This window comes from Kyrpidia sp., from assembly GCF_023512215.1.
Classification (GTDB): domain Bacteria; phylum Bacillota; class Bacilli; order Kyrpidiales; family Kyrpidiaceae; genus Kyrpidia; species Kyrpidia spormannii.
In genome coordinates this window covers 1-57671 of sequence record NZ_JAILZZ010000013.1, presented here as the reverse complement: position 1 = coordinate 57671, position 57671 = coordinate 1, and the positions used below count along the sequence as shown (strand labels likewise).

Sequence of the window (57671 nt, the reverse complement as noted above, 5' to 3'; positions counted from 1 at the left end):
CCGACATAAGCGAGCACACTTTTCGTCTCGGTGTACAACTCCAGGGACTCCGCCGCCAGCTCCCGGCCGAATCCCGATTGCTTGTACCCGCCGAAAGGAAGTCCCGGAAATGCCGAGAACGGGTTGTTGATGAGCACCACTCCGGCTTTGAGCCTGCCGGCCACCCGATGGGCCCTGGCAAAATCCCGGGTCCACAGAGAGGCGGCGAGGCCGTATCGGGTATCGTTGGCGAGGCGAACGGCTTCCGCCTCGTCCCTGAACTTGGTGGCCACCAAAACCGGCCCAAAAATCTCTTCCTGGGCCACCCGGGTGCTGTTGTCCACATCTGCGAGCAAAGTCGGGAGATACCAGTGGCCTTTTGAAAACTCCTGGCCCTCCGGCCGGCGGCCTCCCAGCGCCACCCGGGCACCTTCCTGAACTCCCAGCTTGACGTAGGAATCGATCACTTTCTCCTGATTTTCCGAGATGATGGCACCGATGTGGGTGTTCGGATCCAGGGGATCGCCGATCTTCAGTTTGCTCGCCTTCTGCACAAACCGATCCAGGAATTCCTCATAGATCGATTCGTGGACGAACAGCCGCGACCGGGCCTCGCAGGACTGCCCGGTATTGTAATAAATCCCAAACAAAGAGCCGTCCACCGCCGCGTCCAGATCCGCGTCCTCAAAGATCACATTCGGGGACTTGCCGCCAAGCTCCAAGGTCACCCGCTTCAGCGTCTCCGACGCCCGGGCCATGATGTCTTTCCCCGTCCCCGTCTCCCCAGTGAAGGCAACCTTGTCCACCCCGGGGTGCTCCACCAGATAGGCCCCAACATCCGATCCGCTGCCCACCACGATGTTGACGACACCCTCGGGCACCCCTGCCTCCTGGCAGATATCCCCCAGGATCAAGGCGGTTATCGGCGTCAGGCTGGCGGGCTTGAGAACCACGGTGCACCCCGCGGCCAGGGCCGGGGCCAATTTCCATGCGGCCATCATGAGGGGATAATTCCAGGGCACGATCTGGGCGCACACCCCCACCGGCTCTTTCACCGTATAGTGGAAAAATCCCCGAGGTACAGGTTTCGTTCGCCCATCCAGCATCATCGCCGCCGCGGCATACAACTCAAAATCCTCAATGGCTTGCATGACCTGGCCCTTGGCCGCGGACAAGGTCTTGCCGCTGTTCAGGACCTCGATCCGGCACAACTCGTCAAACCGTTCGCGCATAATCCCGGCGATCCGGTTCAGCACCTGGGCTCGCCGGGCCGCCGTCCATTTGGACCATTTTCCTTCCTCCAGCGCCCGCCGCGCCGTTTTCACGGCCCGGTCCACGTCCTCCCGGGTCCCCTTGGCCACTTTGGCCAGCACCTCGCCGGTGGCCGGGTTATAGGTGTCCATCCACTCGCCGGTCGATCCTTCCACGTGCTGTCCGTCGATGAGCATCAAGTACTGTTCCTTCAACATCTAGCCCTCTCCCCTTCTCCTTACGATGTTCAGCGGCACGCACTCTGCACGCGGTCGCCGACCCTCCCCGGTCCGATCAACGGACCCCCGGGTGGCCGCCGTCCCCGACGCCCCCTGGCTCGGACGGCGACTCTTCCACCAATGGCCGGTTCCGGCGATGCACCACGCCGAGACATTTCGCCACCAATACCCCTTCGGCCGTCGTCACCGTCATCTCGTAATAACCCGCCCGACGGGTGAGGTGATTCTCCCGGGCTTCGGCCACCAGCGTGTCCCCCAGCTCGGCTGCGCGGTAAAATTGCATCGAAACGCTGGTCGCTACGGCCAGTTGATTATAACTGTTGCTCGCCGCGGCAAAGGCGGCGTCCGCCAGACTGAACAAGAACCCACCGTGGGGTGCCCCGGCAAAATTAAATACCTCCGGCCGCACTTCTGCCCGCACCCGGGCGAACCCCGGCCCGACTTCATCCAAATGAAAACCGAGCCATGAGGAAAAAGGATCGCTCCGAAACCGCGCTTCCAATTCCTTTGAAACCCCTGACATCCAAAGCCCCCTTCCCAACAGCGCTCCCGACTACCGCCCGTAAAATTCCGGCCGGCGCTTCTCAAAAAAGGCCTGCATGCCCTCCCGATGGTCCTCGGTTCGCCCGGACTCCGACTGAAGCCGGGCCTCCAGAGCCAGCGTCTCTTCCAAAGACGCGCTCAGGCCGCGATACAAGGCGCGCTTTGTGCGAGCCACCGCCAGGGGGGGCATCGCCGCCAGCCGCTCCGCCAAAGTCAAGGCTTCCTCCTCCAGCCGTTCGGGGGGGACCACCCGATTGATCAACCCCAATCGCTCGGCCTCGGCGGCGGAAATTCGGTCTCCCAAAAGCGCGAGCTCCATCGCCTTCTTCAGCCCGGCCAGGCGGGGCAAAAACCAACAGCTGCCGGTATCCGGCACGAGCCCGATGTGAATGAACGCCTCCACAAAACTCGCTTTTTCGGAGGCGATGGCCATATCGCAGGCGAAGGCGAGACTGGCCCCCGCCCCCGCCGCCGCCCCCTGCACCATCGCCACCACCGGTTTATCCATCCTCACAATCACCTGGACAATGGGGTTATACCCTTCCCGCAAAAGATCTCCATAATCGAGACCTGCCTGGCTGCGAATGGTCTCCAGATCCTGGCCGGCGCAAAAAGCCCTCCCGTTGGCCCCGAGCAGAACCGCCCGAATCTCGGGGTCCCGCTCCGCCCGCTTCAGGGCATCCAGCAGCTCCCGGCGCATTTGCGGATTGAAGGCATTCAGCTGCTCCGGCCGATTGAGAACAATCCGGGCCACCCGGCCCTCCCGGGCATATTCCACCGTCTCGTACGCCGGGTTCACCCCTCCTTCACCTCGCCGATCACCATGGTGACAATCTTCCCGGCAAAGCCCATCAGATCTTTGGCGGCCGCTTTCCCTTCGGGAGAGGCCATGGCCGCGTCCAAGGTCTGGCGGTCGGTGAAATACATCTCCGCCATCAGATACCATTCCGACGCTCCGCCCATGGGATCGCCGACGATTCGCGTGACTTCGAGTTTCTGAAGCCCCGGCATCTTCTCCGCCAAAGGCGTGTGGACTTCGCCATAATGCCGGTCGAAAGCGTCCCGATCCTCGGGTTGACGGTACAATGCGATAAGTTTCACCAAATCCATCGCCTCCTGATTCATCGGAACATTTTATCCATATAACTTCCGCCGATCCACCACCCGAACGGCCTTTCCTTCGCTGCGGGGCAGAGTGCCGGGCTCTTTGAGGTCGACCCGAGTCGTGATGCCCACCGTCTGTTTCAACAGGTGGCTGACCCGCCGAGCGAGGTTGACCAGAGACTCATGGTCCGGGTCGAACCTGCCCCCTAGATCCTGAAGCAGGCTCGGCTGAATCTCCACCTCCACGGTGAGCTCATCGAGCGTTCCTTCCCGGTCCACGACAATTCGGTAATGGGGGGACAATTCGTCGACGCTGAGCACCGCCGTTTCCAACTCAGAGGGGAAGACATTCACCCCGCGGACGATCAGCATGTCGTCTAGGCGCCCCTTGATTCGGGACATCCGGATATGGGTGCGCCCACACCGGCAGGGCTCCGGGTTTAAACTGGCGATGTCTCCCGTCCGATAACGGAGCAGTGGAATGGCCTCTTTCGTCAAGGTTGTGAACACCAATTCCCCAGTCTCCCCGTAGGGCAAGGGTTCATGGGTCACAGGATCGATGACCTCCACCAGAAAATGATCCTCCGCCACGTGCAGACCGTCTTGGGCCTCGTAACACTCGATCCCCACCCCTGGACCCATCACTTCGGACAGCCCATAAATGTCCAGCGCTTTTATGCCAAAATAATCCTGCAGCATCTGCCGCATCTCTTCAGACCAAGGCTCGGCTCCAAAGATGCCGTACTCGAGACTGGTTTTTCGGGGATCTTTCCCCATGGCGATCATGGTTTCGGCAATATTCAGTACATACGACGGCGTTCCGCAAATCCCCCTGGGCTGGAGGTCCTCGATCAGGCTGATCTGGCGCGGCGTGTTGCCGCCGGAAACGGGAACCACCGCCATTCCGGCCCGCTCCGCCCCGTAATGCAACCCGAGACCTCCGGTGAACAATCCGTAGCCAAAAGCCACGTGAAACGTATCCCCAGGTCTTCCGCCCGCTGTAATGATCGCCCGGGCCATACATTCCGACCAGTTTGTGATATCATTCTGGGTGTACCCCACTACCGTCGGCTTTCCCTTGGTACCCGACGATGCGTGGATCCGGGACAACTCCTTTCGGTCTGCCGCGAACAGACCAAAGGGATAGTGCTCCCGCAAATCGGTTTTTTTGGTGAAGGGCAGTTTCACCACGTCCTCGACCCGGCGAATATCCCCGGGCCGAATCCCGCGCTCGTCCAACAGCCGGCGGTAGAAGGGTACCCGGTGGTACACGCGTTCTACTGTCTTGGCGAGGCGTTCTCCTTGAAGGGCCCATAGCCGGCTGCGATCCATCGTCTCCAGTTCAGGTTGAAACATAGGCATCCCCTTTTCCATGCGAACTTGTGGTACAAGTTTCCGAATGCGGCACAAAGTCCACCGCTTGGGTGATCCAAGGTCACAAACCTTCGCGCCTCCACCTCACCTCCCCATCAGAATGTGGGATGCCCGGGTCAAAGAACGTTAGCTCGACTGGTTCAGCCCCTCCAGGAGAATTCTCGCGAACTGATCGGCAATCTCATCGGGACCCAAAGGACCTTCGGGGTCATACCATTGATACACCCAGTTCGCCACAGATAGAATCACAAGTTGGGCGAACTTCGGATGAACAGGTCGAAAAACCCCCGCCTGGATTCCTTCTTCTAACAGAGCGCCCCACAGCGCTTCGTACCGACGCCGCTTTTCGAGAATGATCTGTCTCCGTTCGTCGCTGAGCGCCCGCCAGTCGTGAAGAAAGACTTTCGCCGCGTGCAGGTGTTCCCCCACCACCCGAATGTGCGCCGCGAGTCCCCGGCGCAGCTTTTCTTCGGGATTCCCAGGCGACGCAATGATCGGCTCCAGGGCCCCGAGAAAATTGTCCGCACCCTGGTTAACGATCTCAAAGAGCAGGTCCTCTTTGGAATCGATGTGGGCGTACAGGCTCCCGGAAAGGATGCCGCTGGCCTCGGCGATATCCCGAATCGTCGTCCCGTGATACCCTTTTTCACTGAACAAACGCTCGGACACCGCCAGAATCTGTTCCTTGCGCCCCCTTCGCGCCACGGCCTTCGCCTCCTTTCCACAGCTCCGATGCCAAGAAAGATTGTCAGATTGGCGTCACGAACAATTAACAATCGCTTGCTTGTTTTCATGATAATATAACGCAATTCGCGGTGTCAATCGCCCGGCTGGGTTCAGCGGCAACCGTCCATCCTCGACCAATAAGAAAGGCCCCTGTCCGGGGCCAGGTCCATGGATAGCTGCCTTCATACAGGTTTGAACCCCTCGAAAGGCTGCCGACACCGGGTACAGTAATAGATCGCCCGGCAAGCCGTGGGTCCAAACAAGTTTTCCACTTCCGTCTCCGGAGCCCCGCAGAAGGGACAGGGCGGTTTCTCCCACCACTCGGCCATGGGAGGGGCAATGCCAAATGACGCCAAATGTTCCCGCCCCTCAGGGGTGATCCGCTCGGTTGTCCACGGCTCGTCAAGCACGTAGTCCACCTTCACCGGGATTCCGGTGGCGGACTGCACCTTATGCTCCACATCCCGGCGAATGATATCCAGGGCGGGGCATCCCACAAAAGTGGGCATCAGGCGTACCCGTACCTCATCTTCGCCCGCCTCCACGCTGTACACCATTCCCAGTTCGACGATACTGAGGGTCGGGATTTCTGGATCCTTGACCTCGTTCAGGGCCTGGCGCACCAAAAGCTCTTTTTCCTGAATCACAGCTTCTCACCCCCTTGCCCCCTCGACTTTCTGCCCTTCACAATCTCGGGGAGCGGATCGTCTTTCACCAAGTCGCCGCCGGATCCATCCGGTACACTTCGCCCATCGCGTCAAGGAGCTGCTCCAGAGCGTGGGTGTGGCTCCCCTCCCGACCGCTCTTCTCCGGCCGTCCGGGCGTTCCCGGCCAGGCCAGGGTCGCCGCTTCCATCACCGGTCGCACCCTCTCCTCCCAGCGGCGATAAAGGACGGCGGGGTCCACCGGGAGAATTTCATGGACAACGAGCAACTTTTCACCGGAGCCGAAGGTAAACAGATCCCCCAGTTCCGGCCACAGGGCTTGGACCCCCCGCTCCAAGCGCTCCTTCGCTTCACCGCCCGCCCGGCCCAAACGCCGGAACCACGTCTCCATGTGAAGCCCGTGGTACCGCTCTTCCCGGATGATCTTCGCGGCCCCTTGGGCCAGGGGTACGTAGCCGGAGTCCTTCAAGGCCTCCAGGCGCACCGTTTCCCAGACGTCATAGAGATAATGCCTGGCAATGGTTTCGGCCCAATCGCCGTTTTCTCTCTCCACCATCAGCGCGTTCTTGCGCTCCCCCGCGCTGCGCCCAAAAGCCATATCGTCCGCCCGGCCCTCCCCCAGGGCCTCCAGCAAATCATAATAAAAGGTGGCGTGACCGACCTCGTCTTGGGCGATAGAACTGAAAGCCACATCCTCCTCCAGTTCCGGCGCCATGCCCAGCCACTCCGAATCCCGATGGCCCAGCACCAGATCATCGTCTGCCAATTGATACAAAAAGTCTGTCAACACCCGGCGGTATTCCTCATTCCCGCGCGCCGTGGCGGCATCCTCCACTCTCATCCCCAACCCTCCTCAGTCTCGAATCAAATCCTCCAGCTCAATGGCCCGTTGTTTGAACGATTTCCACAACTTCGCGTTCTCGGGATACCCGCTGGCTTCCCGATAAGAATGATCCATTTCCTTGGCGAAAAAGTCCGCATCTTCATAAGAGGTGGCAAACACCTGGCCCCGGGGCACGACCCAAAGATTCACCGCGTCGTCCCGGCGGAGAAAATTCTCCCGGGCCACCTGAAGGGCCATTTCTCCCGAGGAAGACACCACACTCCCCACGTGCACGTGGTGCTCCAGGGGATCGTACTGAACAAAGACTTCATAAACCTCGTAATCCCCGGCTGAACCGTTCAACTGCATCTGCTCTCCCCCCTCTGCACCGTCAGACCACGGCCAAATCTTTCTCTTTCTCCCGGGTCCGGCTCATCGCTTCCCGCACCCAGCGCTGGCCTTCATGAGCCTGTTTCCGCAACGCCAACCGCTCTTGGGACTTGGGCCCGGCGTTGTGTTTCACGATGTGGTAGAACTTTTCCCAATCGGGCTGGGTGTAGCTCCAGACCTTTTTCTCTTCGTCATAGCGAAGGGCCGGATCTGGAATCTCCAGTCCAAGTGCCCGAATCCTCGGTACATACCTGGTCAAAAACTTCTGCCGCAACTGTTCGTTGGTCTTCGTGCGGATGCGATAATCCATCATCTTCTGAGCCGCCGAAGACATCAGAGGAGGCCCGAAGAAGAACATGAGAGATTCCCACCATCGGTTGAGGGCATCCTGGAGCATGTCTTTCTGGGTCGGAGTTCCGTTCGCCAAAGCCAGGCAAATCGACTCCCCGTGCTGCATGTGAAAACTCTCTTCCGCCGCAATGCGCTTCAGAACCCGGGCATACGGCCCGTAGGACGACCCCAGCAAAGAGACTTGGGTGATAATCGCCGATCCGTCCACCAGCCATCCGATCAGCCCAGCATCCGCCCAGGTTCGGGCCTCCATATGGAAGACATTATGAAACTTGACCTTGTCGACAAACAGATCCTCAATCATGTCATCCCGGACTTTCCCCAAGGGAGCTGCGATATCCTCCGCCACCCTTAGCAGTAATTGCCCGTGGCCGACTTCATCCTGAACCTTGGCCATAATCGCCAACTTGCGCCGCAAGGTCGGGGCCTTGGGAACCCACTCCTTCTCCGGGTATGCCCCCATCACCTCGCTGATCCCGTGCATGTGGATCTGCTTGAGCACCAAGTGCCGATACTCATCCGGCATCCAGTCCGTGGCCTCAATCCGCTCTCCGCGGTTGATGCGTTCCATAAATTGCTGCATCTTCGCTTCTTCGCTCACCGTCGCCGCCTCCTTGATCTCCGCACTGTTTAAGCAAGCGCTTGCTTGTTTTCAATATAGCGCATCTTCTTGGCCGTGTCAATACCGCAAACGGCCTGAGAAATAAGGCGGTCACCGGCCCCATTTAAGCGAGCCGGGCAACCGCCCTGGCTTCAAATCGATCGGACAAATTCCCGTAACTCCTCGTTAAATCGTCCGGGATTTTCCCAGAAGGGACTGTGTCCGGCGCCGGGATAGATCCGGAGCCGGGCCTTGGGGATCATGCCCGCGTGCCGCTCCGCCGCCGCCGGGAGCACGACCCGGTCTTCACTCCCGTGCACGATCAACACCGGGTTTTGAATGGTTGGTAAAAGATCATCATTGGACAGCTTCCTCTTCATCATCCCTTCCCGGACATGAGGCGGAACCGCCCCGTTAAAGCCGAGAAAGAGATAGAATTCTTCTTCGGACAGTAACCCCTTCATGGTGAGATGGATCAATTGCTCCATAGCGGACTGGCTTTCGGTTACCACGTTTGAAAAGGAAGGCCGAACCAGGGCCACAAACTCATCTCCCAAATCCGCAAAAGACTCTTTAACCCCAGTCCGGGTCACGGCGCCGACGAAAACCAGGCCACCGATCGCCTCCTGGCCGTAATGCCGCACATAATCACAGAGCACAAGTCCGCTGTACGACCATCCTACAAGAACCGGCTGGGCCAGCTCCAAATCCCGGAGAACCCCGGCCACATCCTCCGCCCAAAGCCGGGAATCTCCGTATACCCCCTGAGGCTTGTCGGATCTCCCGTGGCCCCGGAGATCCACCGCGATCAGGCGGAATTCTTCCGCCAGATCGGACTCGGTCTGTTTGAGCCAAACCAAGTGATTCTGGGAATAACCGTGGAAAAACACGATGGGTCGACCCGCGGGATTTCCGCTTTCCTCCACATAGAGCCAAAGTCCGCCCCCGCCCTCCACCCGCCGTTCCGTCACACGCCTGCGCACCCTCATGACAAGTCCCCCTTTGCATCCCTCCATTTTCGCCTTCACCGGAAAAGTTCACCCGACAAGGCACACCAAGCTCCGTCCCGGCGGATCTCTCGAACCGCCAGCCCCGCAGCCTCCATCGCCTGGGCCAACCGATCCTCTTGTTCCACTAGAATCCCGGAGGCGAGAAACCGCCCCTTGGGTGTCAAGCACCTGTGGACATCGGGCAGCAATCGCTCTACAAGGTCAGCCAAAAGGTTCGCCACGATCAGGTCCCCGCGCTCCTCGATGCCGTCCAGTAGGTCTCCCCGCCGCACTTCTACCCGATCCGCCACACCGGCCACCTCTACATTGTGCCGGGCCGCTTCCACCGCCAGGGGATCCAGATCCACAGCCAGAACCCGCCCGGCACCGAGAGCCGCCGCCGAGACCGAGAGAATACCAGACCCGCACCCCACGTCCAACACCCGACACCCCGGGGTGACCTCGTCCAAGAGCCATCCTAGACACAGACGGGTTGTTTCGTGGGTGCCGGTGCCAAAGGCCATGCCGGGATCGATTCGGACCACCACTTCCCCAAGCTCCGGCATATAAGTCTCCCACGCCGGACAGACAGTCAGGACTCTCGCCCTGCCCCTTACCGTCACCGGACGATAATACTGCTTCCACGCATCCGCCCAGTCTGCCTCCCGCACGGTGCGGACGGCGATGTCACCCTTACCGGGATCGAGACCCCACGTGGGGAGCAAGTCCAACCAATTTTTGAGGAGAGCGGAGATATGCTGCCATCGATGCGGTTCCCCGGGCCAATACCCCGTGACCACCGCCTCACCGGGCCCCACCGCCGGGGTGGCGACCTCCGCCCACCTGGGAGCCCCGGGACTCTCCGAGGCTACATCCTTGTTGCCCATCCCTGGTTTTCCTGCCGTTCCTTCTGGCTCGTAGATCTCGCCGAATTTCGGCACAAAATCAGGGCCCAAGGGGTCGGCCTCCTCGACGGCCACCCCCTGCGCCCCGAGATCCCGCATCTTCGCCGTCGCCGCCTCGACGGCCTCTTTCGTCGTGCGCAACTCCACCACGGTCCACAGATCATTCACCGGTTCCATCCCCGCTTCCGCAACCTACCATTTCCTTTGCTTACTCGGGCGTTAACCCGCCCCGGCCACTCGATCCGAAGCGGATAGATCCGTAGGCCAGTAGGCCATCACGGCCTTCAGCCGTTCCGCCCATCCCGGCTGAAGGCACTTTTCATGCGCTCGAAAAAAGTCTGGTTCTGTTCGTGGATGTCTTCCCCCAACTCCTCGCCCAACTCCCGCAACAGACGCCGGGCTCGGTCGGAAAGGCGGGTCGGCGTCACCACGAACACCTGGACGTGTTCATCGCCCCGTCCCCCACCTCGTAGCCGGGGAATGCCCTGACCTTTGAGCCGAAACGCAGTGCCCGTCTGGGTGCCCGGTGGTATCCTCAACTGTGCGCGACCCTCCAGAGTCGGCACCTCGATATCGTCCCCGAGAGCCGCCTGGGCAAAAGTAATGGGAACCTGGCAATGCACGTCGAACCCTTCCCGCTGAAACACCGGATCCGGGCGGACGTGGATCACGATAAACAAATCGCCGGGCGGACCGCCCCGGGTGCCCGGCTCCCCGTGGCCCGCCATCCGAATGCGGTTGCCCGTATCCACGCCAGCGGGAACTTTGACGCTCACTGTGCGCACCACCCGTATCTGACCGCGGCCTTGGCATTTTGGGCAAGGGTCCGGGATAATCCGCCCTTCCCCTTTACATCGGGAACACGGCCTTCGGGTAACCATCCGGCCCAAGGGGGTATTGACGACATTCTCCTGTTGACCCGTCCCTCCGCACACCGGGCAACGTTCCACCTGGGTCCCGGGCCGGGCGCCGCTGCCCCCACACCGGTCGCAGGTTTCCGTCCTTGGCACGCGAATTTCCTTTTCCACCCCGAAAGCCGCTTCCCGGAATTCGAGGGAGAGGTCGTATTCCAAATCCGCCCCTCGCAGCGGACCGGTCCTCTGCCGGCCGCCGCCGAAAAACATGTCAAAGATATCCCCGAATCCGCCAAAATCCCCAAAATCAAACCCGGTTCCCCCGGGGCCGCCCGGACCGCCTTCGAAGCCTGCCCCCTGCCCGACCCCCGCGTGGCCAAACTGGTCGTATCGGCTCCTTTTTTCCGGGTCCGATAGAACCTCGTATGCTTCGTTGATCTCCTTGAATTTATCGGCCGCCTGGGGATCCTCTTTGTTCACATCGGGGTGATAACGGCGCGCCAGTTTCCGATAGGCTTTTTTAATCTCCTCGGCGGATGCCCCCCGTTCAACGCCGAGCACCTCATAATAATCGCGCTTGCTCACCGGAACACCCCCTCCCCCGGAGCTTCGCCGCGGCCTACTTCTTCAGAAGCCAACATTTCCCTCTCATCGCTGCCCGAGTGGTTACCGCTCACTTTTTGTCGTCGTCCACCACAGTGTAATCGGCGTCCACCACTTTTTCGTCTTTCCCGCCGCCCGCGGCCCCGCCGGTCGTAGAACCCGTTTGGGTACTGTTCGCCGATGTCTGTTGGTACAGTTTCACCGACAATTGCTGGACGACCTGTTGCAATTCGTCCATGGCTTTCTTGATTGCTTCTATATCGTTTCCGGCCAGAGCATCCTTCACCTTTTGCTTCGCCGCCTCGGCCCGTTCCACGTCAGATTTGTCCACTTTGTCCCCGATATCTTTAAGGGTTTTATCCGTGCTATAAACCAAGGAATCCGCCTGGTTGCGGATCTCGATTTCTTCCCGGCGCTTGCGGTCTTCTTCGGCGTGGGCCTGGGCTTCCTTCACCATCCGCTCCACTTCCTCTTTGGACAGCCCGCTGGATGCCGTGATAGTGATCTTTTGGCTTTTTCCCGTCCCCAGATCTTTGGCCGAGACATTCACAATCCCATTCGCATCGATGTCGAAGGTCACCTCGATCTGGGGCACCCCCCGGGGCGCAGGAGGAATATCGGACAATGTAAAGCGACCCAACGTCTTGTTGTCCCGGGCCATCTCTCGTTCGCCTTGGAGCACGTGGATCTCCACCGACGTCTGGTTATCCGCCGCAGTGGTGAACACCTGGCTCTTCGAGGTGGGAATCGTCGTGTTGCGCTCGATCAGCTTGGTGAACACCCCACCCAACGTTTCAATGCCCAGGGACAGAGGGGTGACATCCAACAACACGATGTCCTTGACCTCGCCGGTCAACACTCCGGCCTGGATAGCCGCCCCTACCGCCACCACTTCGTCCGGGTTTACGCCCTTGGACGGCTCCTTGCCGATAAATTTCCGAATCGCTTCTTGTACCGCCGGGATGCGGGTGGATCCACCCACCAGGATGACTTTGTCAATTTGCGAAGGGTTCAGGCCCGCATCGGCCAAGGCCTGGCGGGTGGGCCCCAGGGTCATCTCCACGAGGTCAGCCGTCAACTCTTCGAATTTGGCCCGGGTGAGGTTGACCTCCAAATGTTTCGGCCCTGTGGCATCCGCTGAGATAAAAGGCAGGGAGATCGTCGTGGTCAAGGCGCTGGATAGCTCTTTTTTCGCCTTTTCCGCCGCGTCTTTCAGCCGCTGCAGAGCCATCCGGTCTTGACTGAGGTCAATCCCCGTCTCTTTTTTGAACTGATCGATCAGATAATCGATGATTCTCTGATCGAAGTCGTCTCCTCCCAAACGGTTGTTCCCGCTGGTGGCCTTGACTTCAAACACGCCATCCCCGAGTTCGAGGATCGACACGTCGAAGGTGCCGCCACCCAAGTCGAACACGAGGATGGTCTGATCTTCTTCTTTGTCCAAGCCGTAGGCCAGGGAGGCCGCCGTCGGCTCGTTGACGATCCGCAACACATCCAGGCCGGCGATCTTGCCGGCATCCACCGTGGCCTGGCGCTGGCTGTCATTAAAATACGCCGGCACGGTGATCACCGCTTGGGTGATGGTCTCTCCGAGATACGCCTCGGCATCCGCTTTCAATTTCTGCAGGATCATCGCCGAGATCTGCTGGGGTGTGTAAGATTTGTCATCGATCGTCACCCGGTAATCGGACCCCATATGACGTTTGATGGAAATGATGGTCCGATCCGGGTTGGTGATGGCTTGACGTTTGGCGACGTCCCCCACCAGCCGTTCTCCGGTTTTTGTAAACGCCACCACCGACGGCGTGGTGCGGCCCCCTTCGGCATTGGGGATGACCACGGGCTCACCGCCCTCCATGACCGCCACGCACGAGTTGGTGGTACCCAGGTCAATGCCGATGACTTTTCCCATCTCTAGTTCCCTCCTGTATCTCCGCTGACTTTCACCATCGCAGGCCGCAACACGCGATCTTTATACCGATATCCCTTGCGAAATTCCTCTATAATCGTGCCCGGCGGCTGCCCGGAATCGGGCACCTGGGCAACGGCCTCGTGGACATTCGGATCAAAAGGCATGCCGACAGTCTCGATGGTCCGGACGCCTTCCCCTTCCAGGATCTCTCGAAATTGGCGCACCACCATCTCGACCCCTTGAAGAAGCGACTGCACATCCGTGGACTGCTGGCCGGACTGGAGAGCCAGCTCCAGATGGTCCAGCACCGGCAAAAGCCGCTCGATGACGCCCATCGTCGCCGAGGCCGCCCACTCTTCCCGCTCTTGCCGGGTCCGGCGCCGGAAGTTCTCAAAATCTGCCTGCATCCTCAGCGCCCGTCCCCGCCAGGACTCAACCTCCTCCCGGAGTCGCTCCATCTCCGCAGCCACATCGGCCCCGTCTCCCTCCCCGGTATCGGGACCCTGGCCCGTTTCCCCTTCGTCACGCCGCTGACCCATCTCTTCGCCGGCGCTGGTTTCACTGCGCTCTTCCTTCCCGGCCTCCCGGCGATCTTCTGATCCCTGGGGCTCTGCCTCTCGTCCCGGGCCTGTCCCCGCCTCGGGACGGTCTGCGCCCCCGCTGGACTCCCGGCCGGAATCCGCCTCCCTTCGCCGCTGTTCTTCCACTCGCATCCACACTCCTTTAGATTCCCAAAAATACGGGCGGGCAGAGTTCAACCTCCGCCACACCCGGTGGTTCTTTCCCCATCATCAAGCGCCTTCGCGATTGAACAGATCGCTCAACACGTGAGATAACACATTCAACACACCGATCACCCGTCTGTACGCCATTCGCGTGGGCCCCACGACGCCGATCACTCCGATCCGTCCGCCGTAAAATCGGTACGTGGCCGTTGCCACCGTGCACTCGTGAACCGCGGACAGTTCGTTCTCGTACCCGATGCGAACCTGTACACCCTGTTTCTGCGGCACTCCCACCAATCGGGCCACACCATGGGCGTCTTCCAACATGACCAACAGGGGTTTTAACTTCTCCAGATCCCTAAACTCCGGCTGTTCCAGGATCTTGGACGTGCCCCCCACATACACTTTCTCCTCGGACGAAGCCGTCAGTTCATCGACCAGCGCCAACCCGCGTTCAAACCGATCCAAGTGCCGGCGCAACTCCAGGCCGATCTCCTGTTCCAGTTTTTCCTTCAACTCACTGATAGACACCCCGACCAAACGGCGGTTGAGCACCTCCACCAATCGCTCGATGTCCGCCAGGTCTGCCGGATCCGGAAGAATCACCGTTTTCTTCTCCACGTGACCCGTGTCCGTCACAAGGATGGCCACCGCCGCCCACTCTCCCAAGGGCACCACCTGAATATGGCGCAACTTGGCATCCTCGCCCATGGGGCCCAGCACAAAAGCCGTGTAGTTGGTCAACGTGGACAGAATTCCCGCCGTCTGTCTGACCACATGCTCCATGGCTTCCAACCGTTCCTGAAACAGTCGCCGAATCACGGCAACTTCCCGGTCGTTGAGCATAGGCGGTTGCATCAGATGGTCGACATAAAAGCGATATCCTTTATGAGAAGGGACCCGTCCCGCTGAGGTGTGCGGTTGCTCCAGGTATCCCATCTCCTCCAGATCACTCATTTCATTCCGAATGGTGGCCGGGCTTAAATGTGTCTCCATCCGTTTCGATATCGTACGAGAACCGACGGGTTCGGCAGAACGGATATAATCGTCGACAATCAACCGCAGGATCAGTTGTTGCCGTTCAGTGAGCACCTCCGACACCCCCGTCTGTTAGCACTCCTACATCACGAGTGCTAAACCTCCATACGATGAAAATACCAGAGATGGTCAGACTTTGTCAATGGATAGGGCCAGAAAGGACTGGAACACTTCATTGCTGATCCAAAGCGCCTCCCGAGCCAACCGAACCCGAGAGCCTTCCTTAAGGAGGAGCCCAGAGCGCAAATACCGCTCCACCGGCTCGGCAAAGACGTCGAACAGCGACCGGCCGTGGCGCTGGGTGAAACGATCATCCCCCACCCCTTCCAGCAGCCGCAACCCCAGAATCATGGTGTCCTCCATTTCTTCTTCGTCAGAGACCTCATGGCGCTCCTCGACCGTCGAGCTCCCCTTCCAGGCGAGCTCCATATAAACGGGTACATTCCGGACGACGGCGTACCGCACCCCGTCGACATACCCGTGGGCTCCCGGACCGGCGGCCAGGTACGGCTCATTGCGCCAGTACACCAAGTTGTGGCGGCAGCGCGCTCCCGGCCGGGCAAAATTGCTGATCTCGTACTGCTCATACCCTGCTTTATCCATGAATTCCATCAATGCGGTATACATCTTTGCCTCGAGATCTTCGGAAGGCAGGTCGAGAACCCCCTGGTCGTACCACCGGCTGTAAGGCGTCCCTTCTTCTACTTTTAAGCCATAAGCGGACAGGTGATCCGGGCCGAGCCCCACCGCCGCCGCCAAGCTCTGGTGCCAATCTTCCATACTCTGACCTGGAATGCCGAACATCAAATCGAGGTTGAGGGAAAATCCCCCAACCGAGCGGGCGAGCTCCACGCTGTGAACAATCTCCTCCGGCCCGTGAGACCGGCCCAGCCTCCGGAGCAATTCCCTGTTGAAGCTCTGCGCCCCGATGCTCAGCCGATTGACCCCAAGCTCCCGAAGAACATGCAATTTTTCACGATCCACCGTGCCCGGGTTGGCCTCTAGGCTAATCTCGGCATCCGAGGCGAGGTGAAACGAACCCCGCAGCGCTTCAAAAATCTGTTGCCACTGGCGGCAAGACAGGAGACTCGGCGTTCCCCCGCCGGCGTACACCGTCTCTAGGACCGTATCCGGATAGAGGCGGCCAAGGGCGCGGATTTCCCGAACCAACGCCTGAACGAACCGTTCCCACACCTCCGGCCTGGCGACATAGGTATTAAAATCGCAGTAATAACATTTGCGCTCACAGAATGGAACGTGCAAGTACAAGGCCTTCACCGGCAGCCGGTTCACGTTCTTACCGCCTCCCACCGAGATTGGAACGGCGCTCGACCGGATGGGCCGCGCGCCGTCATTCCATTTTGAGCACTGCCATGAACGCCTCTTGGGGAATCTCCACGTTTCCCACTTGCTTCATCCGCTTTTTACCTTCCCGTTGTTTCTCCAGCAGCTTGCGCTTGCGGGTAATGTCGCCTCCGTAACATTTGGCCAACACGTTCTTGCGCATGGCCCGGATGGTTTCCCGGGCGATGACCCGATTGCCGATGGAAGCCTGGATCGGCACTTCGAACAATTGCCGTGGGATCAACTCTTTCAATCGCTCGCACAGCGCCCTGCCCCGTTGGTAAGCCCGGTCCCGGTGGACGATGGACGACAGCGCGTCCACCGGCTCTCCGTTGATCAGGATATCCATGCGCACCAGGTCAGAGGGTCGATAACTGGCCAGTTCATAGTCAAAGGACGCATACCCTTTGGTGCTCGATTTGAGACGATCAAAAAAATCGTAAACGATTTCCGTCAGCGGAAGATTGTACACCAAGGTCGCACGATTCTCGTCCAAATATTGCATGTCCTGGAACTCTCCGCGTTTTTCCTGGCACAGCTCCATCACCGTCCCGACATAGTCTTTGGGGACGATAACCGAAGCTTTTACATAGGGCTCCTCAATGCGCTCAATTCGCGACGCATCCGGCATCCGGCTGGGATTGTCCACGGGGATCATCTCCCCAGCGGTGGTGTACACATGGTAGATCACACTGGGTGCCGTGGTGATGAGTTGGAGCCCGTATTCCCGCTCCAGCCGCTCCTGGACGATTTCCATGTGAAGCAAACCGAGAAACCCGCACCGGAACCCGAAGCCCAAAGCCCCGGAGGTTTCGGGTTCATAGCTGAGGGAGGCATCGTTCAGCTCCAGCTTCTCCAAGGCCTCCCGCAGATCTTGGTAATCATTCGAGTCCACCGGGTACAGCCCGCAGAACACCATGGGGTGGACTTTGCGATATCCCGGCAAAGGCTCGCGGGCCGGCCGCAGGGCGTCGGTGACCGTATCCCCCACCCGGGTGTCCCGCACGTTCTTGATGGCCGCGGCGACGAAACCCACGTCCCCCACGGACAACTCCGGGACCGATGTCATCTTCGGCCGGAAAGTTCCCACCTCGGCCACTTCGAATTCCGCCCCTGTGGCCATCATCCGGATCTTCATCCCCGGGCGCAGCGTTCCATTCACCACCCGGACGTAAATGATAACCCCTTTATAGGAGTCATAGTGCGAGTCAAAAATCAGCGCCTGCAAAGGCGCAGCGGGATCTCCTGCGGGAGCCGGGACCGAGTGGACGATGGCTTCGAGGATCTCCCGAATGCCGATCCCTTCCTTGGCCGAGGCGAGAATCGCGCCTTCGGCATCCAGGCCGATGACCTCTTCGATCTCCCGTTTGACCCGCTCCGGCTCGGCGCTGGGCAGATCGATCTTGTTGATCACCGGGATGATCTCCAGATCGTTTTCCAGGGCCAGATACACATTGGCCAGGGTCTGGGCTTCGATGCCTTGGGCGGCGTCCACCACCAAAAGGGCCCCTTCGCAAGCCGCCAGGCTGCGGGACACCTCATAGCTGAAATCCACGTGGCCCGGAGTATCAATAAGATGCAGAATATACGCCTCTCCGTCAGATGCGCGGTATTCCAAACGGACCGCCTGAAGTTTGATGGTGATCCCCCGCTCCCGTTCCAGATCCATCTGATCGAGAACCTGATCGTGCATCTCCCGGGCTGTTAGGGCACCGGTATACTCCAAGATCCGGTCCGCCAACGTCGATTTGCCATGGTCGATATGGGCGATAATGCAAAAGTTGCGAATTCTCTTCTGTCTGTCCCGGGGATCCAAGTGCCCCCTCCTCCTGTCCGCCAGCATCATCCCGAATTATACGCCGTGCCGACGGAGCGGGCAAGGGACCTCCGCAGGCGGCATCAGCGATCAGCGAACATCTTGAGCAACAAGTTGCGCGTTTGACCTTTCATCCAGCTCCCCGCCGCCACACCCACTTGTTCCACCGCCACCGACACATCGCCGGCCGCGGTCTCGATGCGCTGGTTGAGCCGTTCACCCACGGGTGTCCAAGGGGGGGACGGAGGCGGATCCCCAGCCAGGGCATTCATTCCCCTCTGGGCGATGTCGAAGCCGATGGCGATTACCCCTGCGCACATGAGCAAAAGCGCCGCATAGGTCAGCAAACGACCGATAAACCCTCGCACCGCACATCCCTCCACCTTCCAGTATGGTCAGGGCGCTCAGCGGGCTAAACGCAGATCTCCCTGGTCCTTCAGCAAGGCCGCGATGCCGTCTGCGAGACACGTTGCCGTGCGATCCAATTCAGCCTCGGTATTTTCCGGACCGCCGATTTCAATCAGCAGCATGTTGGGAGAAAGGTCCTGGTTGTAAGTGGCGTCGTAGGTGGTGCTGCGCTTTGCCCAGATGTCCCGGACCAGATGAGGATACAGGCGGTCGAGTTCCCCTTTCAGCGCCTCGGCAAGTCGCTCGTTGGCCTGGTAGTTAGGATTATTGCCGCCAATGATGATGCGGATTTTCGCATAGGTCTGACCGTTGATCGTCGTCGTGGTCAGATCCCGGGGGTCGGAGTCCCGGTGCATGTCGATGATGAGCTTAAGACCCGGGTATTTTTGCAGCACTTCGTTGACCGTCTTCCGGGAGAAGACGTACATTTTGCTGTAATCCCCCATGGGCCAGTAGTCCACCGTGGTGTGAATCGCGGTAATGCCCAATTTTTTGAGGTCATCCACCAATGCGGTCCCGATGAGGGTGATGTTTTTCGCCTTGTCATAAGCGTCATCAAAACTGGTGCGCCCAGGAAGCATGGGCAAAAACGATTCCCGATTGTGGGTGTGATACACGTAAACCAACGGATCCGACGACGTCGACGAAAGGTTGGGCGCCGTGGAGGAAGAGCTGGAGGTGGGCTGTTCGTGTTGAAAAAGTCCAGGGGAGGGAGCCCCGTCTTCAGGAGGACGCAGGTCGACAGTCCGACCATCGACAGCGATGGGGTAGTCGGTAAAAGCCATGCCGGGTACCGTCCATCCCAGGATGCTCGTCGGGCGGGTCGGATCGACGTCAGTCAAGTGATAAAAAAGAAAGGCAGCCCAGGATTGTTCACCGGCCACCTGGGCGGGGCTAGAGGATTGATCCATCAACGGCACGCCTTGGCGCACCACCGAGGACCAGGTTAGGGCGTCCACGGCACCGAACAAGCCAGAGCCTCCGGCGGGTCCCGGTAGAAACCACAATGAGGAAGCCAGAAGCGCCGCGGAAGCCACGACAAGCCATGCGGTGACGGAGAATTTCAACCCCCTCCGGGGCGCGTGAAATGTCACAATTCGGAAAGACGATTTGCGCATGGCCGATACCCCCTGTCCATCCCTCGGTACAAGCTATGCTCGGATGGACGGGTCTATGCCATCGTGAATGGATTCACGAAAATAAACGGAGAGAAGCGGTCGCGGTCCCCGCCCTGCGGAAAGGCCCGGAGTTAGTGCGTAAACAGCGCAGCATCTTCCAGACTAATGGCGGGATGGAAGGCCACGTTTAATCCTGTCGCCACGATGTGGGCGGCATCGTCCACAAAGGCGTCGATTTCCTTTGGCGTGACCACCAGGTTGTCTCCCAAAGGATCGAGAATATCCGTGATCCATTTTTGTTTCTCCGCTACGTCGAAGGTGTTCAAAACCGGGCGCAACTGGTCGGAAACTTCTCGACTTAGTCGTTGCAACAGGTAATCCAAGGCATCGTGAATAATCGTAGTGGCTTCCACCACCGTGGGGACGCCGATAGCGATGACCGGCACACCGAGGGTTTCCCGGGTCAGGCCTTTCCGTCGATTTCCCACTCCCGATCCGGGGTGGACGCCGGTATCCGCAATTTGAATCGTGGTATTCACCCGTTTGGTCGACCGGGAAGCCAAAGCGTCCACGGCCACCACCAGTTTGGGTTTGACGTGTTCGACAATGCCCCGGACGATCTCCATCGTCTCAATGCCCGTGATGCCGAGCACTCCGGGTGCCACCGCGCTGACGCTCCGGTATCCGTCTCCCATGAGATCGGGGATATGGTGGAAAAGATGGCGGGTGACAAATAGTTTTTCCACCACCAGGGGACCGAGGGAGTCCGCCGTAACATTCCAGTTGCCAAGACCCACCACCAGTGCGGACTCGGTGTCGGGCAGCTCGATGAACCTCGCCAACTCCTCCGCCATCCGGGCCGACACCCGCTCTTGCAGGTCGGGGTCCCGTTTGCGAAGGCCCGGCACCTCAAGGGTGCTGTACCGTCCCGGCTCTTTGCCGACCCGCCGGGCGGCCTGCTCATCCTGCACGTGCATCCGAGTCACCGTGATTCCTTCTTCGGACCAGGTTTCCACGTCCACCCCGGGAATGTCGCCGCCGCCGGCCAACTCGTGGGCTTCCACCGCCAGGTCCACCCGGGGGTCCGATGCCTGCTGGTCCCCTTGGGGTTCCGGCGCTTGTCCTCGATGTGTCCACTCCACAAACTCACCAAACCGCCTCCAAGCATAGGGGTTCGTTCTGTGCACGTCCTTCCCTCCTTGAGGCTAAGGCTGAAGCAACTGAAGTTGCCCATAGTATGCCCCGGGGGCGTGTTCGACCCTGGCCGAGCCCGGGGAGATGCGCGTTTTCCGGACGCCCGCGTCTTGCACCGAGTTGGATGGCGTGGTAGAATACGTTTTGTCTGTATGTGGGCGGCCTTGAAAACGGCGCCGCAAAGGGCGAGGGAAAGGAGGGCCAATCTTTGCCGAACATTAAATCCGCCATCAAGCGGGTACAGATCACTCGGAAGCGCACGCTCCGTAATGCCTCGTTGAAATCAATGCTCCGGACGTCAATTAAAAAATTCCACGTGACGTTGCAGAGCGGGAATCTCGAGGCTGCGGAACGTCAACTGCGGGAAGCCATCCGGCGCATCGATAAATCGGTGACAAAAGGAATTCTGCACCGGAATGCGGCGGCGAGGAAAAAGTCTCGTTTGACTCGAAAGTTCCAGGCAGCGGTGAAGGAACAGCAGACCCAACAAACGGCCTGAACATAAAAAAGCCTCGACTCGGAGGCTTTTTTATTTAGGAGAAATTGGACCTCATCGCCCCGGCCCGGCATCCCGAGGGGGCAATCCCTCCCGCTTTGTTCCCGGCATGTGTTGGCCTGTCTCAACCAGCTGCTGTTGGGCGATTTCGATGAGTTTGCGGACGAGGGGTCCCCCCATGGCTCCCCCGACCTTGCCGGCCTGACGAGTGGTCAACTCCCCGTCATCGCCTTTCCCCAAGGGAATGCCTAACTGGCCCGCCACCTCCTCTTCAAGAGGTTGGTCGCTTCCTTTGTCTGATGCAAGCCCTTCTTCTTCCATCAAATCACGCTTTAACCGATCCAGGGCGGGACGGGCTTCCGGCACGAGGATTCGGCGTCTTCGGGGCATTCCACTCTCCTCCTTTTAATCGAATTGGCAGTGTGACAACGAAATCATTCAATGCGGCGCGATCGGTACGGCGCCCAGTTTTGATGTCCGCATCGGCGTCGGCCAGCCATTGCAGCACGTCGCTCAGTTGCCGGAGTGTATAACGGCGCCCCTGCTCCAGAGCTATTTTTAAAGCATAAGGTCGAACGCCGAGCTGTGCGGAGAGGTCGGTGTTGACATGTCCGGATTTGTATTCATTCAGGGCGTGATACATCAGTCGAAACTGCCTGGCCATGAGCATCAAGAGCTTAAAGGGATTTTCCTTCTGCTTGAGGAGTCGGTCCAATCCGGTTAAAGCCCGGTCCATGTCTAGACGGACCACATCGTCCACCCATCGGAAAATATCCTGTTCGGGGAAAGGGACGACCAATAGGTCGACATCTTCTCGAGAAATCGCTTTTCCCGGCGCATACAAGGATAATTTATCCAATTCTCCAGCGATCAATTCCAAATGGCCGCCGGACAGGAGGATCAATCGGTTGACGGCGTCCGCTCCCATGTGAAAACCCCGGCGCTGGACTTCTTTGTTCACCCAGGCGGTCAGTTCTGATTCCTTTGGGGAAGGACACATCCACCAGCGTCCCGTTTCCTTCACTCTGCGGACCCATTTTTTCCGCTCATCCATTTTGTGATCGCCGAAGAGAAGCACGACGACCGCCGTCGGGGAGGGGTCAGCCACATACTCTTCCCAACTTGTCAGATCGTGAGGCACTTTCGACCGACCGGAAAGGGCCTCGCCTCCGGTCGCGATCACGAGACGGCGATCGCTAAAAAACGGGGTGGTGCGCGCCTCAAGGACGACCTGCTGAATCGGCGTTTCGGACAGATCGTACCGCCCCAGATTCAATTCCGGAGCCGACAACCCGCAGGCGTTTTCCAATTCCTCGACGACCATGCGGGCGACGTAGGTCTCGGGCCCCCCCAAGACGTAAACCGGTGCCAGAATTCCACCGCGGATCTCTCGAATCCACGAATCCCAATACATACGCCCCACCTCAAGCCCAGCATAACACAGGGGAAAGGCACAGATCACGCCCAGCGGATCTGTCCGCGTTTGCGAGAGAACGTTTTCCATCCCCCAATGCTCCACAAATACCGCGCTTTATTAGCTTCTTTTAAAAATCTCGCCGCTCCGCCCGCCAACTTCCAATTCCCCACCTCTCCAATGCCTTGGCCGCGGCCCAAAGAAGCAAGTGTCCCTCTCAGATGCGGGTGAAAGGCGTTCAGCGGCCGCCCCTTGAGGAGAAGCCCAATGTTTTGAGCCAAATGATCGCCCATCTGGCTCGCCAATTGTGCTGTCGGTGGAAGAGGACGCCCATCCGGACCTGGGAAAGCCGCGCAGTCCCCGATCACGAACACATCGGACATACCCTTCGGATGAAATACGGGATCCACGGGGACCCGCCCCTTTCGGTCCACCGGGAAACCACTTTCCCCGAGCAAGCGGTTGCCCCGAACCCCGCCGGTCCAAATAAACAAGGAATAACTCAAGGGGGGGTGATCGTCGAAGAGCACTTGTCCTTCCTTCACTTCTGCCACTTTTGTGCCCGTTCTCACTTGAACGCCTTTTTGCTCCAAGACCTGCCTCGCCCGGCGTTGCAGTTCAACATCGAGCATGGGGACAATTGTCTCCATGGCTTCAATCAAGATCAGGTGAACATGTTCCGGGTGCACGCCGTACTGACGAGAAAGATGGGGAATCCAATCTGCCAATTCCCCCGTGAGTTCCACTCCGGTTAACCCGCCACCGCCGACGATCACGTTCACGGGATGCTCCGCAGTCGCTTTTTTCACCAACTCCACCATCCGCCGTCGAATATCCAGGGCCGAATCGAACCCCCACAACTGGACACTGTACTTTTGCAGTCCAGGAATCCCAAAAAATTCGGTTTCACTGCCCAGGGCTACCACCAGCACATCATATTCTAACGATGCCCCATCCACTTGTACCCTCCGACCTTTCAAATCAATGGCGGAAACGGTGCCGATGCGAATCTTGCCGACCCGGGGGTCGATCAGATCCTGTAGCGCTATCCGGTAATCGTCGGGGTGATCCCGGCCGCCCGCGACTTCGTGCATTAAAGTAGTAAATTGATGGTACGGTTGATCGTTCACGAGTGCAAAAGGTATGTCCTGGCGCTGCAGCCCACATGCCGTTTTTACACCGCCGTAACCCGCACCTAGAATCAAAATTTGCTTCTCCATGCCCGCGCCACCCCCTTGATTTCGAGCCTAGTATGGTCGGCTCAGCGCCTTTTATGCCGTAGTAATCATAGGAAGGGTGGCCAAGCCATAGAGTTTATCAGAATCCGGAAAGGAGCGTGCCGCCATTGAAAACCCGTCCGAAGCGGTTAACCCGCAGGCTCGCCATTCCCGTAGTCGTCCTGATCCTCCTCGTCATCGCCTACGCATCGGCGGCCCCCCGGGTCACAGTACCGGTTCAAGCCCCCCTTCAAGACGTTTCTAACGCCGAGGCCGATCCGATTCTCGCTCAACTGAAAACCATCGGAAACCTGGATGAAGTGTACATGGAGAAAGACAATCAAGGTCGGGTCATCGTTTACACCACGGCTTTCGTAGATGTGGACGATCCGAATCCGATCCAAGCGGCAAAAAGTACAGCACAAAAAGTGATCACGGCGATCTACCGCAGCGGAGTCCCTGTTGCCAACGCCACTATACTGATCACTCGGAACAACCATCCGTTACTGGGGGCCTCCCTGGGTTCTGACACCTTGCGGAAAGCATCGTTAAGCGTGCTTTCCCAGGATTCTGTCGATGCTTTTACATCCTTCCTCGCTTCAACGAACCACAACGACCCCCAACATTTGGAGCAAAGTACGTGGTTGGAAATCGATCCATCGGCGGCACAATAAAAGTGGTTCAGTCGCCGGAACTGGAGGGATCCCAGGTGCGGGCTCTGTGGAAAGGCAGTATCTCTTTTGGTTTGGTCAATATTCCCATCAAGTTGTATGCGGCTGTCGAAGATCGGGACATCCATTTCCGACAATTGCACAACCGGTGTAAAACACCCATTCAGTATAAAAAATGGTGTGCGCACTGTAATGAGACGGTCACAGCGGACGAGATCGTCCGCGGGTACGAGTGGAGGCCGGGTGAGTTTGTGATCCTCACCGACGACGACCTTGCACACCTGCCCCTTCCGAGCCTGCACACCGTTGAAATCACGCAGTTTGTGCGAGTCGGCGAAGTGGACCCCATCTATTTCGAAAGAACGTATTATCTATCACCCCAGGAATTCGGAGAAAAGCCCTACCAGTTGCTGCACCGAGCGATGCAAGAGACCGATCTCGCCGCCTTGGCCAAAATCGCCCTGCGCAGCAAAGAACACTTGGCCATCCTTCGCTGTTATAACCATGTGCTCGCCCTGTCGATGCTTCACTTCCCCGATGAATTGCGATCTACGGCGGAACTTCCAAACTTAGCCGGCATTGAAGTTAAAGCGGCTGAACTCGAAATGGCCAAGGAGCTGATCAATCGGCTAGCGAGCCCCTTTCATCCCGAGGCGTTCCATAACGAGTACGGGAAAGCTCTTCGGGAATATATCGCTTCCCGCGTGTCCGAAAACCAAGTGGTTCAGGTGCGGCCTCCCGAAAAAAATGTGGTCGACCTCATGGAGGCCCTACAGGCCAGCCTGCAAGCCGTTCAGGTTAAGGCGCGGCCGGACGGAGAGCGACAGACCGAGGGGAAACGACAGGCCGAGCCCGCGGGAAGGCGTTGAAATGGTCCCTCGGATTCCACGTATGGCCACGTTCCCCCGACCCTCGCTCTGAATGAGAAGACCTGAATAGGCCTTTGTCGACCACCGACGCTCTAGCCCTGTAAACCCGGGCAAGGGCTCCCCTGGGTGAACATCCACGACAAGTCGACCTGGAAGGAGAATCTGTGGGGGCCAACCGCCCACCCATATCGGGTGGTCGCCGATCTCTACACGCATAAAGTGATTCCTATCCCATGGTAATACTCGCTCCGGAGCCAGTCGGCGTTTTAGAACCTCTAACCCCGACCCGGAACTCCGAGTTCCCCCGGACTCTTCAAAAGTAGCCAGCCACACCCGGTCCAACTTGTACACGCCCAACCGACGGAGATACGGGACAATCACCATCTCGAGATCCCCTCTGTCATCCTTGCAGATCAATTCCCGAACCCCTTGTGATTCCAAAAAGATTGCCGAACCGCCGTCCAGGGCAAAGATCACCATCTGCTCTGGTACCGCCCGGGCGGAGAGGACCACCACAGCACAAAAAACGATCGTACAAAATCGGCCCGTGCGCTGGCCCTTTCCCCAGCGGCTCAATGCCCACAACACCCCGCCCCCATACAGGGCCCAGATCCATAGCGGGAGTTCACCCAGCCGGAGAAGCCAGCGCCGGTCGCCGTCCATCGCCGTGACACCTCCGATAATACTTTGGGCCAAAAGGTCGGCGATCAACATCGCTCCGTCGCTGAGTACAGGACTGGGCGCTGTGAGCAAAGACACGAGACCGGTTCCCAACAACAGAGCACCCGCAGGAGGAACCCACAGATTCGCCAAAAGCGTCCATCCATTCCATACATAGAAGCTGGAAAACGAAATCGGACAAATGGCGATCTCTGCGGCGCCGGCCACAGCGACGAGTTCCAGGATCCAGCCCGGTCCTTTTCCCATCGCGCTTCGCAAAGCAGGCGCCAAAACGAAGATGCCCCACGTGGCCGCGTACGAAAGCTGAAATCCGAGATCAAAGACCCACTTGGGGTGCAAAAGGGATTCCGCCGCTAGAGTCACTCCCCACGCGTGTAGCGGACCCTGACGCCGCCCCAAGGCCTCCCCCATCCCCACATAAGTCACCATCGCCGCCGCCCGCATCGCCGAAGGGCTACCCCCGGTGAGGGCTGCGTAGCAAAACGCTGTGCTGGCAAGCCAAAAAAACCGTGTCCTGGGGGATGTGCGCCCTTCCAACCATCGCCTGAGAGGCCACAGCACCACGTGCAGATGCGCGCCGGAGACCGCCACCACGTGGGCCACGCCGGTCAAAGCAAAGGCCTCACTGAGCGCGGGGTCCAAATCGCTGGTATCTCCTAACACCATCGCTTTTAGGAGTGGTTCCGATGAAGACTTCACCCTCCCCGACCACACCTTTTCGAATGCCCTTCGAGCCTTCCCCGGCACACTGCGCCAAGTCGACCGTACGCTAGGAGGAGACTCCAGTTCTGCCCGGTACAACAGTTCCGCCCTTTCCCACGGGTCTGCTACGCCATGAGGAAATGGAGCCCTGGGCGCCGGAGGGGGACTGAGACGGATCCGGGCCTCGATCCAGTCCCCTTCAACCACGGGCACAGGCATCTCCATTCGCACCCGCACCCCTCTGCACGATTCGGCGGAACCCCTGCTATGAAAGAGTCGTACCAATTCCGCCTCCACGGATGGATCGGCACCGGGTATCCGGGGCAAAACTGCAACGACCCGCGCTGCCACTTCAACAGGTTCACCTATCCACCCATCCAACGGTGGAACCGCGGGGGCGGACACCCGTCCCCCGGCAAAACACGCGGCCATCGCCAGCCCGAGAGCCACACTTTCCCAGCGATACAAGTAAAAACGCATCCATGGCCATATACCCTCAGGTTGGACCCAGCTCCGTCGGCGACGGGTATCCATCATCCATCCCCACAGCAGGACTGCGGCCGACAAGGCTGCCCCGCCCCACCCCACAGGGGCCGACTGCCCGAAGGCTGCCCACGCGGCGGTCCAGATGCCAAACAGGGGAAATAGCTGGGATGTAGAAAGCGGAATCACTGCAAATCAACCTGTGACCGGATCCGCTCCACCAGTTTGGGCCCAATGCCCGGCACGTCCTCCAGGCGATCGACAGAAGAAAACGGCCCGTGCTCTAAACGATACTGCACAATCGCTTCGGCTTTGCTCTTCCCAATGCCGGGCAGGCGATCGATATCATCCACACTACCAGAGTTGATGTGGACGATCCCGCCTGATCCTGAGGTTGCAGGTGCTGATTCCGCCGAGGTCAATGCGGCCTGCGCATTCGTTCCGCCTGCCTGTTCGCCGTGAAGGTTTGCCTCCGGCAAAGACGGATGGCCTGCCTCGGTGACCGCCGTGGGTTTGACGGGCACCACCACCATGGCGCCATCCTCCAGTTTGGCGGCGAGGTTGATCCCGGCGAGCTCCGCCGCTTCTAGAGCTCCCCCCGCCGCATCCAGGGCCTCCTTTACCCGAGAGCCAGGCGGCAATTGGTACACCCCCGGCGTTTGAACGGCCCCCTTCACGTCCACGGCGATCGTTCGGGAGCTCGGGGCACCCGGCCCCCGCCCGGCCAGGAGCTCCGTTTCGACCACTGCCGGAAGAGCATCGGAACCGGGCTGAACTCCTTCACTCCACAGAAACCACGCCCCCGCCACCAGAACAAGCAGTAAGGCCCACCAGCCCTTTCGAACCGCCCTTCCCACACTTCGTGCCCAAGCCATACGGATCCCCTCCACCGGTTATCACCTCCGACAGATCCAATTCGACAGGGGATGTCCGGTACCTCGTGTTGAAATCCTTGAGTTTCACTTAAGACGGAAGGTTGGTTTGCAACATCGGGGAGTGCAATAGTAAAATGGAACAGAACCCTTTGGAAAGCGGGGCCTGTCGCATGCTAACACCCAGCATGGAAGACTATTTAGAAACCATCTATGAACTGATGAAGGAAAAAGGCTATGCCCGCGTATCGGATATTGCGACAATCCTCGCCGTGCAGCCTTCGTCCGTCACAAAGATGATTCAGAAATTGGACGAAAAGAATTTTGTGACGTATGAGAAATATCGCGGTCTGGTCCTGACCCCGGAAGGGGAACAGCTCGGTCGGAATATGAAACAGCGCCACCGGATGTTAGAGGACTTCCTGCGCCTGCTCGGGGTGGGGGAGAGCACGATTCGTAAAGATGTGGAAGGCATTGAACACCACATTAGCCCCAGCACCATGCGTTCCTTGCAGAGCCTCGTCCTGTTCTTTCAGGAGTATCCGGAATATCAACGAGCATTCGAACGCTTTCGCCGGTTACAGGCCGGAACGGCCGAAGATCGCTCCACAGAAAATCTAAAAGTGATGGATGAATGACATGAATCACGTGAAACGGCCGGACCTCGTTTGTCCGGCCGCAGGAAGCGGTAATGGAGCGCCATCGGCACCCCGATCTCCCGTGTAGCGTTTCGATGAACTGCGGTTTACCCTTTCACCACAATATTGACCAATTTCTTGGGGACAACGATCACCTTGACCACTCGTTTTCCACCTGTCCATTCCTGGATTTTTTCCGCACCCAAAGCTGTCTGGCGGACTTCTTCCTCCCCCGCCGAAGCTGAGACGACGATATGATCTCTGACCTTACCGTTGACCTGCACCGCATACTCCACTTCATCGGTCACCAGTTCCGCAGGATCATAGGTCGGCCACGGCTGTTGGTGCACACTTCCCGTTCCTCCAATCTGGCTCCACAACTCTTCGCAGATATGGGGTGCGGCTGGGGCGAGCAGGAGCAACACGGTCCGGATGGCCGCCGCCTTGGTGAAGGGATCCGCCTCCGCCGGGTAGGCGTAGATGGCGTTTACCAACTCCATGATGGCGCTGATCCCGGTGTTAAACGTGTACCGTTCCGCGAAGTCTTCGGTCACCTTTTTGATCGTGGCGTGGGTCTTGCGGCGCAATTCCCTGGCAGCGGGCGCCATCTGGTCTCCGGCCGGAGCATGAAACACCTCTCGATTCTGGTTTACGAGTCGCCAGACCCGATGGAGAAACCGGTGGCTACCTTCCACGCCTTGGTCACTCCACTCCAGGTCCCGGTCGGGCGGGGCGGCGAACAGGATAAACAACCGGGCCGTGTCGGCGCCATACCGGTTGATGATGTCATCCGGAGACACCACATTGCCCTTGGATTTGGACATCTTCGCCCCTTCCTTGATCACCATCCCCTGAGTTAAAAGATGGCGGAATGGCTCGGAAAAATCGACCCACCCGGCGTCTTGAAGGACTTTGGTGAAAAATCGCGAGTAAAGGAGGTGCAACACCGCGTGCTCAATGCCGCCGATATAATCGTCCACCGGCAACCATTTGCGAACCGCTTCGGGATCGAAGGGGCGAGCGGTTTCCTTTGGGCTGGTGTAGCGAAAATAGTACCATGATGAACACATAAAGGTGTCCATGGTGTCCGTTTCTCTCCGGCCGGGTCCTCCGCACTTCGGGCAAGTGGTTTGGACGAAATCCTCATTGGTAGCCAAAGGCGATACCGTCCCCGGCTCGAAAGAAACATCTTCCGGCAACCGGACGGGCAACTGATCTTCAGGCACCGGCACAATGCCGCAATGATCACAGTACACGATGGGAATCGGCGCTCCCCAGTAGCGTTGCCGGGAGATGAGCCAGTCGCGGATGCGGTAAGAGGTGGCAAAACGCCCTTTTCCCATCTCCTCCAGGTGGGCGGTGATGGCCTGGATCGCCTCGCGATTGTGCATCCCGTCCCACCGACCGGAGTTTACGAGAACTCCGTCTTCAACATAGGCTTCGGTAGGGGGCGTGGGAAGTTCTTGATCTTGCGGTCGAATCACGACTCGGATCGGAAGGTTGTATTTTTTGGCAAAGGCAAAATCCCGTTCGTCGTGGGCAGGCACACCCATCACAGCGCCGGTCCCGTAATCGAGAAGTACATAATTCGCCACCCAGATCGGCACTCTGTCCCCGGTGAGGGGATGAATCGCATAAGTGCCGGTGAAAACCCCGCGCTTTTCCCCATCCGCAGCGGTGCGTTCCACCTCCGAAGCCTTGCGCATCTCCTCCACGAAGGCCTCCACCCGATTCCTCTCACTCGAGTGTTCGATGAGCGCAGGCACCAAAGGGTGCTCGGGAGCGAGGACCATGTACGTCACCCCGAGCAGCGTGTCCGGCCTGGTGGTGAACACGCGGATCGTCTCCGGCCGTCCTTCCAGCGCGAACTCAACTTCCGCGCCGGTGCTGCGTCCGATCCAGTTGCGCTGCATCACTTTAACCCGTTCCGGCCAGCGGTCGAGCTGATCCAAATCCTCCAGTAACCGATCCGCATAATCGGTAATCCTCAGAAACCACTGCTCCAGCTCTCGCTTTGTGACCTCTGTGCCACAACGCCAGCATCGCCCATTCTCCACCTGTTCGTTGGCCAGCACAGTGACACATTGTGGACACCAGTTCACCGCCGCTTTTTTCTTATAGGCGAGCCCGCGGTGATAGAAAAGCAAGAACATCCACTGGGTGAACTTGTAGTAATCCGGCGCGCAGGTCGTCACTTCCCTCTCCCAGTCGTAGCTGACCCCGAGGCGTTTCTGCTGCTGCCGCATGTGGTCGATATTCTCGTAGGTCCACAGCCGGGGATGGACACCGTGCTGGATTGCCGCATTCTCCGCGGGCATGCCAAAAGCATCCCACCCCATGGGATGAAGAACATTGTACCCTTGCATCCGTTTTACCCGGGCCACCACATCGCCGATGGAGTACACCCGAACATGGCCCATGTGCAACTTGCCCGAGGGGTAAGGAAACATCTCCAGGCAATAGTAATGCGGGCGGTTTGCATCCTCCCGGGTGCGATACAGCCCGGTCTCCTCCCACAGATTCTGCCACTTGGGTTCGATCTCTGCCGGCACATACTGTTGTTCGGTCACGACGTACCCCTCCTTGACGCCACTCATCACAAAAGCCTCTCGCCCCGGCTCGTGCCAGGGACGAGAGGCCCTTGCCGACCGCGGTGAGGCCGTCACCGCGCACACACCCTTGGAGTCGCGTTCCACGGACACCGGAAGGTATCCAAAAGAATCAACCCTCACCCGCCGCTGGTTGCCTGTTTGGGGCGAAATCTACACTGAAATTCCCTGCGATCGACTGCCAATTGTATGCTATATTATACATGGATCGACAAAAGGTGTCAATTTGTTGTCGGGAGATGTCACGAGGACTGGGACAACATTGGGGCATCGCCCCAGAGGCGTTCCAGCTGATAAAACTCCCGTTCCTCCTCTCGGAACACATGCACCACCACATCCCCAAAGTCGAGCAGAACCCACCTGGCTTCATCACGTCCTTCGAGACCTTGGAGCACCGCCCCGTGTTCCTCCATTTTTTCGCGCACATGATCTGCGATGGCCTGCACCTGGGTTCTGGACTGACCGCTGCAAATGACGAAGTAATCAGCGATGATGGAGAGTTCTCCAATATCGAGGATCACCACATTCCCGGCTTTTTTGTCCGCTGCGGCATCCGCCGCCAGGCGCGCTAAACTGGCCATCTGTGCACTCATTCCCACGCCTCCCCTGTTGGATTGCTGGTATTGCCCCACTAGCGGCTCCGCCCACCGCGGACCCGGGACCAGCATTCGTTTCTCGCCAACACCGTCAGTACAGCCACCGGTCTCCCGCGATCAAGAAGATCCCGCAGGCTGGCATCGAACATCTCCGCCAGAGCCCTGTCCAAATCCTGACTGGCCAATTGGCGAAGCCGATCCACTCCGGGATAGGCCCGCCCGGGCTCCACAGCGTCAGCCAAACACACCACCCTTTCCAAAAGCCCCATCCCCGGGCGCCCGGTGGTGTGATAACGGACGGCATCTGCAACTTCGTCATCTTCCACCCCGAATTCCTGCCCGAGCTTAGCGGCGGCGATGGGTCCGTGCAAGACGGCCACGGGTCCAAAGAGCTCCCGATCGACACCCAGTCGCCGGGCTTCCTCTTCCAGACGATCGGCGGGCCATTCCCGTGCCCAATCGTGGATCCAAGCCGCCAGGCGCGCTTTATCCTCGTCTGCCCCGTAGCGCTTGGCCAGTCGTTCGGCTTCCGCCACCACGCCCTCCACGTGAGCGAATCGCGCCGGGCTCAGGGCCCCTTTGACCTTCTCTTTGATCTGCTCTTCCGTCATCGCACCCGCCCCGCCCTTTTATACAACCCTTTTGCCCGGATCAATTCCTGAACAGCTTGGGGCACCAATACACTGACCGTTCTCCCTGCCTCCAGACGAGCACGCAGTTCTGAAGATGAAACCTCCAGCCGGGGCATCTCCACCACCTCGAGAGCAGCTCTGGGAAATTGCTTGCGAACAACGTCCATCCCCTTATGCTCGTTATACCCCGGCCGGACCACCGCAATCAAGTCGGCTAAAGAAACAATCTCTTCGGGGGATTTCCACATCGGGAATCCCAGGAGTTGATCCGCGCCGATAATCCATGCGAATCGCACATCCGGGTGCCGAGTCCTCAGATAACGAAGGGTATCCACGGTATACGATGGGCCTTCCCGGTCGAGTTCCACCCGGCTCACCCCGAGGCCCGGACGGTCAGCCACGGCAACTTCAACCATGTGAAACCGATCTTCGGCCGGCGTATCCGGCGCCTCTTTGTGTGGCGGAATTCGGGTTGGAACAAAGAGTACGCGTTCTAAACCACAGGCATCCAACACGTATTCCGCCGCGACGATATGTCCAATATGAACGGGATCAAAGGTGCCTCCGAAGAGCCCGATCCGTTTCATATATCGGAGCCCCCTTTGACCGCCCCATCGTCCAAACCTTCTTCCACCACCGCCCGCATGTCCGCCACTGGCGCCGCCAGTCCCGTCCAAATCCGGAAGGCCGCGGCACCCTGAAAGACAAACATGCCCACCCCGTCACAGGTGGACCGTCCCAACTCTCGGGCGCGCTTCAGCAACAGGGTCTCCCTTGGGTTGTAGACGATATCGCTGACCACACAGTCCTCCCGGGTCCACCCCGGATCGAAGGGCATTGCGCCCGTGCCCGGGCTCATCCCGACGGGTGTCGTGTTGACACAGAGGTCCGCTTCCCGAAGCCACACCTGCAGTTTGTCCCAGCCCCCGGCCTGCATTCGGCCGGGCCCCAGGCGGCTGAACTCGTCGGCGAGCCTCTCGGCTTGCGCCGGGCGCCGGGCCACCACTCGTACCAGGGCCCCCTCCCGCACCAAAGCGTGGGCAATGCCTCGGGCAGCGCCCCCGGCGCCAACCACGACACAGACCTTCCCTTCCACCGTCAAACCGGTCTCCGCATGCAGGGCTTCCACATAACCCCAACCATCCGTATTATAACCAGTCAACCGCCCCTCCTGAACAAGCACGGTGTTCACGGCTCCAATCTCCGCAGCCTCATCGGACAGCTCGTCCACTAGGCGGCATGCCGCCTCTTTATGGGGGACTGTGATGTTCCATCCCCGGAACCCCAGCGCTCGAAGACCTCGCATCGCGTCGGGGAGATCTTTGGGTTGAACGTCGAAGGCATTATACCGCCACGCCAACCCGAGCCGCTCGAAGGCCCGGTTGTGCATCACGGGCGATAGAGAATGCCCCACCGGATGACCGATCAAGGCCACGCGGCCTTCCACCTGTACCATTCCCCGCCCCCACTTTCCCGTACGGCCGCTCTCTTTCTCCCATCATACCATGAGCATCGGGACAACGGCTATTTTCGAAAATCCATTCTCAGTTTGACATTCGTGCCCTCAAAGGCGATGTGGAGATCGTGGAGATGATAATCCTGCAACTCCGGCTCACTCTCCCGGGCCCGCTGGACCTCCCGGCGCAACCAATCGAGCCAACCGTCAACATCGAAGATGATCGGCTGGGAAGAAACCGAGGGCAACGACAGGACCCGAACCACCCTGCGTCTCCGTAACGTCTCCAAAGGGGCAACCTCCTCACCGGCGATCTTACTCAAGCCATATGCGGAAGTTTTCACCCCTAGACTCAAACCAAGGCCGGGCGCAACTCCGTTTCAACCCCCTCGGGCACAAAGAGGGCCACCCGGGCGCCCCGCCCCCGGGCCGAGACCCATCCCAGGCCGGCCACCGCCAGGTCGACTTTCTCTCCGGGTTCGAGTTTCCACTCGGTGCGCGCCACGGGTGTAACTTCCGCAAGACAGCGCTCACAGGGAGGGACCAGGTCCTTGCCGGCGTGCTTTTCAAAGAAAGGCTGGGCCCGGAGTACATTCGTCCGATGGATGGGAACCCGATTGGAAAGAAAGCAAACAAAAGGTTGTCGATCCCCCTCCAATACGTCCAACCGGGCCAATCCCCCCAGCCAAATACTTTGCCCGGTCTCCAACGAATAGACCCGGGGCCGAATCGGCTGAACAGGCACCACCGCCCGCAGGCACGTCGGACACAACCGATCCACCACTCGGTAGCCCGCCGTAATGCCGGGGGTGTCCACCCATTTTCGCCCTTCCCCGCGGTCGATGGTCACCGCATTCAAAGTCGTGCCCGGCACCCGGGACGTGGTGAGGGGGCGATCCGACGAGATTTCGGCGGCTCCCATCAACGCGTTGAGCAAGCTCGATTTTCCCGTGTTGGCGGCGCCCATAAAATACACCGCTCCGTCGACCCGGTTCAGATCGGCGAGCAACCCGGAAATCCCGATTCCCTTGTGAGCACTGGCCAAATACACGCGCTCCACCCGGAAGCCCTCACGCCCGAGCTGCCGTTCAAACCACCGCCGAACCCGATCGTAATTCGTTTCCCGGGGCAAAAGGTCGATTTTGTGGACCACCAGCCATTGTCGATCCCTGGCCACGTCGTTCAGGTCCGGGATTCGCGTGCCCGTCCAATCAAGAATATCCACCACCTGAACCACCAGGGCCCGCTCCTGTTTTGCCCGGGCCAAGACTCCCCGCAGGCGCTCGGGAGGCACCGCAGCAGGGGCGATTTCCTGATAATGGATGATGCGATAGCAGCGGCGGCACAACACCCCGGGTTCATCCATACGATGCGCCGGGACGTAGCCGGCTTTTCCCGGGTCTTCGCTTTGAAGTTCCTCCCCGCAACCACTGCAGACCTTCATCCTTGATGCTCCCCCTCAGAGATCCGATGCAGGGACGGGGCAATAAAGCGCAACACCCGGCGTTCGACGAGCCGCATCACCCGGGTCCCCACCCATTCCTTATCGGAAATCGGCACCACGAGAATCGTGTACATCCCCATCCGGTTTCCTCCTGCAATGTCCGTAAATAACTGGTCCCCGATCATCGCCGTTTGCCGGGGGTGGGTGCCCGTGATCTCCAAAGCCTTCATAAACGCCCGCATGCGCGGTTTCCCGGCTTCGTAAAGGGCCGGGATATTCAACTGTTCCGCAAAAGGCCGCACCCGGACCTCCTTGTTGTTGGATACGATACAGACCTTCAACCCCCGATCCCGCAAATCGTCCAGCCAATGGACCAACTTGTCCGGTGCTTGGGGCTCGTTCCAGGCCACCAGGGTATTGTCTAAATCCGTGACCACTCCGAGCAAGCCTTTGCGGACCAGGGCCTCGGCATTCACGGCGTAAATCGACGGCACGTACACATCTGGTACAAAAAGGCGCAGCACAGCTTCCACTCCCCGCCGCGAATCGCAGTCGTTCCATCGCATCCTGTCAACCTGGAATGGTACCACATTCCAACCCGCGATCCAAGCGGAAAAACGCCGTCCTTCTGCCGCGCCGTTAACTCTTCGATTTTGACGGATTTTTCTAAAGTCAGTTTCCGTGCCGTATCCTCGTTCATCCGGGTCACCGGCTGGCCAGTCTGCCGATTCCAACTCCCGTCCCACGTCCGCCCGGTACGGAGGACGCATGCGATTGGCCGGGCCAAGATGTTTGTTCCCGCAAAAGTGTCCGCAGGCGTGCCACGGGGTTGGCTCCAGGTTCCCGCCACCTTTGAAGTAGGGTGCCAAAAAGTTGCAGACTCACAGGCGGCCGCTAAGGTTTCCCAGTGAAAAACCGGGCGATACTGGAAAGGTCGAAGGATACACAGGTGGTGAAGGAGCGGGGAGGGATGGCCGTGAAACGCTGGGGGCACAGCCGTCGCTTGTTCATTTGGACCGGAGCGTGGACCAGCTTCGTGGCACTGCTCGCCGGGCGACTGTTTTTTATTCAGGTGGCCGATGCCCGCAACTACGAAGGCCACGACCTCCTGGCCCTGTCGGTGGGACAGCGCCAGGAGCAGTTTGTGGTGGACTCCGGCCGGGGCAACATCTTAGATCGAAACGGCCAATCCCTCACCGGCCACACCTTCCTCGGTCTGGTGGTCTTGCCTCCTTGGCACCCAGACCTTCAGGATCCGAACCTGGGGCGGCTGGCCGCCATCTTGGGACGCCCGGTCAACCAGATCCAATCCGCCCTGGCCTCGATGAAACAACCGGGTCTGCTCAGCCTGCCCGGCCCAGGGGGAACTTCCACGTCCATCGAATTGACCGACGCCCAGGCGGCCGCCGTTCAATCTCTGGGAATAGACGGGATCCTGCCCCGCCAAGTCACGGTGAGATACAACAATCAATCTCTGGCCCGCCACGTCGTGGGGTTTATCGGGGAAGACCCGAATCTGGTCACCCAGGTTTACGACGGGCGCTACCCCCTGAACGAACCAGTGGGCAAAATGGGTCTGGAGAGCGTGTTCCAGGAGGATCTTCGCGGGAACGGCCCCGCTCGAACCCTTCATTTTTATGTGGATGGGGAAGGCCGGCCCTTGCCGGGGCTGGGGATCCGAGAAGCGACCCGGACGGATACCGGGCTGAACGTCCAGACGACCCTGGACATGAGGTTGCAAAAGATCGTGGAGTCGGCCATGGACAAAGTGGCGCTGCCCCGAGGCGCCGCGGTGGTGATGGACGTGCATACCGGCGACATCCTGGCCATGGCCTCCCGGCCGAATTTTGACCAGAATCACATTCCGTCCGGGGCCGCCAACTACCCGAAAAACCTCGCGGTGGAGGCCGATTTTCCCGGATCCGTATTTAAAATCGTCGATGCCACCGCCGCCTTGGACAAAGGGCAGCTCACCGCCAACACTCCTTTCGACTGCACGGGCTCGATCCAAATCGGGGACGGGATACTCAAGTGTTGGAAGGTGCACGGGCATGAGACCGCGGAGCAAGCTTTCGCCCAGTCCTGCAACGTGGCCTTTGCGCAAATTTCTATGAAGCTGGGGCGTCAGAACATTGAGGATTACGCCAAGGCCTTCGGTTTGGGCCAGAGGCAGGGACAAGTGGTGGATGGCCGGGATGTGTTCGATGAGGAAGACCCGGGCTCAATCTTTGTCGGGCCGGGCAATGCGCTGCGCTTGTTGGCAAACACCGGGATCGGGCAGGAAAATGTTCGCATCAGTCCCCTCCAGGCGGCGGTGATGGCCGCCACCATCGCCGGGGATGGCAAGCGGCCGGTCCCACGGCTGGTGATGGGACTCACCACCGCCCAGGGAGATCCGTATCGGACATTTCCCACCCAGTCTCCGGTTCAGGCCATCAACCCGGCGGTGGCCAAAGAAGTTGGTCAGTGGATGCGGGAGGTCATCGCCTCCCCCCAGGGCACCGGGGACCTTCTCGCCCAGGCGGCCTGGCCGGTGGCGGGGAAGACCGGCACGGCCCAGACCGGCCAAACCCGCCGGGTCAATCAGTGGTTTGTGGGGTATTTTCCCTACGATCACCCCCGTTACGCCATCTCCGTGGACGCCCTTGACATCTCCGACAGCTCGGGACTGCGCTACCCCGAGCCCATCGTTCTCGACATCGTCAACGCCCTGGCTCACCTAGGCACAACCCCGCAGACGAGCGGCGCCCCCCAATCCGGCGTGGGGAGGTGAGAAACGTTCAGTTCACCGACCGCACCGCAGCCGCGACCGAATCGCGAAACACTTGAACCGCTTGATCAATGTCCTTCTTGTCCACAATGAGAGGCGGCATGAAGCGAACCACCGTTTTACCCGGTCCGCAAGATAAGAGGATCAGACCCCCCTGTTCGCACCGTGCCAGAATTTCTTTCACCATGTCCGAAAGCTCAGCCCCGGACCCGGGATCCCGGAATTCCACAGCTACCATCAGCCCGACACCCCGGACGTCGTAAACCTCTTGAAATTCCGCCAAGGATTCCCTCAGTTGTGCAACCAGATAATTCCCCATCGCCCGGGCATTGTCGATTAATCCGCCCTCCAGCAGATCCAAGGTCGCCAACCCCGCCGCACAGCTCACGGGATTTCCCCCAAAGGTCCCGCCGTGCGCCCCGGCCGGCCAACGGTCCATCAAATCTTGCCGAGCGATTACGGCACTGAGGGGAAAGCCCGAGGCGATTGCTTTTCCAAGAGTGAGAATGTCGGGCTTCACCCCAAAGGTTTGATAAGCAAACAGATGTCCCGTACGCCCGAATCCGGTCTGAACTTCATCAAAAATTAACAGAATGCCGTGTTCATTACAGATGCCTCTCAGTTTCTCCAGAAAGCTTCGGGGAGGGATGACATATCCGCCCTCCCCCTGAACCGGCTCGACAATGATTGCCGCCACCCGGTCCGGGCTGACCTGCAATTCAAAGAGATCGTTGATACTCTCAAGACTTGCGCGCACGGCTTCCTCCGGATCTTCTCCCGGCGCGGGTTTTGGATACCGGGCAAAATACACGCGCCGAAGAGCCGTTTCATACATGCGGCGGTAGGCGGCGTTCGAACCGGTCAAGGCGAGGCTGCCAAGGGTTCGCCCGTGAAAGGAATGAGCAAAAGCGATCACTTCCGGGCGCCCCGTGACGTACTGGGCCAGTTTGACAGCCCCTTCATTCGCCTCGGCCCCACTGTTGCTGAAATAAACCTTGGTGTACCCGCCCGTAACCTCGACCAGTCTCTCCGCCAGCTGGACATACGGTTCGTAGTAAAACACATTGTGGCCCACGTGAATCATCCGGCGCATCTGTTCCGCAGCCCGCTGAACCACCGCTGGATGGTTGTGACCCGTATTGGTCACCGCCACCCCGCTGGCAAAATCCAAGTAAGCCTTCCCGTTCTCGTCATAAACCCAGCATCCTTCAGCCCTCACGATACCCAGTTTCGTCGCCCGGGAAGCCACCGGCGGAAACACTCTGAGGGCCCGTTCGTACAGGGTCGTCAATTTTCTTCCTCCCATTGTCGATTCTCCCACAGCATCTCTACCACTCGCTGGATCAACTTCGGCAAAACACCAAAACTGTACGGAATGTACAATCGCTCAGTCCATTTGTGGGCATCAAAACCATAAACACCGAGGTTTATAGCCGGAATCGATAACTTTCTGATTTCATCAAGGGGCACAGAATACGTGGTTCCCCAGCCGGGAAAATTCGCTGTAAACATGTGAACGGCCCGGGGCTCATCGACCATATTTAAATAACTGCTATCGGACAGGTAAGGAAAGAAAGGGCGGATCTTTAAGACCTCGCCGTATCTCGCCGCCACGGCCCCAGCCGCCGCCTCCACAGCTTTCAGCACCCTTCGGTGATCCGGTCGTTCTTCCTGAAGGCGATTCCGCGGACAAAAGGGAGAACTATAGTAAAGCAGGATGAGTGGGGAGGTTTGCCCCGCAGCCGCCAAGCACCGCTCCACCAGATCCCGGGTAGCTTCCCTCTGGTCTACTTCAACGGAGTACCGGGTGTTTCGGAGAACATCATCAACCCGAGCCCGAACCCCATCTTCGAGGCCCTCCAGCCACTCCGAAAAGGTCAGAACAGGCATATCCTCCCTTTCATAACGCGGCATCTGCCCCTTGACTTCGGCGAATTCCGTATACTGGTCCATATAGCCATTTCTCAGGGCCAATGCCCGGTCCCGAGCCGCCTCGACTTTCCGCTTCACTTGTGCCAGCACTGCCTCAGGAGTCGAATTCAATACGAACCAGTTAAAATACAGCCAGGCTCCCCCGGCCGTCTGCACATTGTAAGCCGGTTTTAGATCCCGCGCATAAAGAGCGACGGGTGGCTGACCGGTCTCAAGTCCCACCCGGTCGCAAAGCTCCGGGTTGTAGTTCAACTCCCGCAGACACTCCGCCATCACGAAAACGGGATCGAGGCCACCAAAGGCCTCTCCAACATGGGTTTCTCGCCCACGTATCAAAACGTTGAGCAGCAGCTTGCCCGTTGCTCCGGTGTACAGGTAACGCGCCGAATCGCCTTCGTAGCCCGCCGTGACATAATCCGCGTTGACCGCACACATGAGTTGAAGATTCTCTTGTTCCCTAAGCCGCAACAGTTCCGAGAGAGCCGCCATGATCCCACTATGTTGATTCTCTTCCACAGGGTTAGCCATGAACAGAATACTTCCCGGGGGCTCTTCCGGACGGTTAGACCAAAACTCAACTAATTTCATGTGTACAGCTACGCCACCCTTCATATCAAGGGCGCCCCGTCCAAACAACCAGTTCCCTGACGCAGCCTGCTCCTTGACCCGATCATCAGCACCCGAAAACCTTTCGATCTCCTTCTTTAGCGCATCGGATTGGAAAGCCAGTTCTTGGAGCGGACCGTAATCCTCGATGCCTACCGTGTCCAAATGGCCATGCAGAAGCACCGTGGCCGGCGTCTGTCCTTTCACCCATGCAAATACATTTTTCCGCCCCAAGGGATCCCCCGGAATCTCCTGTGTCCATACGCGATGAGGGAAACGGCGGAAGTAGGGTAACTTTTTTAACCAAGTCACCACAAATTCCGCCACATCCACTTCGCCTGGGGTGCCGTTCACAGACGGAATGGCCACCAATTGCTTGGTGAGCTCCACGAAACCTTCCACGTCATTGACTGCTTTCACTGCTCGCACCTCTCTCAATGGACCCGGCTGCGCCACTCATTGGACGGCAATTTCGTGAACCAGGTGTAATCCTCTCCTATAGCGGTCCAGGTTCTCCAAAAAACAACTAACAGCCCTACTCAGATATTCACGGGTTTTCGCCGCCATGTGCGGGGTAAGAACCACTCCAGGAGTATTCCACAGCGGGTGGAGGGCGGGTAGTGGTTCTTGTTCGAACACATCCAGGGCGACTCCCTTCAAGCCCCCTCGGCGCACCACCGAAAGCAGACCTTCGGTATCGACGCTCGACCCCCGTCCAACGTTGATGAAAACGGCGTCCCGCTGAAGCTTTTCCAGACGCTCTCTGTTCCAAAAGTGTCGAGTTTCCAGTCCCCCGGGCAGTGTGGAAACCACCACGTCCGCCTCGCTCAGAACCCAGTCCAAATTCTGAATGCCCACCACCTGTTCAAAACAAGGTGAAGGCCGAGCCGAGCGGTTAATCCCGATGGTCTTCATCCCAAAAGCTGAGGCCCGCCTCGCAATTTCTTTACCGATGGCCCCAGTTCCGACCACGGCTAACACTTTCCCTGCTAACTCTGTGCCTGTAATGCTCCGGTCCCAGCGCCGGATCACCTGTAGTCTTTGAAAATGTGCCATATCACGTAAAAAATACAATGTCATAAACAGCACATATTCGGCCACCGCCCCCGCGTGGACACCATGGGTCGTCGTCATCCGGATCCCTCGCCGGCGGAGCTCATCCACAGGAACCCGATCATATCCCGATTGGAGCAACTGGATCCACCGAAGCTGAGGCATGCAGCGCAGGATCCCAGTTGACACATCGTCTCCGTAGGTGGCCCAGATTTCCACGTCTTGTAGAGGGACGGCATCACCGTCCCCTTCCCCCGTTTGTATCACCCGAAAAGGGCGGGCTTTCTCAGCGATGCGCCCGAGCAACGCCGCATCAATTTCTAAAGTAGAAATCCATAACACGGATTCTTCATGCCCCACATCCATCACCGGATCCCCTCTCGCCTTTCCCTCCCATCAGGAGTCGCTCAAACCCAGGTACACTTCCTTGATCCGCTGAAGTTCCGAATCGTCCAGGCGTTCCGATTGGTGGACAATGGTGCCAGTTTCCATCACGTAAACCCGGTCCACGACGTGAAGAGCCGCAGTGGCGTTTTGTTCCACCAATAGGATCGTGGTACCGTCCTCGGCGATTTGGCGAATCGTTTTAAACACACTCTCCACGATTACCGGCGCCAGTCCCATCGACGGTTCATCCAGCATGAGCAGATCGGGCTTCGGGGCGAGAGCCCTGGCAATGGCCAGCATTTGTTGTTCGCCGCCGCTCAACGTACCTCCCAACTGGTGGTAACGTTCCCGAAGTCGGGGAAACAGGTTGAGGGCGTATTCCAGACGTTCTCCGGCGTTCACCCGATCCCTCACCCGGTCTAAAGCCACCAAAAGATTCTCTTTAACCGTCATATCGGAGAAGATGTGCCTGCCTTGAGGAACGTGAGCGATCCCCATGCGCAAGAGCCGCGCCGGGGAAATCCCGACGAGGTCCTGTCCCTGGTACAAGACCTGGCCGCCGCCTGGGCGAATCAAACCGGAAATCACGCGCAAAAGTGTCGTCTTCCCCACACCGTTAGCTCCCAGCAGCCCCACCACCTCACCCCGGTGAACCGTCAAATTCACACCGTGAAGGATTTGGATTTCTCCATAGCCGCCGACCACATTCCGAACCTCAAGCACCGCCCGCGCCCCCCAGATACGCCTCAACCACCCGCTTGTCCCGGGCTATGGCCTCGGGTAGACCTTCGGCAATTTTTTCCCCGTTATCCATCACCATTACCCGTTCGGCAACCCGCATCAAGACTCGCATGTTGTGTTCCACCAGCACCACCGCAATCCCCGCTTCTTTGCAGCGCACGATCAGGTCGGCCATTTGCAAGGATTCTTGAGGATTAAAACCTGCCGTCGGTTCGTCCAAGAGGAGGATCTTCGGCCGAATCATCAACGCCCTGGCCATTTCTACGCGTCGCCGTTCCTGAAGGGAAAGGTGATCCGCTATAACTGACTCCTGGCCTGCCATATCCACGAAGTTCAAAACCTCCCGGGCCCGTTCCACCAGTTGCTGTTCGGACCGTTTCCAAACACGGCGACGAAAAAGAATATCCACCAAATTTCGGTCGGCGTGAACATGACCCCCGACCAGAACGTTTTCCATCACCGTTCCACCCCTCAACAAACGAACGGTTTGAAAACTCCGTCCAACTCCCAAGGAAGCGAGGACCCATGGTGGTGGATTGACCCGCCCTGCCACGACGAACGACCCCTCGGACGGTCGCTGTAAACCCGACAGCACATTTAATAACGTGGATTTCCCGGCACCATTGGGCCCGATGATCCCGAGAATCTCATCACTCCTGATCTGCAGGTCAACACGCCGTACCGCCCACAGTCCTCCGAACCGTACGGAAACCTGTTGGATATCCGCAAGGACCTCCTTCATGCCGCCGGCCTCCTCGCCCGGGCCTTACTCACCGGAAGTCGATTGCGCCGAAAGCCTGTGAAAAGAACCGGATAAACCCCTTCAGGCATAAACACGATCACTGCAACCAGAAGCGCACCAAAAATGACCAGTCGCAGACCGCCCAAGCTTCGGAGCAGCTCCCCGATGAACGACAACAAGGCCGCACCGACGAGCGGGCCGAATAACGTTCCCACTCCGCCAATAATGGCGGTGATCAAAATCATGATGGACTGGTTCAAATCAAAGACATCCGGGCTCACAAAATTGATGGCACCCGCATACAAGGCGCCAGCCAAGCCGGCAATAGCACCGCTCAGAGAAAACACGAGAAGCTTGTACCGATGCACGTGAATCCCGCTCGTCAGGGCAGAAATTTCGTCCCCCCGGATGCACTTCCAGGCCCGGCCGATGGACGAACGCACCAGAATATCCACCAGACCCACGATTAGTGCGAGACAGGCCAGGGCAAAGGCCAGGAAGAAGTTGGGGTACTGAAGGGATACCCCAAACAATTCCGGAGATGGGATGCCTCGAATGCCAGAGGGCCCGTTGGTGAGGGCCGTCCAGTTGTTGAGCACCACGTTGGCAATCACGCCGAATCCCAGGGTGGCAATCGCAAGAAAATGCCCCCGCAGACGGGTGGTGGGCAGTCCCAGCAAAAACCCCGCCACTGCCGGCATCAAACAAGCCATGACAAACGAAGGCCAATATCCCCATTGGTACGTCGTTGTAAGAACCGCCACCGTGTAAGCGCCGATTCCGTAAAAACCCGCCTGCCCCAGGGACATCTGCCCGGTGTATCCCACCAAAAGGTTTACACTCACAGCCAAAACCGCGCTAATCACCGCCAGAATCAATACATTCAGGATGTAAAGATTCTGGACGTAGAGACTCGCTCCCACACAGAGGACGGCCACCGCAACACCAAGCCAGCGTTTCACCCCTTCTTTCACACCTTTTCCCCCCGAACCTTCGTTAGAATGCCTTGCGGCCGGAAAATGAGCATCGCAATGAGCACTCCGAAAACAATGGCATCTTGAAACCCGCTGGAGATATAGCCGGCCGCGAGACTCTGCACCAATCCCACCAGCAGGCCCCCTGCAATAGCCCCGGGCACGTTTCCCATTCCACCGAGCACAACCACGGCAAACGCATTCAGGGTCAGGGATATCCCCATGGTGGGGTACACGTTGTACAGGGGGGCGAGGAGGGCCCCCGCCACCCCGGTCAGTGCCACGCCGAGCACAAACGTTAGAATCGAGATCCTTCGAGTCTGAATCCCGTACAACGTCGCAGTATCGGGGTCGAGGGACGCCGCCCGGACCGATCGCCCAAAGGACGTGTACTGGAGTAGCCCGTAAATCAGCCCACAGAGAACCAGGCTCACCAGGGCCGCCAGAAGTCTTTGTTCGGATAGATAGATCCCGAACAGATGAAGCGTTTGCCCAGACAGCGGGCTGTGCACCACCTGGGGATCGGGGGAAAACAGGTATTGGGCGAGATTCACTAAGAATAAAGAAACACCCAACGAACTGAGCATCATCGTCATCGGATCATTTTGGCGCAACGGATGAAAAGCCAGAAGGTGAACCACGAATCCGACCGCTCCGGCCAGGAGGAAAGCGGCCGCCACCGCCAAGGGGTACGGTAACCCCGCTTGGACCAACAGGTAGGTACCGAACCCCCCCACCATGGCAAACTCCCCTTGAGCAAAGTTCGAAAGGTTCATGACGCCATAGATTAACGTCAACCCCAACGCCACTAAGGCGTACACCGTCCCATTAATCAGACCGTTGACGACTTGTTGGGCAAAAACCGTCACGACCCCTCACACCTCTCGTCCGACATGAGATAAAACTTACGATTTGGGGCGGTAGATGACAACTTGTTGGCCGTTCTGAACTTGAGTAATCCATACTTTTGCTTGCGCTTGTCCGTGGTCGTCAAAGGTGATGTTGCCCATGACACCCTGGAACTGCTTGATCGCATGCAGAGCCTCCACGACCTTTTTCGGGTCTGTAGTCCCCGCTTTTTTCACGCCCTCCGCATAAAAGTACACTGCGTCATAAGGGGCGGCCGCATAGTAGCTATCAGGAACCTCGCCGAATTTTTTCTTATAGTTCGCCACGAAAGTCTCAATCTTTGGGTCGCCCTGAACCGGTGAAAAGTAATCCGTATGAATCAAACCATCCACGGCGCTCCCGGCCAATTTGATCGGCTGACTGCCCATGAACCCGCCGAAACTATAGAGGTGAACGTTCATGCCCAGGTCTTTGGCCTGTTTGGCGATTAAGGCACCTTCCGCCACAAGACCCGCGATGACCAAGCCTTGGGGGTGATTCGCTTTCATTTTGGTTAATTCGTTTGTGAATTCCTTTTGTCCCACATTGTAGAACTCCATGTCGCTCACCGTGCCGCCGCCAGCTTGGAAATTCTGGTTGAACGTCAAGGCAATTCCTCGGCCATAATCGGTGTTTTCCGCAATGATTGCCACGTTCCGGTCCGAAGTTTTTTGCAAGATATAGTCCACTAAAGATTTGACCTGCATGGTGTTGTCCGCAACGTTTCGAAACACATGGGGATAACCGGTCGTGACAATGTTGTCAGCTACAGCCACCGGAACCAGGGTCGGGATGCTGGCTTTCGCGGTCAATCCAGCGTCACTCAACGTATCGGGACTTTTTAGGGTACCCATCCACGCGTCTATGTGTTCTTGATTGATCAGGCGTTGGGTAGCCGTCACAGACTGTGTCGAATTTTGTTGGTCGTCCAAGGCAACGAGCTGTAATTGCCGTCCAAGAAGCCCACCCGATTGATTGATTTCATCCACGGCCAGCTGAGCACCGTTTTCCATCTGCTTCCCGTATAACGCACCACTTCCGGATAGAGCCGTGACAAGGCCGATTTTTATCGGACCTTGATTGGACGAAGAAGCACTTTGTTGCCCTGCGCCCTGGGGCGATGCACATCCCGCCAGTAAGGCCATCATCGCGACGGCTCCAAGCCATTTCATCGTTTTCAAATCCCGGTCTCCTCCTCAGTCCAAGATCGTGCCGCGAGATATTCGCGACAGTACCTCACGAATGTGTTGTTCCATGAAACTCGCCGCTGCCTCCGGTTTCCCCAACTCTACGGCTGCCCGAATAGATTCGTGTTCGGACAAAGCCGCCAGAGAACTTTGATACAGTGTTTGGGAGAGAATCAAAAAACGCTGTACCTGAACATTCAACCGATCGATCATCTCGACGAGACGAGAATTTCCTGCGAGGGAAGCCAAGGCCACATGAAAATCGTGGTCGAGTTCCACATATCGAACGTACTCCCCATCTTGTCTTGCACGATCTTGATCGGCTATGAGTTCACCAAGGCGCGCCATCTGCTCTGGCTGCCTTCGAATGGCTGCCAATTTTGCGGCAAAGGGTTCAAGTGCCAGCCGGCATTCAAACCATTCTTGAACATCCCGCAGGGAGACGCGGGCCACCTCCACCCCGCGGCCGGAACGAAGGGCCACAAGGCCATCATGTTCCAACTGTTTTAACGCTGCCCGGATCGGTGTGCGGCTAATGCCGAGCTGTTCTGCCAACATCTCCTCAGTCAATAATTGACCGGGAAGAAAAGTTGAGTCGATAATACGCTTCTTGAGAATTTGATAAGCTTGCTCCGACAGAGTACCGTTTCGTCCGATGTTAGGAAGCACAACAGCCCTCCCCATCCACGATGCATTGTTTTTGTATGCGTATTTGTATACAAAAGATGAGCCATCTACCCTTCGACCCCCAGCGCAATCGGCACATTCACCCCCTTGTTTTCAACGGGATTCTTCACAGATGACCACCACTGGCCGGCTTGGATCATGAAAAATTTTTCTTTTCCATTCCAAGCCATTGCCTGTAAGTAAACTGCACATAAATATTTCGCCACGTCCCTTCACGATTCCTTCATGTTGAGAAAAAATTTTTTCTGGATCTCGCGGTCTCGGTCGGAGTCTTCCTCACACACGGCATTTCCCGCGTCATATACTATCCCGTGCCATATTTGCCTACGGGAGGGGTTGCTGTGGACCCCGAGGTCAGCATCATCCTGCCCGCCAGGAATGAACGGGATCATCTGGAACAAACGGTTCGGTCGATTTGGGGCGCCAGATCCGGCGTGACTTATGAAATGATTGTGGTGGAGGACGGTTCCACCGACACCACGCCGGAGATTGCCGATAGCCTCGCCCACGCGGCTCTGCCCCGCGAATTGGCCCAAAGAAGCCCGGAAGGTTCAAAAGTGCCTGTCCCACACGCGCACGAAAGTCCGCCCGCCGCGGGCCTGAACGTGATCCACACCGGCGGTCTCGGGGCGGCCAGGGCAAGAAATGTCGGTGCCGAAGCGGCCCGGGGGCGAATTCTGGTTTTCTGCGATGCCCATGTGTTTGTTGAGGATGGCTGGCTGGATGAGTTGGTACAGTTACTGCGCTCCGGAGACTGGGATGCGGTGTGTCCGGGGATTGCTGCCCACGACCGGACGGACTTGGCGGGATTCGGGCAGTCGTTGTCCGGGTCCGGAGAGATTCGCTGGCTGCCAAAGCCCGAACAGCCGCAGGCAGTACCGATTCTCCCCGGGGCTTGCATCGCCGTTTCCTCAGAGGTTTTTCGACAGGTGGGGGGATTCGACGATGGCTTTCGCACCTGGGGGTTCGAAGACATCGAATGGTCATTGCGCATGTGGCTCATGGGATGTCGCCTCGGCACGACACCGAACACCGTGGTTCGCCACGTGTTCCGCAAAGTTCATCCCTACGCCGTTCCCTCCTACGATTACTACTACAACTTGGCTCGAATGGCACTCAGCCATTTTAGCGGACCCCGATTGGCCCGGCTCCTACGGGGGCTGTCCACACACCCCATGCGCTTCGACCTGCTGGTGGAGGTCCTTTCACACCAGACCCTGGAACGCCGTCAAGAACTATTTAACGCCCGGGTCCATAGCGACGAGTGGCTTGTCCAAACCTTCGCGCTGCCCTTGGAGTAACGGCGGCACCTCGACACATCCCTTTGTGGCCCGCGTTACCCGCCGATGAAGCCCATCATCCGGATACCGCCCCTCCTGCGGGGGCCGCTTCGGTCGCTCCCGAGCGGCCCCCGATAGCCGGCAAACGTTTCAGACCGGCGGCAGAGGCGGCAGTGTCGTCGGCGTCGGCGTCGGGGTCGGGGTCGGCCCAACCGGAGGAGCCGGATCCAGGACCAGTTGGCGTTGCAACACTTGAATGGTCAGTAACACCATCATCTGCTCCCGAAAGGTGCGGAAACTCCGCTCTCCGATGGGCGGGTCCCCTGCCTGGGAGTCGCGCTCCCCGAGGGGCGTAGAGCTGCCTTCCCCGTAGAGGCGAGGGACATCCGCCTGGAGCACGGCGGCGCTCACCAATTCACAAAAAGGCTTGCTGTCATAGTCAACGATGGTAATGGAGTCCGTTTCCCGAAGCGGCCGGCCAAACCGCCCCACCATTTGGAACTCCTCGTAAATTTCCGGAGCCGGCTCAATGGGCGGCGCCAGGAAAGTCACCGCGGTGACACTCTCAAATGGAACATCCACGATGGTGTGGCGCACATCTCCGCTCACGGCTCTCCGGGTCACCCGAGAAGCCGTGCCGTACTGGATATCCTCCCGAACCCGCCCGCGGACAAACAGCCGATTGGTGGGCATCAGCAGGTCGCATTGATCCAGGAAGACCGTTTTGTCGATGCGAAGGATGTCGGTGGCCGGATCCGGCAGGCGAATCGAGGCGTCCAGGTCGATCTGCATAGTGAGTTGCGCCAACAACACCGGGGTCTTGATCGTCACAGGACCCACGGTGGGCACAGGGGTCACCAGCGTGCTCGGCGCTTCGGGAGGTGTTCTGGCTTCCAACACCTCCGCCTCACGGCACTCCGAACGAATCCCGAGCACATCGACGTCGGCAGTCCGGGAGCCGAGACGGCTGCGTGTTCTACTCATTCCTCATTTCCTCCCCTTTCTTTGAGAATCGGGATTCACCACAATGGTATGGCCGAGGTTCTTAAAACGAATCGGCCCCTGTCCAAGGCCGTCGCCCTGTTTTCTCCCTTTCCGCACACGTCCACACGGCGGGCTGCCCGTCTCTCATACACTGGCAACACCTCATCCCTTGGAGGTGGTGCCCCGTGCACATCTGTGTGATTGGCGCGGGCCATATCGGGCAGCACGTTCTCACTCACCTTAGGCGCGTTCAACCCGCCGACGTTCTCACGGCGGTGGACATCGATCCCGATAAAGTAACCGCCCTGCTAGAGCAGGGCATTTCTGCAGACGGCATTTGTCGGGATCCCGACCAGGTCGACGTGTGGATTGTCTGCGTCTCCACCGGGCCCGGGCTGTCCTGGCTCTTTCAAGCCCTGGACGGTATCCGCCCGAAACCCGGGGCTCTGGTGAGCATCGAATCTACCCTTCCGGTGGGAACAACGGCGAAGGCGGCGGAGAGGTTTCGCGCCCGGGGATACACCCCCGGCAAGGATTTTTATCTCACCCATGTCCCTCACCGGGTGTTATTTGGGGTAGACGAAGACCCGACCGGCACCACCCGGGTGATCGCAGGAGTCACGGAGACCAGCCTTCAGGCGGGGATCCAATTTTATACCGCTTGCCAAATTCCCCTTTTTCCCGTCAGCCGCCCGGAGATCGCCGAACTGGCCAAACTCGTCGAAAACTCCGCCCGGTACATGGAGATCGCCTTTGCCGAAGCCTTGAAGATGGGCTGTGACGCCGGGGGTCTCGATTTTGACGAATTACGCCTGGCTGTGGGCACCAAAGACAACGTCCGACTGGCGGATGTCGACTATGGCATCGGCGGGGAGTGTCTGCCCAAGGACCTTGGCTTTCTGCAGCAATGGCTCAACGCCCCTCTCCTTGAAGCTGCCGCCAACACGGATCAGGCGTACCGGCGCCACTTGTTGGAAATCGCCCGGGGCAGGCGGGCGGCCCTTTTGGCGGGGCTCACGTATAAGCCCGGGGTCCCGGTGGTGGAGGGAAGCCGGGCGGTGGAATTGGGCCGACAGCTGCAGCAACAGGGCGTGGAAGTGTTCGCTCAGGATCCCCTTCTCACCGAGGATCAGCTCAAGAAGCTCGGCTTTCTGCCCTATCGGGACGGCGTGGACGTGGACGTGGTGTATTGGCGGGGCAAATGGGAAGAGAGGAGGAGCACGCCGTGAACTGGAATGGAGTTCCTGTCCTCGTCACCGGAGCCGCAGGATTTATCGGAAGTCACGTGACGGAGCTTTTGGTCCGGCGCGGAGCCCGGGTGCGGCCCTTTGTCCGGTATAACTCCACCCGCAATCTCGGGTGGCTCGCCCACCTCGACCCGGCCATCCAGCAGGAATTGGATGTGGTGGCCGGCGATCTGGGCGATGCCGAGGCCGTTCTTCAAGCTGCCCGGGGGGTGGAAATGATTTTTCACCTCGGGGCAATGATTTCGATTCCCTACTCCTACGCCCACCCCCGGGAAGTGGTGGAGACCAACGTGATCGGCACCCTGAACATTCTCACCGCCGCCCGGGACCTAGGCGTCAAGCGGGTCATCCACACGTCCACCAGTGAGGTGTACGGAACCGCACGGTTTGTGCCCATCGATGAAAATCATCCCCTTCAGGGCCAATCGCCATATGCGGCGAGCAAAATCGGAGCCGACAAATTGGCCGAGAGCTTTTTTTGCTCTTATGAGCTTCCGGTGGTCACCGTGCGGCCCTTTAACGCCTACGGGCCTCGCCAATCCCTGCGGGGTGTCATTCCCACCATTCTCGTGCAGGCCCTGACCCGGGACCGGATTCAACTGGGCGATTTGTCGACAAAAAGGGATTTTACCTATGTTGAGGACACCGCCGCCGGCTTCGTCCGGGCCGCGGAAGTGGATGAGGCCGTAGGAGAAGTCTTTAACATCGGGAGCGGCCGGGAAATCACCATCGGCGATCTCGTTGAGGAAGTCTTTTCGATCACCGGGCGAAGGCTGCCTTTGGAACAGGAGGCCAAGCGGCTGCGGCCCACTCGGAGCGAAGTGCGCCGACTGTGGGCGGACTTCTCGAAAGCCGCGAGAATCCTGGGTTGGCGCCCCCAGGTCGACCTTCGGGAAGGGCTGGAACGAACGTTAGAATGGGTCAACGACCACCTGGACCGGTTTCCCGCCGACAACTATGTCGTGTGAGGGGGGAGTCCTGTGAAAGCGGTCATTATGGCGGGGGGGCGGGGTCAGCGGCTGCGCCCGCTCACCGACGTCATTCCCAAGCCCCTCCTCCCCTTGGACGGAGTTCCCATGGTGGAAATCCTGATCCGGCAACTTAAGTCCCAGGGTTTTGACGACCTGGTGTTGACCGTCGGCTATCGGGCTGATCTTCTTCGCACCTACCTGGGCGGCGGAGAAGCCTTAGGCGCCCGCATCACCTATATCGAAGAAACGGAACCCCGGGGTACAGCCGGAAGTCTCAGCCAGTTGTCTGCCGATCAGCCGCTGCTCGTCGTCAACGGCGACATCCTGACCACGGCGGGATTTTGTGACATCGTCGCCAAACACGAGGAATACGGTGCTGCGTTGACCCTGGTTTCCTACCCATCGGAGATTCCCGTGGATTTTGGCGTCCTCCACACCGAGGGAGAGCGCGTGCTCCGGGTGGAGGAAAAGCCGCGTCTTCCGGCTCTGGTCAGCACCGGGATCTACGTACTCTCCCCGGACGCCTTGGCCATGGTTCCGGATGGGCGTTACGATATGACCGACCTCATCGAGCGGCTGATCGCCGAAGGCCGCCGGGTATGCCACTACCCGCTATCCGGCGTATGGATCGATGTCGGGCGAATGGAAGACTTCAGGCGGGCGCAAAAACTGTTCGCGGCCGACCAGGGCCGTTTTTTGCCGTCCCCATCCAAGGTGAAACGAAAGGAGTGAACCGTCGTGAGCACCGTGTTGGTGACGGGAAGCCGGGGAACCCTCGGCAAACGCCTCGTCTCGGCCTTGCGGCAAACTGGTCACGATGTGTGGCAGTGCGACCTGCACCACACCGCTGAGCCTCAATATTTTCGCGCTGACGTGGGCAATTATCGCCAACTGGAGCGGGTGTTCGAGCAGGATTACGACTTCGTTTACCACTTGGCTGCAGAATTCGGGCGAATCAATGGCGAGGAGTATTACGATACCCTGTGGCAGACCAATGTCGTGGGCACTCGGAATATCTTGGAATTTCAGCGGAAAAAGGGATTTAAGCTCATCTTTGCCAGTTCCTCGGAGATCTACGGGCAAAGCCGGGAGCCAGTCCTTGATGAAGATCTGCCGACTCGCCAGCCGGTCATTCCCCATAACGACTACGCCATGACCAAATGGGTGAATGAAGTGCAGATCATGAATTTTGAACAGCGTTACGAGGTGCCCGTCATGCGGTTGCGCCTGTTCAACGCCTACGGCCCAGGAGAATTTTATCACCCCTACCGCAGTGTGGTGTGCCTGTTCCTGTACCGGGCCCTCCACCGGCTCCCGTATACCGTGTATAAAGGCTACCACCGGGTCTTCATGTATGTGGACGACCTGATCGCGACGTTGGTCCGGTGCATCGATCGATTCCGCCCCGGAGAGGTGTACAACATCGGCGGACGGGAATACCGAAGCGTGCATGAATTGAGCGACAAAATTCTCGCCCTCACCGGGGCGTCGGAAGATCTTGTGACCTATCTCCCCGAAGATGCGCACAACACGGTCAACAAGCGCCCGAACATCGCCAGGGCCGAGCGGGATCTCCGCCACGATCCGAAGATCACCCTGGACGAAGGCCTCCCTTTGACTTTGGAGTGGATGCGGCAGGTGTATCACGTGTGAGTGCGGTGGGAGCCGGAACGGGGAGTCCGCTCATCAGCGTGGTGGTGCCGGTGTACAACCACGAGCGCTATATCTTTGAGTGCGTGGACAGCGCCCTGATGCAAGAGGGGGCTCCCCCCTTTGAAGTCGTGGTGGTGGACGACGGCTCCACCGACCGGACGCCGCGCATTCTGCAAACCTTTGGGCCCCGTATCCAGGTGATTCGCCAGCCCAGATCCGGCGCCGCCACCGCGCTGAATCGGGGGTTCGCCGCCGCCCGGGCGCCCTACGTATGCTGGTTATCCTCAGACGACCGGTTTGAGCCGGGAAAACTCGCCGCTCAGTGGCAATACGTCACCCGTCACCCCTGTACGGCCCTGTGCTATACGTCGTTTCATGTGATCGACGGCCACGGCGTCCGCCAGTATACGGTGGACTCACCCTGGGATTCGGACCGAAACCGCCTCTACGCCACCTTATTGGAAGGTTGTTTTATTAACGGCTCCACCACGATCGTGCGGAAAGATGCCTTTTTCCAAGTCGGGGGATTCGATCCGGCACTGGTTCAAGGCCACGATTACGACCTGTGGCTGCGGCTGTTTGAGCGATACGAGGTGGGATGTATCCCGGAACCGCTCTTGTCCTACCGGTGGCACGGGTCGAACATGAGCGCCAACCCCGCCGCCGACCGCTACTACAGTAATCTCGTGCGACAACGGGCTGCCCGTCGAAGACAACAGTTTGGAGGTGGTACGTCGTGAATATCGTCATCCCGGTGATGAGCCTTCACCGGGGCGGGGGATGCCGGGTGATCGCCGAAATGGCCAATGGCTTGCAGGCCTATGGCCACCGGGTGTCCATCGTACTGTTGGAGAATGCAGAGCTGGCTTACGACGTTCGGGTGCCGATCATCCGCGTGCCGGCCCTGATCCCGGAAGTCCTGCCGGAAGCGGACGTTTACATTCCAAATTTTTACCCGACCGTCATGCCCGCTTATCAAGCGGGAAAAGCTCGGGTCGTGCGCCTGTCCAACGGCTACGAACCCCTGTGGGTTCCGGATAAAGGAGCCGCCCTGGAAACGTACCGGCTCCCCGTTCCCGTCCTGGCCATCTCCCGGGTGCTCCAGCAGCAAATCCGCCAGGCGGTAGGTCGCTCCAGTTATCTCGTCCAGCCCGGGGTCGACCCATCGGTATTTCGGCCCTACCCCGAGATTCCCCGGCGCAGGCACCGGGTCTTTTTCATCTATCGGGCCGAGAGTTACGGCTATTTCTATAAAGGATCGGCAGATTTCTTTCAAGCGATGGATATCGTGCGCCGGGTGATCCCGGACGTGGAGATCGTGATGGTATCCACGGACGGGGTCGAGATTCAGACCGATTTACCCTTCACCCTGGCCCGGGCGGACACCGACCGGGATATGGCCGAGCTCTACACAGGGAGCGACCTGTTCGTCTCGGCGTCCTGGTTTGAGGCTTTGTGCCTGCCCGCCCTTGAGGCCATGGCCTGCGGGACCCCCGTCGTCACCACCGATTCCGGAGGGGTGAGGGATTTTGCCGTGCCGGGCGAGAACTGCCTCATGGTCCCGCCCCGGTCCCCGGAACTTTTGGCCCGGGCGATCCTACGGGTACTCACTAACAATTTTCTCCGGGAGCGGTTGCGCCGGGCGGGGCTTCGCACTGCCGCCCAGTGGACTTGGCAGCGTTTTTATCGCCAAGTGGACGCCGCCCTCACCACCGCTTTGACCGCCTCTTGATACAGTCGGGTCCAGTGGGCCTCTCGGGCGGTCTCCAACCCTCCGGCGATCAAGTGGGTTCGCAGTGTGAGGTCTGTGAGGGCAAGTTGGATCATCCGGGCCAGCCTCTGAACATCACCAGGTGGGGCGAGCACGGCGTTGTACCCGGACACGGCGATTTCGTTCATACCGTCTCCATACACGCCGGCCACCGGGGTGCCGCAGGCCATCGCTTCCAGGACGGAAATCGGGGCCCTTTCGCCACCCGCCGGATGAATGAACAGGTCCACGGAGTTGTACAGGAGGGCCAGCTGGTGATCGGGCAGCCGGCCGTGCAAGACCCAGCCTTCTCCGGGGGGCCGGACGCCCCCCCGGCAGAGAGCGTGACACTCCACCCCGGGCAGTGCCGATCTCACCCGATCCAGGGCGGCATACGCGACGCCGAGGCCCCGGGGCGGCAAGCCCGGGCCTTCGGGAGCGACAAGAAGCAACACCTTCTGGCCGACACCCGCGGGGCGGCGTTCCGGCCGCACTCGAAACACCGAAGGATCGACCCCCGGATGCAACACCGTTGCGACCTTCCCGAATCGGGACCGTACAAGAGCTCCGATTGATTCCGAGGTCACCCACACCGCCGCCTCCCGGATGCTTCGTTCCGCAGCCGCAGTGTCAGGTACGTAGAAAGGGTCAAACCGCCCGAGAAAGCGAATCACCCGACCTCCGGCACAACGGGCGGCGACATCGAAGGATTCAGTGTCCGCGGCCACCGCCACCTCCGACCCCTGAAGGTTATTCGGTCCGTCCGGAGCGATCCGGACCAGTGGACACTGCACCGGCCAGTCCACCGCCGCCGACTCCGGCACCGCCAGAGTCACCCGATGACCGGCGCTTTGAAGTCCATGTGCCAGCTCGATCACCGTACGGGCATGGCCGCCATATCCAAGATCCTTCGCCACCACCGTAACCCGCATGTTCACCCCCCCCCGTCGCTACCCTGGCATCGGACTGACCACCCGAATCCATAACGCTGCCCGCCCCGTCACCCGAACCCAAGCTGTCGGCGATCCTCCGGCATGCCGCCCAGGAAGTGAATATATCAGGACGTGCGCCTTCCAGTCGGAGGTGGTGACGTGCCTGGGCTCATCGAACTCAAGAAGCCCCTCGGGATCACCCCACCCACCCGAAGAAGCCTGCCCCACCTTCGGCAGATCGGCCATGAGAGGTGCACGTGTCTGAGGTCCCGGGAACACCTCTTCCCCCAGGATCAGCGTAAAGGGGATCTCCCGGCGTTCGTAGTGGAGGGGTGTGGATTCAAGTGAGAATTCCCCCGGGGCGGAGCCCACCGCCGTCACTCGAAGGGTCCCTTCCACACGCACTCCGCTGCCGAAACGAGGTATGGCCCTTTGGACCTCGACCTCCGCCTCCCACTGTGCCCTTTCACCGATCTCCCCCAGGACACCGGGCACCGGGGCCAGCCAGTCGACTTGCCAGACCTGTTCCAACATGTCGGCCGCCATCCACCGCGTGGTACCCTCTTCCCACCGATACAGAACCACAGGCCTCACCCGGTCCATGAGGCCGTCCTTTCCCGCATCGGCAGCCTCTCCTTCCCCCACTTCCACCACCTGGGGGTCCCTAGGGGCCCGGCGAAACCCATCGTCGCCCGGGGCCCCCCCGTCGCCGCGGATCTGCACAAATCGCTGCAGCCAGAGACCTGCGGCCTTTTTCCGGCGTTTCACCCTGGTCCCCCCTGTCCGCCCGCCCCGGACTCCCCAAATCCTGCGCGCAAGATCAAACACCCCCGACGCTGCCTGCCAGCCGCCATTTTCCCACCGTCGACCGTGTCACTTTTATCTGTACGCCAGATTCTAGGCGGCTGTGCAGGTTTTAACCGGAATCGAGCTTGGCCAGACTAGACCCAGAACCTTTGTCTAAACAAAGGAAACCGGGCGGTGACCGACCATGCCTCTTGTTTGGTGGATCGGAGGGACACTCCTCGCCCTGCTTCTCATCGCGGTTCTCGCCATAGGTGGATTCGTGGCGTGGCGATGGTGGCGGGGGTACATGTCGAGCTATAAATTCAAATTTCACGAACCGAACGTGCCCCTGAAGAAAAAGGAAATCAA

General features: G+C 59.1%; 58 protein-coding genes (1 of these 58 running past the window's edge). 12 read left to right on the top strand and 46 right to left on the bottom strand.

Annotation, left to right across the window (positions count from 1 at the left end):
- From K6T64_RS07110 to gpr, 21 genes are all read right to left on the bottom strand, one after another.
- Positions 1 to 1448, bottom strand: partial view of an aldehyde dehydrogenase family protein gene (locus K6T64_RS07110; RefSeq protein ID WP_288009252.1) — the 5' portion only. 31 nt of this gene lie to the left of the window's left edge; only the first 1448 of its 1479 coding nucleotides appear in the window; its start codon is at positions 1446 to 1448; its stop codon lies beyond the left edge, outside the window.
- 76 nt (positions 1449 to 1524) lie between these two features.
- Positions 1525 to 1992 (bottom strand): PaaI family thioesterase, encoded by a 468-nt coding sequence (locus K6T64_RS07105; RefSeq protein ID WP_100667988.1) that lies wholly within the window; start codon positions 1990 to 1992, stop codon positions 1525 to 1527.
- A 30-nt stretch (positions 1993 to 2022) separates the two neighbouring features.
- Positions 2023 to 2811 carry an enoyl-CoA hydratase/isomerase family protein gene (locus tag K6T64_RS07100; RefSeq protein WP_288009251.1) on the bottom strand — a complete coding sequence of 263 codons (789 nt, stop codon included), beginning with the start codon at positions 2809 to 2811 and terminating at the stop codon, positions 2023 to 2025.
- A complete protein-coding gene (locus tag K6T64_RS07095) occupies positions 2808 to 3116 on the bottom strand; it encodes an EthD family reductase (protein ID WP_170085814.1) in 309 nt (102 codons plus the stop codon). The genes K6T64_RS07100 and K6T64_RS07095 overlap by 4 nt, the downstream gene beginning before the upstream one ends.
- Positions 3117 to 3146: 30 nt before the next feature.
- Positions 3147 to 4472: a phenylacetate--CoA ligase family protein gene (locus K6T64_RS07090; protein WP_288009250.1), complete on the bottom strand. Its 1326-nt coding sequence runs from the start codon at positions 4470 to 4472 to the stop codon at positions 3147 to 3149.
- Between the two features lie 144 nt (positions 4473 to 4616).
- Positions 4617 to 5195: a TetR/AcrR family transcriptional regulator gene (locus K6T64_RS07085; RefSeq protein ID WP_288009249.1), complete on the bottom strand. Its 579-nt coding sequence runs from the start codon at positions 5193 to 5195 to the stop codon at positions 4617 to 4619.
- Positions 5196 to 5398: 203 nt separating this feature from the next.
- Positions 5399 to 5863, bottom strand: a complete 465-nt coding sequence (gene paaD, locus K6T64_RS07080) for a 1,2-phenylacetyl-CoA epoxidase subunit PaaD (RefSeq protein ID WP_288009248.1) — start codon at positions 5861 to 5863, stop codon at positions 5399 to 5401.
- Positions 5864 to 5927: 64 nt separating this feature from the next.
- Positions 5928 to 6722 (bottom strand): 1,2-phenylacetyl-CoA epoxidase subunit PaaC, encoded by a 795-nt coding sequence (gene paaC / locus K6T64_RS07075; RefSeq protein WP_288009247.1) that lies wholly within the window; start codon positions 6720 to 6722, stop codon positions 5928 to 5930.
- A 12-nt stretch (positions 6723 to 6734) separates the two neighbouring features.
- On the bottom strand, positions 6735 to 7073 hold the full coding sequence (locus K6T64_RS07070) for a phenylacetic acid degradation protein (RefSeq protein WP_013075250.1): 339 nt from the start codon (positions 7071 to 7073) through the stop codon (positions 6735 to 6737).
- A gap of 22 nt (positions 7074 to 7095) precedes the next feature.
- Positions 7096 to 8016: a 1,2-phenylacetyl-CoA epoxidase subunit PaaA gene (paaA, locus tag K6T64_RS07065; RefSeq protein ID WP_232059840.1), complete on the bottom strand. Its 921-nt coding sequence runs from the start codon at positions 8014 to 8016 to the stop codon at positions 7096 to 7098.
- 182 nt (positions 8017 to 8198) lie between these two features.
- Entirely contained in the window at positions 8199 to 9035 is an 837-nt protein-coding gene (locus K6T64_RS07060) for an alpha/beta fold hydrolase (RefSeq protein ID WP_288009246.1), read from the bottom strand.
- Between the two features lie 35 nt (positions 9036 to 9070).
- Entirely contained in the window at positions 9071 to 10108 is a 1038-nt protein-coding gene (gene prmA, locus K6T64_RS07055; RefSeq protein WP_288009245.1) for a 50S ribosomal protein L11 methyltransferase, read from the bottom strand.
- Between the two features lie 116 nt (positions 10109 to 10224).
- Complete coding sequence (gene dnaJ, locus K6T64_RS07050) at positions 10225 to 11379, bottom strand: molecular chaperone DnaJ (protein ID WP_288009244.1); 1155 nt, start codon at positions 11377 to 11379, stop codon at positions 10225 to 10227.
- Between the two features lie 88 nt (positions 11380 to 11467).
- On the bottom strand, positions 11468 to 13309 hold the full coding sequence (gene dnaK / locus K6T64_RS07045) for a molecular chaperone DnaK (protein WP_170099500.1): 1842 nt from the start codon (positions 13307 to 13309) through the stop codon (positions 11468 to 11470).
- 2 nt (positions 13310 to 13311) lie between these two features.
- Positions 13312 to 14016 carry a nucleotide exchange factor GrpE gene (gene grpE, locus K6T64_RS07040; RefSeq protein WP_157935468.1) on the bottom strand — a complete coding sequence of 235 codons (705 nt, stop codon included), beginning with the start codon at positions 14014 to 14016 and terminating at the stop codon, positions 13312 to 13314.
- An 84-nt stretch (positions 14017 to 14100) separates the two neighbouring features.
- Entirely contained in the window at positions 14101 to 15126 is a 1026-nt protein-coding gene (gene hrcA, locus K6T64_RS07035; RefSeq protein WP_100668001.1) for a heat-inducible transcriptional repressor HrcA, read from the bottom strand.
- Positions 15127 to 15201: 75 nt separating this feature from the next.
- Complete coding sequence (gene hemW, locus K6T64_RS07030) at positions 15202 to 16365, bottom strand: radical SAM family heme chaperone HemW (RefSeq protein ID WP_288009243.1); 1164 nt, start codon at positions 16363 to 16365, stop codon at positions 15202 to 15204.
- Positions 16366 to 16423: 58 nt separating this feature from the next.
- Positions 16424 to 18259, bottom strand: a complete 1836-nt coding sequence (gene lepA, locus K6T64_RS07025) for a translation elongation factor 4 (RefSeq protein WP_133121275.1) — start codon at positions 18257 to 18259, stop codon at positions 16424 to 16426.
- Between the two features lie 56 nt (positions 18260 to 18315).
- Complete coding sequence (locus tag K6T64_RS07020; RefSeq protein WP_288009242.1) at positions 18316 to 18600, bottom strand: hypothetical protein; 285 nt, start codon at positions 18598 to 18600, stop codon at positions 18316 to 18318.
- A 36-nt stretch (positions 18601 to 18636) separates the two neighbouring features.
- Positions 18637 to 19758 carry a stage II sporulation protein P gene (spoIIP, locus tag K6T64_RS07015; protein ID WP_288009241.1) on the bottom strand — a complete coding sequence of 374 codons (1122 nt, stop codon included), beginning with the start codon at positions 19756 to 19758 and terminating at the stop codon, positions 18637 to 18639.
- A gap of 131 nt (positions 19759 to 19889) precedes the next feature.
- The gene (gene gpr / locus K6T64_RS07010; protein ID WP_288009240.1) at positions 19890 to 20945 is read right to left on the bottom strand and encodes a GPR endopeptidase; all 1056 of its coding nucleotides are present in this window, start codon (positions 20943 to 20945) and stop codon (positions 19890 to 19892) included.
- Between the two features lie 215 nt (positions 20946 to 21160).
- Here gpr and rpsT point away from each other — a divergent pair, with 215 nt between their 5' ends.
- Complete coding sequence (rpsT, locus tag K6T64_RS07005; RefSeq protein WP_100668007.1) at positions 21161 to 21451, top strand: 30S ribosomal protein S20; 291 nt, start codon at positions 21161 to 21163, stop codon at positions 21449 to 21451.
- 51 nt (positions 21452 to 21502) lie between these two features.
- Here rpsT and K6T64_RS07000 read toward each other — a convergent pair whose 3' ends face one another.
- From K6T64_RS07000 to K6T64_RS06990, 3 genes are read right to left on the bottom strand one after another with little or no spacing between them, the layout of a single operon-like run.
- Positions 21503 to 21838 (bottom strand): alpha/beta-type small acid-soluble spore protein, encoded by a 336-nt coding sequence (locus tag K6T64_RS07000; protein ID WP_288009239.1) that lies wholly within the window; start codon positions 21836 to 21838, stop codon positions 21503 to 21505.
- The gene (holA, locus tag K6T64_RS06995) at positions 21774 to 22952 is read right to left on the bottom strand and encodes a DNA polymerase III subunit delta (RefSeq protein ID WP_288009238.1); all 1179 of its coding nucleotides are present in this window, start codon (positions 22950 to 22952) and stop codon (positions 21774 to 21776) included. Before holA ends, K6T64_RS07000 begins: the two co-directional genes overlap by 65 nt.
- Entirely contained in the window at positions 22907 to 24082 is a 1176-nt protein-coding gene (locus K6T64_RS06990) for an NAD(P)/FAD-dependent oxidoreductase (RefSeq protein ID WP_288009237.1), read from the bottom strand. Before K6T64_RS06990 ends, holA begins: the two co-directional genes overlap by 46 nt.
- Positions 24083 to 24207: 125 nt before the next feature.
- On the opposite strand from K6T64_RS06990, the gene K6T64_RS06985 reads away from it, so the two are divergent.
- Complete coding sequence (locus K6T64_RS06985) at positions 24208 to 24753, top strand: hypothetical protein (protein WP_100668011.1); 546 nt, start codon at positions 24208 to 24210, stop codon at positions 24751 to 24753.
- The gene (gene ku, locus K6T64_RS06980; RefSeq protein WP_288009236.1) at positions 24720 to 25619 is read left to right on the top strand and encodes a non-homologous end joining protein Ku; all 900 of its coding nucleotides are present in this window, start codon (positions 24720 to 24722) and stop codon (positions 25617 to 25619) included. The genes K6T64_RS06985 and ku overlap by 34 nt, the downstream gene beginning before the upstream one ends.
- On the opposite strand, the gene K6T64_RS06975 is transcribed toward ku, so the two are convergent.
- Together K6T64_RS06975 and K6T64_RS06970 are read right to left on the bottom strand one after the other, a co-directional pair.
- Positions 25521 to 27482: a ComEC/Rec2 family competence protein gene (locus K6T64_RS06975; RefSeq protein ID WP_288009235.1), complete on the bottom strand. Its 1962-nt coding sequence runs from the start codon at positions 27480 to 27482 to the stop codon at positions 25521 to 25523. The two genes, ku and K6T64_RS06975, sit on opposite strands and share 99 nt — an antisense overlap.
- A gap of 188 nt (positions 27483 to 27670) precedes the next feature.
- Entirely contained in the window at positions 27671 to 28360 is a 690-nt protein-coding gene (locus K6T64_RS06970; protein ID WP_170099508.1) for a ComEA family DNA-binding protein, read from the bottom strand.
- A 170-nt stretch (positions 28361 to 28530) separates the two neighbouring features.
- On the opposite strand from K6T64_RS06970, the gene mntR reads away from it, so the two are divergent.
- Entirely contained in the window at positions 28531 to 28995 is a 465-nt protein-coding gene (gene mntR / locus K6T64_RS06965; RefSeq protein ID WP_013075228.1) for a transcriptional regulator MntR, read from the top strand.
- Between the two features lie 107 nt (positions 28996 to 29102).
- On the opposite strand, the gene leuS is transcribed toward mntR, so the two are convergent.
- From leuS to K6T64_RS06925, 8 genes are all read right to left on the bottom strand, one after another.
- A complete protein-coding gene (gene leuS / locus K6T64_RS06960) occupies positions 29103 to 31592 on the bottom strand; it encodes a leucine--tRNA ligase (protein WP_170085833.1) in 2490 nt (829 codons plus the stop codon).
- Between the two features lie 254 nt (positions 31593 to 31846).
- Positions 31847 to 32197, bottom strand: coding sequence for a ribosome silencing factor (rsfS, locus tag K6T64_RS06955; protein WP_013075226.1), 351 nt, complete (start codon positions 32195 to 32197; stop codon positions 31847 to 31849).
- Positions 32198 to 32235: 38 nt separating this feature from the next.
- On the bottom strand, positions 32236 to 32811 hold the full coding sequence (gene yqeK / locus K6T64_RS06950) for a bis(5'-nucleosyl)-tetraphosphatase (symmetrical) YqeK (RefSeq protein ID WP_100668015.1): 576 nt from the start codon (positions 32809 to 32811) through the stop codon (positions 32236 to 32238).
- Complete coding sequence (nadD, locus tag K6T64_RS06945; protein WP_100668016.1) at positions 32808 to 33419, bottom strand: nicotinate-nucleotide adenylyltransferase; 612 nt, start codon at positions 33417 to 33419, stop codon at positions 32808 to 32810. The genes yqeK and nadD overlap by 4 nt, the downstream gene beginning before the upstream one ends.
- Positions 33416 to 34288, bottom strand: a complete 873-nt coding sequence (locus tag K6T64_RS06940; RefSeq protein ID WP_100668017.1) for a shikimate dehydrogenase — start codon at positions 34286 to 34288, stop codon at positions 33416 to 33418. Before K6T64_RS06940 ends, nadD begins: the two co-directional genes overlap by 4 nt.
- A gap of 68 nt (positions 34289 to 34356) precedes the next feature.
- Positions 34357 to 34578, bottom strand: a complete 222-nt coding sequence (locus K6T64_RS06935) for a hypothetical protein (RefSeq protein WP_100668018.1) — start codon at positions 34576 to 34578, stop codon at positions 34357 to 34359.
- 62 nt (positions 34579 to 34640) lie between these two features.
- Positions 34641 to 35732, bottom strand: a complete 1092-nt coding sequence (gene yqeH / locus K6T64_RS06930; protein WP_288009232.1) for a ribosome biogenesis GTPase YqeH — start codon at positions 35730 to 35732, stop codon at positions 34641 to 34643.
- Positions 35729 to 36256 (bottom strand): YqeG family HAD IIIA-type phosphatase, encoded by a 528-nt coding sequence (locus K6T64_RS06925; RefSeq protein ID WP_232059687.1) that lies wholly within the window; start codon positions 36254 to 36256, stop codon positions 35729 to 35731. The genes yqeH and K6T64_RS06925 overlap by 4 nt, the downstream gene beginning before the upstream one ends.
- Before the next feature lie 452 nt (positions 36257 to 36708).
- Here K6T64_RS06925 and K6T64_RS06920 point away from each other — a divergent pair, with 452 nt between their 5' ends.
- Positions 36709 to 38505: a peptidoglycan D,D-transpeptidase FtsI family protein gene (locus K6T64_RS06920; RefSeq protein WP_288009231.1), complete on the top strand. Its 1797-nt coding sequence runs from the start codon at positions 36709 to 36711 to the stop codon at positions 38503 to 38505.
- A 7-nt stretch (positions 38506 to 38512) separates the two neighbouring features.
- On the opposite strand, the gene K6T64_RS06915 is transcribed toward K6T64_RS06920, so the two are convergent.
- From K6T64_RS06915 to K6T64_RS06875, 9 genes are read right to left on the bottom strand one after another with little or no spacing between them, the layout of a single operon-like run.
- Entirely contained in the window at positions 38513 to 39808 is a 1296-nt protein-coding gene (locus K6T64_RS06915; protein ID WP_288009230.1) for an aminotransferase class III-fold pyridoxal phosphate-dependent enzyme, read from the bottom strand.
- A complete protein-coding gene (locus K6T64_RS06910) occupies positions 39790 to 41460 on the bottom strand; it encodes a M20/M25/M40 family metallo-hydrolase (protein ID WP_157935469.1) in 1671 nt (556 codons plus the stop codon). The genes K6T64_RS06915 and K6T64_RS06910 overlap by 19 nt, the downstream gene beginning before the upstream one ends.
- Positions 41461 to 41496: 36 nt before the next feature.
- Positions 41497 to 42459, bottom strand: a complete 963-nt coding sequence (locus K6T64_RS06905) for a D-2-hydroxyacid dehydrogenase (RefSeq protein WP_288009228.1) — start codon at positions 42457 to 42459, stop codon at positions 41497 to 41499.
- 30 nt (positions 42460 to 42489) lie between these two features.
- Positions 42490 to 43203 carry an ABC transporter ATP-binding protein gene (locus K6T64_RS06900; protein ID WP_100668025.1) on the bottom strand — a complete coding sequence of 238 codons (714 nt, stop codon included), beginning with the start codon at positions 43201 to 43203 and terminating at the stop codon, positions 42490 to 42492.
- Positions 43196 to 43963: an ABC transporter ATP-binding protein gene (locus K6T64_RS06895; RefSeq protein WP_100669394.1), complete on the bottom strand. Its 768-nt coding sequence runs from the start codon at positions 43961 to 43963 to the stop codon at positions 43196 to 43198. Before K6T64_RS06895 ends, K6T64_RS06900 begins: the two co-directional genes overlap by 8 nt.
- A complete protein-coding gene (locus K6T64_RS06890) occupies positions 43960 to 44937 on the bottom strand; it encodes a branched-chain amino acid ABC transporter permease (protein WP_157935470.1) in 978 nt (325 codons plus the stop codon). Before K6T64_RS06890 ends, K6T64_RS06895 begins: the two co-directional genes overlap by 4 nt.
- Complete coding sequence (locus K6T64_RS06885) at positions 44934 to 45806, bottom strand: branched-chain amino acid ABC transporter permease (RefSeq protein WP_288009227.1); 873 nt, start codon at positions 45804 to 45806, stop codon at positions 44934 to 44936. The genes K6T64_RS06890 and K6T64_RS06885 overlap by 4 nt, the downstream gene beginning before the upstream one ends.
- A 36-nt stretch (positions 45807 to 45842) precedes the next feature.
- A complete protein-coding gene (locus K6T64_RS06880) occupies positions 45843 to 46997 on the bottom strand; it encodes an ABC transporter substrate-binding protein (protein WP_232059841.1) in 1155 nt (384 codons plus the stop codon).
- Positions 46998 to 47021: 24 nt separating this feature from the next.
- A complete protein-coding gene (locus K6T64_RS06875; RefSeq protein ID WP_170085842.1) occupies positions 47022 to 47681 on the bottom strand; it encodes a GntR family transcriptional regulator in 660 nt (219 codons plus the stop codon).
- Positions 47682 to 48040: 359 nt separating this feature from the next.
- Between K6T64_RS06875 and K6T64_RS06870 the strand changes: the two genes are divergently transcribed.
- The gene (locus tag K6T64_RS06870) at positions 48041 to 49000 is read left to right on the top strand and encodes a glycosyltransferase family 2 protein (protein WP_288009225.1); all 960 of its coding nucleotides are present in this window, start codon (positions 48041 to 48043) and stop codon (positions 48998 to 49000) included.
- 129 nt (positions 49001 to 49129) lie between these two features.
- Here K6T64_RS06870 and K6T64_RS06865 read toward each other — a convergent pair whose 3' ends face one another.
- Positions 49130 to 49963, bottom strand: coding sequence for a CsxC family protein (locus tag K6T64_RS06865; RefSeq protein WP_288009223.1), 834 nt, complete (start codon positions 49961 to 49963; stop codon positions 49130 to 49132).
- A 185-nt stretch (positions 49964 to 50148) separates the two neighbouring features.
- On the opposite strand from K6T64_RS06865, the gene K6T64_RS06860 reads away from it, so the two are divergent.
- From K6T64_RS06860 to K6T64_RS06835, 6 genes are read left to right on the top strand one after another with little or no spacing between them, the layout of a single operon-like run.
- The gene (locus tag K6T64_RS06860; protein WP_288009221.1) at positions 50149 to 51192 is read left to right on the top strand and encodes an NAD-binding protein; all 1044 of its coding nucleotides are present in this window, start codon (positions 50149 to 50151) and stop codon (positions 51190 to 51192) included.
- Entirely contained in the window at positions 51189 to 52178 is a 990-nt protein-coding gene (locus K6T64_RS06855; protein ID WP_288009219.1) for a GDP-mannose 4,6-dehydratase, read from the top strand. Before K6T64_RS06860 ends, K6T64_RS06855 begins: the two co-directional genes overlap by 4 nt.
- A 12-nt stretch (positions 52179 to 52190) precedes the next feature.
- On the top strand, positions 52191 to 52913 hold the full coding sequence (locus tag K6T64_RS06850) for a sugar phosphate nucleotidyltransferase (protein WP_288009218.1): 723 nt from the start codon (positions 52191 to 52193) through the stop codon (positions 52911 to 52913).
- 6 nt (positions 52914 to 52919) lie between these two features.
- Positions 52920 to 53834 (top strand): NAD-dependent epimerase/dehydratase family protein, encoded by a 915-nt coding sequence (locus tag K6T64_RS06845; protein ID WP_288009217.1) that lies wholly within the window; start codon positions 52920 to 52922, stop codon positions 53832 to 53834.
- Positions 53831 to 54574: a glycosyltransferase family 2 protein gene (locus K6T64_RS06840; protein ID WP_170085847.1), complete on the top strand. Its 744-nt coding sequence runs from the start codon at positions 53831 to 53833 to the stop codon at positions 54572 to 54574. The genes K6T64_RS06845 and K6T64_RS06840 overlap by 4 nt, the downstream gene beginning before the upstream one ends.
- Complete coding sequence (locus K6T64_RS06835; RefSeq protein ID WP_100668036.1) at positions 54571 to 55566, top strand: glycosyltransferase family 4 protein; 996 nt, start codon at positions 54571 to 54573, stop codon at positions 55564 to 55566. The genes K6T64_RS06840 and K6T64_RS06835 overlap by 4 nt, the downstream gene beginning before the upstream one ends.
- On the opposite strand, the gene K6T64_RS06830 is transcribed toward K6T64_RS06835, so the two are convergent.
- Together K6T64_RS06830 and K6T64_RS06825 are read right to left on the bottom strand one after the other, a co-directional pair.
- Complete coding sequence (locus K6T64_RS06830) at positions 55518 to 56516, bottom strand: glycosyltransferase family 4 protein (RefSeq protein WP_288009215.1); 999 nt, start codon at positions 56514 to 56516, stop codon at positions 55518 to 55520. The genes K6T64_RS06835 and K6T64_RS06830 overlap by 49 nt on opposite strands.
- An 18-nt stretch (positions 56517 to 56534) precedes the next feature.
- On the bottom strand, positions 56535 to 57284 hold the full coding sequence (locus tag K6T64_RS06825; RefSeq protein ID WP_170099518.1) for a hypothetical protein: 750 nt from the start codon (positions 57282 to 57284) through the stop codon (positions 56535 to 56537).
- Between the last annotated feature and the right edge of the window lie 387 nt (positions 57285 to 57671).

Excerpts from the sequence above, each read along its gene's own strand:
- K6T64_RS06975 (WP_288009235.1), bottom strand. The coding sequence starts at position 27,482 with ATGCGTTTTTACTTGTATCGCTGGGAAAGTGTGGCTCTCGGGCTGGCG.
- paaC (WP_288009247.1), bottom strand. The coding sequence starts at position 6,722 with ATGAGAGTGGAGGATGCCGCCACGGCGCGCGGGAATGAGGAATACCGC.
- K6T64_RS07000 (WP_288009239.1), bottom strand. The coding sequence starts at position 21,838 with ATGCCCCGAAGACGCCGAATCCTCGTGCCGGAAGCCCGTCCCGCCCTG.
- dnaK (WP_170099500.1), bottom strand. The coding sequence starts at position 13,309 with ATGGGAAAAGTCATCGGCATTGACCTGGGTACCACCAACTCGTGCGTG.
- K6T64_RS06880 (WP_232059841.1), bottom strand. The coding sequence starts at position 46,997 with ATGAAATGGCTTGGAGCCGTCGCGATGATGGCCTTACTGGCGGGATGT.
- K6T64_RS06895 (WP_100669394.1), bottom strand. The coding sequence starts at position 43,963 with ATGAAGGAGGTCCTTGCGGATATCCAACAGGTTTCCGTACGGTTCGGA.
- yqeK (WP_100668015.1), bottom strand. The coding sequence starts at position 32,811 with ATGACGGAAGAGCAGATCAAAGAGAAGGTCAAAGGGGCCCTGAGCCCG.
- leuS (WP_170085833.1), bottom strand. The coding sequence starts at position 31,592 with ATGAGTGGCGTCAAGGAGGGGTACGTCGTGACCGAACAACAGTATGTG.
- K6T64_RS06905 (WP_288009228.1), bottom strand. The coding sequence starts at position 42,459 with ATGGATGTGGGGCATGAAGAATCCGTGTTATGGATTTCTACTTTAGAA.
- yqeH (WP_288009232.1), bottom strand. The coding sequence starts at position 35,732 with ATGAAGGTCTGCAGTGGTTGCGGGGAGGAACTTCAAAGCGAAGACCCG.
- K6T64_RS06865 (WP_288009223.1), bottom strand. The coding sequence starts at position 49,963 with ATGAGTAGAACACGCAGCCGTCTCGGCTCCCGGACTGCCGACGTCGAT.
- spoIIP (WP_288009241.1), bottom strand. The coding sequence starts at position 19,758 with ATGCGCAAATCGTCTTTCCGAATTGTGACATTTCACGCGCCCCGGAGG.
- K6T64_RS07060 (WP_288009246.1), bottom strand. The coding sequence starts at position 9,035 with ATGAGGGTGCGCAGGCGTGTGACGGAACGGCGGGTGGAGGGCGGGGGC.
- K6T64_RS06915 (WP_288009230.1), bottom strand. The coding sequence starts at position 39,808 with ATGGGAGGAAGAAAATTGACGACCCTGTACGAACGGGCCCTCAGAGTG.
- mntR (WP_013075228.1), top strand. The coding sequence starts at position 28,531 with ATGCTAACACCCAGCATGGAAGACTATTTAGAAACCATCTATGAACTG.
- lepA (WP_133121275.1), bottom strand. The coding sequence starts at position 18,259 with ATGCTGGCGGACAGGAGGAGGGGGCACTTGGATCCCCGGGACAGACAG.
- rsfS (WP_013075226.1), bottom strand. The coding sequence starts at position 32,197 with ATGAGTGCACAGATGGCCAGTTTAGCGCGCCTGGCGGCGGATGCCGCA.
- nadD (WP_100668016.1), bottom strand. The coding sequence starts at position 33,419 with ATGAAACGGATCGGGCTCTTCGGAGGCACCTTTGATCCCGTTCATATT.
- K6T64_RS07105 (WP_100667988.1), bottom strand. The coding sequence starts at position 1,992 with ATGTCAGGGGTTTCAAAGGAATTGGAAGCGCGGTTTCGGAGCGATCCT.
- K6T64_RS06970 (WP_170099508.1), bottom strand. The coding sequence starts at position 28,360 with ATGGCTTGGGCACGAAGTGTGGGAAGGGCGGTTCGAAAGGGCTGGTGG.
- K6T64_RS06830 (WP_288009215.1), bottom strand. The coding sequence starts at position 56,516 with ATGCGGGTTACGGTGGTGGCGAAGGATCTTGGATATGGCGGCCATGCC.
- paaA (WP_232059840.1), bottom strand. The coding sequence starts at position 8,016 with ATGGAACGCATCAACCGCGGAGAGCGGATTGAGGCCACGGACTGGATG.
- holA (WP_288009238.1), bottom strand. The coding sequence starts at position 22,952 with ATGGAAAACGTTCTCTCGCAAACGCGGACAGATCCGCTGGGCGTGATC.
- K6T64_RS07070 (WP_013075250.1), bottom strand. The coding sequence starts at position 7,073 with ATGCAGTTGAACGGTTCAGCCGGGGATTACGAGGTTTATGAAGTCTTT.
- K6T64_RS06990 (WP_288009237.1), bottom strand. The coding sequence starts at position 24,082 with ATGGAGAAGCAAATTTTGATTCTAGGTGCGGGTTACGGCGGTGTAAAA.
- K6T64_RS06940 (WP_100668017.1), bottom strand. The coding sequence starts at position 34,288 with ATGGTACAGGTGGAAGGCCGCGTGGCCTTGATCGGTCATCCGGTGGGG.
- K6T64_RS07090 (WP_288009250.1), bottom strand. The coding sequence starts at position 4,472 with ATGTTTCAACCTGAACTGGAGACGATGGATCGCAGCCGGCTATGGGCC.